The organism is Kribbella sp. NBC_01510 (genome assembly GCF_045040325.1).
Taxonomy (GTDB): Bacteria; Actinomycetota; Actinomycetes; order Propionibacteriales; family Kribbellaceae; genus Kribbella.
In genome coordinates this window covers 8,175,497-8,233,167 of the sequence record NZ_CP109418.1, presented here as the reverse complement: position 1 = coordinate 8,233,167, position 57,671 = coordinate 8,175,497, and the positions used below count along the sequence as shown (strand labels likewise).

Genomic DNA, 57,671 nt, shown 5'->3' with positions numbered 1-57,671 from the left:
ATCCGCTCGAACCGCGGCCGATCGATCTACCCGCCATAGTGGATCTCGGCCTCCGGGTCGACCCGTCCTTCCTCGACGACGCCAAGATCCTCGGCGCCCCGGACGACCCGGCCGACCTGCCGCGGTGGCGCGCCAAGCTCGCGGAGTGGCTCGCCAGCGCCTACGAGCGCACGCCGTACGACGGCTCGCACTACGAGGTCCCCGGTCGGGAGTGGACCCAGACGGCGTACTCGGTGGCGCTCGTCTGGCTCTGGGACGACCAGTTGTACGACGTGGAGACCGGGACGTTCACGCCGGACAAGTTCGTCCAGCACGGCGTCGACGACTTCGGTGGGTACGACGCGGTCGTGCTGTGGCACGCGTATCCGGTGATCGGGATCGACTCGCGCAACCAGTTCGACTTCTACCGGGACGTGCCGGGGCTGCGGGAGTTGGTCGACGACCTGCACCGGCTCGGGTTGAAGGTGTTCTTCGACTACAACCCGTGGGATGTCGGCACCCGGCGAGCGGCCCGGTCGGACGCCGAGGAGTTCGCCGCGATGGTGACCGACTACGCCGTCGACGGGGTCTTCCTGGACACCTTGAAGGAGGGCGACCCGGCCTTCGCCCGCGCGCTTCGTGCGGCGAATCCGGCGATCGCCCTCGAGGGCGAGTCACGGTTGCCGATGGCAAGGATCGGGGATCACGCGCTGTCCTGGGCGCAGTGGTTCGCCGACACGCACACGCCGGGGGTCCTGCGCGCGCACCTGTTCGAGCGCCGGCACATGATGCACCACACCCGCCGGTGGAACCGGGACCACAGCGACGAGCTGCAGTCCGCCTGGGTCAACGGCGTCGGCATGCTGGTCTGGGAGTCGGTGTTCTCCGCCTGGGTCGGCTGGAACGCCCGCGACCGCGCGACCCTGCGCCGGATGGTCGCCGCGCAGCGCGCGTTCGCGCCGGTGCTGATCAACGGCGACTGGATCCAGCTGACCCCGGAGATTCCGGACAAGGCCCGGGAGCACGGCGTCTACGGTTCGCGGTTCGACCTGGCCGACATCACCTTCTGGACGCTGATCAACCGCGACGAGGAGGACTTCGAAGGCATCGTGCTGCGCTCGGAGGACCAGGTCGGTGACTGGTACGACGTGACGTCCGGGGTGCCGATCACCTCCGACGACGACGGCGTCCACCTGGTCGTGCCGGGGCGTGGCGTCGCCGGGATCATCCGGGTCGGCGCCACCGCGGGCTCGTCCTGCCGGGCGACCGCGCGCCGGCTGGGCACGATGCCGCGGCCGCACGTGAAGGACTCGGCGTTCCCGATGGCACCGGCCGAGCGGGTCGCGGTCCCGGCGGTCTCCGGTGACGCGTCCCTCGGCCCGGTCGTCGTCGTACCGGCGGGGGAGCGGGAGCTGACCGTCCGGCACCGGCGGCGCGAGACCGGGTTGTACGACCAGGCGCCGTACGTGGAGGAGTGGAAGCCGCTGCCGCCGCGGCTGCACGACATCCGGACGGTCAAGCGTGAGGTGTCGCTGCCGGGGATCTCGGTCGCGATCACCGAGGTGACGAACGCGCAGTACGCCGAGTTCCTGGCCGCGACCGGATATCGGCCAGCTGTGGCCAACCGGTTCCTCAAGCACTGGGTGGATGGCGCGCCCGTCGCGGGGACCGAGGAGCACCCGGTGACGTACGTCGATCTGCCGGACGCGCGGGCGTACGCGGCGTGGCGGGGCGGGCGGTTGCCGACCGAGGACGAGTGGCAGGTCGCCGCGCTCGAGGCAGACTTCACCCGCGCCGAGCCGCTGGTGTGGAACCTGACCGAGAGCGAGCATCGCGACGGGCGCAGCCGGTTCTGCATTCTCAAGGGCGGTTCGCACTATGTTGCCGAGGGCTCCGATTGGTACGCCGACGGTGGGCCGCAGGAGCCGGCCGTGAGCTTCAAGCTGGTGCTGACCGGTGGTGGTCTCGATCGCTCGGAGACCATCGGCTTCAGGTGCGCGGGATGAGACCTGCTCCGCTCGATGGTGTGAAGGTGCTCGAGGCGGCGACGCTGTTCGCGGGACCGCTGGCGGCGACGTTCCTGGGGGACTTCGGGGCCGACGTCACGAAGATCGAGCATCCGTCCCGGCCGGATGCCGCGCGGACGCACGGCGCGTCGAAGGACGGCGTCGGGTTGTGGTTCAAGACCCTCGGCCGGAACAAGCGGCTCGCGACCCTCGACCTGTCCCGCGGTCGCGATGTATTCCTCGAACTGGTTCGCTCGCACGATGTGCTCGTCGAGAACTTCCGGCCGGGGACCTTGGAGCGCTGGGGTCTCGGGCCTGACGTATTGCTCGAGGCGAACCCGCGGCTGGTGATCGCGCGGGTGACCGCGTTCGGTCAGGTCGGGCCGTGGTCGGGACGGCCCGGGTTCGGGTCGCTGGCGGAGGCGATGAGCGGGTTCGCGGCGGTCACCGGTGAGCCGGACGGGCCGCCGACGCTGCCGCCGTTCGGGCTGGCGGACGGGATCACCGCGCTCGCGACGGCGTACGCGGTGCTGGTCGCGCTGCGCGAGCGGGATCGGTCCGGGGCCGGGCAGGTGATCGACCTGGCGATCATCGAGCCGATCCTGATGATGCTGGGTGGCGGGATCACGGCGTACCAGCAGACCGGGTACGTCCAGCCCCGGCTCGGGAACCGCTCGTCGAACAACGCGCCGCGCAACGTCTACCAGACCGCGGACGGCCGGTGGGTCGCGGTGTCCACGAGCTCGCAGAGCATCGCCGAGCGGGTGGTGACGTTGGTCGGCAGGGCCGATCTGGTCGCCCAGCCGTGGTTCGCGACCGGGCGGGAGCGCGCTGAGCACGCCGACGAACTGGACGAGGCGGTCGGGTCGTGGATCGCGGAGCGGTCGCTGGACGAGGTGATGGCTGAGTTCGAGAAGGCCGAGGCCGCGGCCGGACCGGTGCACGACATCCGCGGCATCATGACCGATCCGCAGTACGCCGCTCTCGGCACGATCGTGGCCGTGGACGACGACGAGCTCGGCGGTCCCGTGCAGATGCAGAACGTGCTGTTCCGGCTGTCCGAATCGCCGGGGTCGATTCGGTGGGCCGGCCGGCCACATGGCGCGAACACCGACGAGGTGCTCGCCGAGATCGGTGTCACGCCGGAGCAGCTCGCAGCGTTGCGGGCCGCGGGCGTGGTCTGACCCGTTCGCTTGAGGGGGCGTTAGGTGCTGACGGCACTGTATGTTCCGGCCAACCGGCCGGACCGGTTCGCGAAGGCGGTTGCCGCGGGCCCCGATGTGGTGGTGTTCGACCTGGAGGACGCCGTACCGGTCGACGACAAGGCGGGCGCGCGCGGCTGGGCGGTCGCGTGGATCGCCGCGAACGCCCACGGGCCGGTGGAAGTTCGGGTGAATGCGCCGGGGACGCCGTGGATCGAGGACGATCTGGCCGCGGTGGCCGCCGTACCGTCGGTGCGGATCCGGCTGCCGAAGGTGGAGAGCGCGGCCGACGTACGCGCCGTCCTGGAAAAGGTGCCGTCGGCAAGGATCACCGCGCTGATCGAGTCGCCGCTCGGGCTGGAGAAGGCGTTCGAGATCGCCACCGCGGATCCGCGAGTGGTCGCGGTCGCGCTCGGCGAGGCGGATCTGTCCAGTGCGCTGGGCGTGGACGGACCGGCGGGACTGGCGTGGGCGCGTGGGCGGCTGGTGTCGGCGTCCCGGGCCGCAGGTCTGGGCGCGCCGATGATGTCGGTGTTCCCGCGGGTGAACGACGACGAAGGCCTGCGCGCGTCCTGTCTGGAAGGTCGTGCGCTCGGGTTCGTCGGCCGTACGGCGATCCACCCGCGGCAGCTGGCGACGATCGTCGAGTGCTTCACGCCGACTCCCGGACAGATCGCCGAGGCAGAGGCTCTGCTCGCCGCGGTGGAGAAGGCCGGGGTCGCGGACGGTGGCGTCATCGTGCTGGCGGACGGCCGGATGGTCGATCCGGCGATGGTCGGGCGCGCCCGCGAGGTCACCACCCTGATGCGGGAGATCGAGTTAAGGTCGTAGGCATGCTGCCGCGCAGTGTTGATGCCGTGGTGATCGGGTCGGGGCCCAACGGGCTGGTGAGCGCGATCGCCCTCGCCGACGCGGGCTGGGACGTCCTGGTCCTGGAGGCCGCGGAGACCTTCGGCGGCGCGGTCCGATCGGTCGAGGACGACGGCTGGATCAGTGATCGTTTCAGTTCGAACTACCCGCTCGGCGTGGCCTCACCGGTGATCCGGGCGCTGGAACTGGAGAAGTTCGGGCTGAAATGGGCGCACGCGCCGTTACCGCTGGTGCATCTGCTCGACGCGGAGGACGGTACGGCGGTCGCGGTCCACCCGGATCCCGAGGGCACCGCGAAGTCGATCGGCGCCGACCACCCGGGTGACGGTGACGCATGGTTGCGGCTGTTTCAGCAGTACGTCGCGATCCGTGAACCGCTACTGAAGTCACTGCTCACCTCGTGGCCGCCGGTCGTGCCCGGGGTCCAGCTCGTGCGCAAGCTGGGGTCCGCGGGGGAGTTGCTGCGGTTCGCGCGGTTCATGGCGATGCCGATGCACCGGATGGGCCAGGAACTGTTCGCCGGTCCGCGCGGCGCGGCCGTGCTCGCGGGTAACGCCATGCACGCCGACGCGCCGATGTCGGGCAGCGTCAGCGGCACGATGGGCTGGCTGCTCGCGATGCTGGCCCAGGACGTCGGCTTCCCGGTCGCGGCCGGCGGGTCGTCATCCTTGTCGGCCGCCCTGGTCCGCCGGGCCGAACGCGCCGGAGCCCTGCTCGTCTCCGGTACGCCGGTCGCCGGGATCGACGTGTCCTCCGGACGGGTGACCGGCGTACGCACGGCATCGGGGGAGACCGTCGCGGTGAGCCGGGCCGTCATCGCGGACACGTCCGCGTCGGTGCTCTACCGCTCGCTGTTGCCGGATGCAACGATCCCGGCTGGGCTGCGGCGCGACCTGGACGAGCGGTTCGAGTGGGACTATCCGACGGTCAAGCTGAACTTCCGGCTGAGTGGCTCGATCCCGTGGAAGTCGTCGGAGGCGCGATCGGCCGGTGTGGTCCATCTGGGCGGGACCGCGGACGATCTCGTCCACCTCTCCGCCGACCTCGACACCGGTCGGCTGCCGTCGCAGCCGTTCCTGCTGATCGGCCAGACCACCAAGTCCGACCCGACCCGCTCACCCGCCGGCACCGAGGCGGTGTGGGCGTACTCGCATCTGCCGCGCGGGCTCGCGGACGACGAGTCCGCGGGCAAGCTGGCCGGCCGGATGGAGCGCGCCATCGAACGGTTCGCCCCCGGCTTCACGGACCTGATCATCTCCCGCGATCTGCAACGCCCCTCGGAGCTGGAGTCAGGCAACGCCGCTCTCGGCCTCGGCGCCGTCGGTGGTGGCACCATGCAACTCCACCAGCAGCTCATCTTCCGCCCGACCATCGGCCTCGGCAGTCCGCGCACCTTCGTCAGCGGCCTCTACCTCGGCAGCTCCGCGATCCACCCCGGCGGCGGCGTTCACGGGGCCTGCGGCCACCTCGCCGCCCGCACCGCCCTCCGCGACGCCTCGCTCATAGGCCCCCTAACCCGCACCCTCCCCACCGCCACCCTCCGCTACCTCCAGCGCTGACCGCGAACACAAGTCCCGGCGGCGAACAGTTTGAGGGGATAGCCGGCTCTTGTGCTCGATGTGTGGGTGGCGTTCGGCCGGCTCGCCGTGTCGTGGTCGGCGTGCGGACCGCGGGTCCGATGACTTGAGACAGCTCGTGGTGGCCGGGGATGCGGACGAGGGCTGGGGGTGTGTGCAAGGTCGACAGGAGGTGTCCGCCCTGACCCGGCCTGGCCGGCCGGGGTCAGGCGTGAATGCTTCGCTCGACCAGCACCCCTGGACGGACATCTCCTGTCGAGCTTGCACACCGGCCGACCTCACTCACTTCGCCCACACATCCAGCAGACGAGCCGGCTAACCCCTCAAGTTGTGGGGCCTTCATACGAGGGGAGAAGGCAACCTGCGGGGTTATCCGGCTCTTCTGCTCGATGTGTGGGTGATCGTCGGCCGGGTGTGCTGGCCGGGATAGCGGGCGATGTTCCCGCGCTGGCCCGCGAGCTCGGGCTCAAGGTCGGAATGTTCGCCGCCGTCCCGGGGTGGGCAAGGAGGCAGGGTGGACGGTGTGCAGACGCTGGGCCGGGCGGTCCCGGGGGGCTTGTTCCCCGCGGATCGGTCCACCTCTGGTGGGCTGGGACAGGTCGTGGTGGGCTGAGACAGGCAATTCCTTGTCCCAACCCACCACGACCCGTCCCAACCCACGGCCCCAAACCCACGGCACCAACCCACGGCACCGGCCCACCGGCCCCCGGCCCACGGCACCAACCCACGGCACCGGCCCACCGGCCCCGGCCCACGGCACCAACCCACGGCACCGGCCCACCGGCCCCGGCCCACGGCACCAACCCACGGCACCGGCCCACCGGCCCCGGCCCACGGCACCAACCCACGGCACCAACCCACCGGCCCCGGCCCACGGCACCAACCCACGGCACCGGCCCACCGGCCCCGGCCCACGGCACCAACCCACGGCACCAACCCACGGCACCAACCCACGGCACCTGGCCCACCGGCCCCGGCCCCGGTCCGCGCCCGGGGCTATGGATCGGCGCGGACATGGTGCCGAGGGCGACCCATGTCATGGGTTGACGTCCGAGATGGTGGGTTGGCGCCCCGGAATCCGGTACGGCAACCCACCACATGAGACGTCAACCCACCAGTTGCGCAAGCGCGCCGCTGACCGCCTGGGCGAGCGCCCGGCCACCCGTTGAGTCCGGACAGCTCAAGCCGCAACCCACCAGCTCGGGGGCAACCCCGGCACTGGCGGCGCCGGGGATGAGGCTGGGGTGGTTAGGGTCGGAGGGTGCGACTGGATGAGGCGAGCTGTAGGGCGCGGGTGGCTGCTGCGCGGGTGGGGCGGTTGGCGACGGTCGGCGATGATCTGCGGCCGCACGTCGTGCCGGTGACGTACGCGGTGCATGGCGACCTCGTGTTCGTCGGGATCGATCAGAAGCCGAAGACGACGACCGATCTGAAGCGGTTGCGCAACATCGCGGCGAACGAGCGGGTCGCCGTCCTGGTCGACGAGTACGACGAGGACTGGACGCATCTGTGGTGGGTACGACTCGACGGGATCGCCCGGGTTCAGGCCGACGAGCCCGCTGCGATCGAGTTGCTGGCGGCGAAGTATCCGCAGTATGCGGGGGATCCGCCTCGTGGGCCGGTGATCACGATCCACGTCGACGGCTGGACCGGCTGGTCGTACGCCTGACGCGTAAGGTGCAGCTGGGAGGTGTGGGATGAGTCAGGTCGAGGGGCTGCTGCGGGAGCTCGCGCCGCAGGTGCTGGGCTTCCTGGCCCGGCGGTACGGGCAGTTCGATCTGTGTGAGGACGCCGTACAGGAGGCGTTGCTGGCGGCCGCGACGCAGTGGCCCGCCGACGGCGTACCGGCGAATCCGCGCGGCTGGTTGATCACGGTCGCGACCCGACGGCTGACCGACCAGTTCCGCAGTGAGAGCGCGCGGCGTCGTCGGGAGGACACCGTCGCGGCGATGGCCGGGCCGGAGGAGCTGGTTGCCCCGGGCGCCGATGTCGACTCGCCACCGGATGCCGACGACACGCTGACCCTGCTCTTCCTGTGCTGTCATCCGGCGGTCACGCCGGCGTCCCAGGTCGCGCTGACACTGCGCGCGGTCGGCGGTCTGACCACGGCCGAGATCGCCCGCGCGTTCATGGTGCCGGAGGCAACGATGGCGCCGCGGATCAGCCGGGCCAAGAAGAGCATCAAGGGGGCCGGCAGCCGGTTCGTGATGCCGCCCGAGGACGAGCGCGCCGACCGGCTGCGAGTTGTGCTGCAGGTCCTGTACCTGATTTTCAACGAGGGATACACGGCGAGTTCTGGCGAGGAACTGCAGCGCGTCGAGCTGACCGCCGAGGCTATCCGGCTGGCCCGGATGCTGCGCTCGGCGCTGCCGGACGACGGCGAGGTCGCGGGTCTGCTGGCGTTGATGCTGCTGACGGACTCCCGGCGGCGGGCGCGCACCACCGCGGACGGTGGCCTGGTCCCGATCGACGACCAGGACCGCACGCTGTGGGACCGCGAGCAGATCGAGGAAGGTGCCGCGCTGATCCTGAGCACCCTGGCGCGAGGTGCTGTCGGCCCGTACCAGCTCCAGGCGGCGATCGCGGCGATCCATGCCGAGGCGCCGAGCGCCGAGGCGACCGACTGGCCGCAGATCCTGTCGTTGTACCTGCTGCTGGAGAAGCTCACGCCGAACCCGATGGTGACGCTCAACCGCGCGATCGCACTCGCCCAGGTCGAGGGACCACAGGCCGGGCTGGACCTGCTGGCCACGCTCGACGATGACAAGAACATCACCGAGACCCACCGGCTGGACGCCGTCCGGGCGCATCTCTACGAGCGCGCGGGGGAGTTGGCGAAGGCCCACGAGCACTACCTGGCCGCGGCCCGCCGTACGACGAGTCTCCCGGAGCAGCGCTACCTGCAGGCGAAGGCCGACGCGATCACGGGATGAGCCGGTAGAAGCGAAACAGCGGGGTGTGGAACGGCAGTATCCGCGTCTCCTGGAATCCTGCCTCGGCGGCGTAGCGGCGCAGCGTTTCCGGACGCATAAGTGCGCCGGTCGCGGCCGATTCCGGGTCGCCCATCGCGTCCGGCAGGCAGGACATCAAGCTCCAGCCGTAGTGGTACCGCTCGAGCTCCGAGGCAGGCGCGGTGAACTCGTCCTCGACCAGTTCGTCGGCGATCAGAACCGAACCGCCCGGCGCGAGCATCGCCCGCGCGCTGCGCAGCGCCGCGACCGGCCGCGGCATGTCATGCAGGGCCTCGAGAATCGTGACCAGGTAGAACGGGCCGCTGTACGCCGGGTCGGCCGCGTCCGCGACCGAGAACCTGACCCGATCGGCCAGACCGGTCTCCTCGGCATGCCGGCTCGCCGCGGCGATCGCGTCCTCGTCGAGGTCGAGCCCGTGCACGGTGATCCGCGGATACGCCTGGGCCATGGCGATCGACGACCACCCGGTGCCGCAGGCGAAGTCGGCGACCCGGGCCGGTGGCTCGGCGCGCAGCCGCCGGTCGATCTCGGGGATGGCCGGCAGCCATTCCTTGCCTAGCAGGTTCAGGTAGGTCGGCCGGTTGAACTCTGCCCGTCCTTCGGGTTCCCAAGGCTGATGCGGGGGTGCGCCGCCGGTGCGGAACGCCTCGACGAGATCCGGCAGCATCCGGGCCGCGCGCGCGAGCTCCACTCCCTTGTACGCGTGATACTCGACGGCGTCCGGATCGGCCAGCACCGGGATGTGCTCGGGTGGCAGGTGGTAGCACCGCTCGGTGGGTGCCGCAGCGGTGTCATCGACGTCGATCAGTCCACTGGCGGCGTGGTGCTCGAGCCATTCGCGGATGTAGCGCTCGGCGGTCCCGGTTCGTTCGGACAGCTCGACCGACGTGGAGGGGCCGTGGTCCGCGAGCGACTGATACAGGCCCAGGCGTTCGCTGAGGTAGATGGAGTAGATCTCGAGCGCCGCACCGGCGTTCCGGAAGAGCCGCTCGACGAGTGCGTTGGTCCGGTCATCCGTCGTACTCATGGCTGGATGGTACGGCGATCGCGCTGCTGAGGAGATCGTGGCGGATCCTCAGCCGGCCGAAGAAGTCACCGATTCACTGCCATGCGCCTGCCGGTCTCGTGGGATTCGATCGCGGCCAGGGCGAGCCCGAGTGCGCGGCGGCCGGCCCGGGCGTGGATCGGTGGCGCGCCGCCGGCGCGAAGGGCGTCGAGGATCGCGTCGACGTGGCGGTCGAACGTGCCGGCGAAGTAGCGGGCCTCGTCGTCGAAGTAGCCGGAGTGCCAGCGACGTTCGACATCGTCTCCGATGCGCGAGAACGTCAGGGCGCGGACGGTGTCGTGGATGACCAGGCGACCCTCGGTCCCGTTGATCTCTATGCGTTGCGTGTCGGGATAGGCGTACGACGAGTCGTAGCTGCCGAGCATCGTGCCGACCGCGCGGTTCTCGAAGTCCAGCGCCAGCGCGATGGTGCTGAACGCGCCGTACGTCTTGTCGGTCATGTGTGCGGAGACGGTGGAGATGGGGCCGACGAGATGCTCGAGCATGTCGAACCCGTGGCACTGGGTCTCGATCAGGTTGGCGTGCGGCGAGTTGCCGTGGTTGGCCTCGCCGCCGAACCGCCAGGTCGCGAACACCGCCTCACCGAGCTCGCCCGCGTCGATCAGCGCCTTGGCCCGCTGGACGGGTTCGGCGTACCGGTGGTTGAAGTTGATGGCGAAGAAGCGCTCACCGGCCTCGGCGAGCAGGCTGTCGGCCTCGGTGAGGTCGAAGACGAGCGGCTTCTCGACCAGCAGCGGTACGCCGGTGCGCACCAGCTTCAGCGTGACGTCATAGTGGTCCTCGTTCGGCAGGCAGACAGTGATCAGGTCTGGTTGCTCGTGGCGCAGCATGAGGTCGAGATCGGTGTACGGCGTGGCGCCGTACCGCTCGGCTCGGGCTCGGGTCCGCTCGGGCGTGCGTCCGGCGACCGCGCACAGCTCGGTGTCCTCGCGGCGGGAGAAGATGCGCGCATGCTGTTCGCCCCAGCCGCCGGCGCCGACCACGGCGACACGGAGTCGCTCGGTCATGAGGCGGCGTCCTGGGTGACGACGACCTTGCCGGTCTCGCCGGACAGGAACAGCCGGAACGCCTCGCCGATGTCGGCGACCGGGAAGCGGTGACTGATCACTCGGCCGATCAGCTCCTGGTTGGCCTGCAGGAGGGCGAGGTTGCCGGCCATCTCGTCGTACCGGAAGTACTCGCTGCCGAGGATCGCGTGCTCGGGTGCGATCAGGTCTCTCGACACATCGATGGTGACCGTCTCGCCGTGGCCGACGCAGATGAGTGCGCCGCGTCGGCCGAGGATGTCCAGGGCGGCGCGGCGGGCGACCCCCTTACCTGACGAGTCGAACGCGATGTCAGGGCTCCCCGCCGCGCCGACGTCATCCGCGAGTACTGGGATGGCTCCGAACGACTCGGCGAAGTCGAGGCGCCAGCGGGCGATGTCGGAGATGTACACCGGGACGTCGGCGCCGTACCGGAGCCTGCTCATCACCGCGAGGCCGAGCCCGATCGGCCCGGCGCCGGCGATGTAGACGCTCTCGATGTCCGGCCGGATCAGGGCCGCTCGGCCGAGGGCGTGACTGCTGGTGCCCATCACGTCCAGCAGCATGGTCGCGGTGCCGATCTCGATGTCGTCGCTGATCGGGAAGAAGTTCGTCTCGTGCACGAGCTCGAACGGGCCGTAGCCGCCGTCGTGGGTGAAGCCCATGTCCGCTCGCTTGGCCAGACACTGATTGGTTGCGCCGAGCAAGCAACTGCGGCACTCGCCGCAGTAGTCCATCAGGAACACGGCGCCGCGGGTACCGGCCGGGACGCGGGTGCCTTCGCCGGCGACGAGCACGGTGCCGGCGGCTTCGTGACCGGGTACGACGCCGGAGCCGCCGAAGTACTGGTCGCGGTCGGTGCCGCAGAGGGCGTTGGCCTGGACGGCGAGCAGGAGCTGGCCGGGACCTGGGTCGGGGTAGGAGCGGTCCGCGAACTCGATGCGGCCGTCTCCGGTGAACACAGGGGCGAGGGCTGTACGTGTCATGGTCACCGGAATTTACTACGTAGCAAATGCTGGCAACAAGAGGTTGTGCCCCTTTTCGGCTTCAGACGGCGGTACTCTCGCGGAGGCGCAGCTCGTAGCCGGCCATCCGGTGCTGAGGGACCCGCGGCTCGTCCGCGCCGAACTGTTCCTCGAGCAGGTCCAGCGCCATGCCGGCGAGGTCGTCGAGCAGTGGCGCGACCGTGCTGAGCGACGGCGTGGACAGACTCGACTCGACGATGTCGTCGAAGCCGATGACCGACATCTCACCTGGTACGTCGACACCCGCACGCAGGAGCGCCCGGAGGGCGCCGAGGGCGGCCGAGTCGTTCATCGCGAAAATGCCGTCAGGTCTGGGAGCTCCGCTGGTCAGGAGTGCGCTCATCGCGTCCGCAGCTGCGGCCGTTGTCCAGTCGCAGTCGATCAGCAGGTCAGGGTCGAGCTCGGCTCCGGCCTTCTTCAGTGCGGCCTGATAGCCCTGGCGGCGAAGCTGATAGGACCGCCGGGGTCCGTGGTTCGCGCCGAGCAGCAGGATTCGTCGCCGTCCGGAGTCGATCAAATGGGAGACCGCGGCCTGGGCTGCCTCGCGGTTCTTGATGCCGACGTGGTCGATCTCGCTGCCCGGTTCGCGGTCGCCGACCAGAACCACGGGGTACTTGCGATCTCGCAGCCGGTGCTCGTCCGCGCGGCCCAGCGCCACCGCGCTCATGATCAGGCCGTCGGTGACGACGTCGCCGCCACCACGCAGCAGTTCCACCTCGGCCTCGTGGTGTCCGCCGGTGGTTTCGACCAGAACCGTCGTACCCCGCTGCTGGGCTGCCGCGATGACGGCCTCGGCGAGGTCGGCGAAGTACCGCTCGCGGAAGGTCGGGACAGCAAGGGTCACCGTCCCGGTGCGGCCGGTACGGAGTCGCCGGGCGGCGGTGTTCGGCCGGTAGCCGAGGGCGTCGAGGCTTGCCTGCACGCGGGCGCGGGTGGCGGGGGAGACGTGCACGTAGTTGTTGACCACGTTGGAGACGGTGCGCTGCGAGACACCCGCGTGGCGGGCGACGTCGGACATGCTGACCGCCACTGCCTGCTCCAGCCTCGATCGAGCCACTCGGTGAGCGGTCAGGCTATCTCACCCGGCTGTGGGCCGGCTCACGTGACTCAGGTTGTAACTTCGGTTTACAGTTGCGGTATGAGCCTTCAGGAGCGGACACGCGGCCGCCGGGACGCGATCGGAGTCGGGGTCGCGTGGTTGAACCGGCTGGCGAAGTCGCGGACGATCGACCGGTTCGGGCTGCGGAAGCAGACCGAGCGGGTGGTGTTCGAGGCGACCAAGACCGGCTTCCGGACGGCCGGCGCGCTGACCCGGCGTTTCGCCGCCGCGTCGAAGCTCGCCGCGCCGTCGCGGCTGCCGGCGGCGCGCGGGACCGGGAAGTTCGACCTGACGCCGACCGAGGACCAGCAGATGGTGGTCGACGTCGTCCGCGAGTTCGCCGCGGAGGTACTGCGTCCTGCGGCCGCGACTGCGGACACGGCCTGTGTGACTGACGACAGTGTGCTGTCGTCGTCCGCCGACCTCGGGTTGAGCCTGATCGAGGTCCCGGAGGAGCTCGGTGGCATCGTGACCGAGCGGTCGGCGATGACCGGCGTACTGGTGGCCGAGGCGATGGCGCATGGCGACATGGGTCAAGCGGTCGCGTGCCTGGCGCCGGCGGCGGTGAGTACGGCGATCTCGTTGTGGGGCGATGAGACGCAGCAGGCGACGTACCTGCCGGCCTTCACGGGTTCGTCCGTGCCGGCGGCGGCGCTGGCTTTGCTGGAGCCTCGGCCGGTCTTCGATCCCTTTGTCTTGCAGACGCGTTGGACCGGCGGGCGGTTGAACGGCGTGAAGTCGTTGGTGCCGCGCGGCGCCTCGGCGGAGTTGTTCGTGATCGCGGCGCAGGTCGAGTCGTCCGGGCCGGCGTTGTTCCTGGTGGAGTCCGATCATCCCGGGGTGACGATCGAGGCCGAGCCGTCGATGGGGTTGCGTGCGGCGTCGCTGAGCCGGGTGATCCTGGACGACGTGCCGGCCGTGCAACTGGGGACGTTCGCGGACTATGCCGAGTGCGTCCGGCTGTCCCGGCTCGGGTGGTGTGCGTTGTCCCTCGGTACGGCGAAGGCCGTGCTCGACTACGTCACGCCGTACGTGAACTCGAGGACCGCTTTTGGTGAGCCGATCAGCCACCGGCAGTCGGTGGCCTTCATGGTGGCGAACATCGGGATCGAGCTGGAGGGGATGCGGCTCGTGACGTATCGGGCCGGATCGCGTGCTGAGCAAGGGCTTTCGTTCGCCCGTGAGGTCGCGCTGGCGCGGCGGTTGTGCACGGACAAGGGCATGCAGATCGGGACGGACGGCGTACAGCTGCTCGGTGGGCACGGCTTCGTGAAGGAGCATCCGGTGGAGCGGTGGTACCGCGATTTGCGGGCCATCGGCGTGATGGAAGGCGCGGTGCTGGTCTGATGATCAACCTGGAGACACCCCGGAAGTTCCGTGCCCTCGTCAACCAGGCACACCAGGTCGCGGCCGAGATGCTGCGGCCGAACTCGCGCAAGTACGACCTGGCCGAGCACGAGTATCCGGTCGAGCTGGACATGCTGGCGGCGATGGTCGACGGATTAGGTGCCTCGGGCACCGGTTCCGGTGCGGGTGCTTCCGGAGTACGCCGTACCGCTTCGGCTGAAGGCGTTGTCAATGGATCGAACCTGTCGTCGGTGCTGTCGATCATGGAGATGTGCTGGGGCGATGTCGGGCTGCTGCTGTCGATGCCGCGGCAAGGACTCGGGAACTCGGCGATCGCGTCCGTCGCGTCCGAGGAGCAGTTGCGTCGGTTCGACGGTGTGTGGGCGGCGATGGCGATCACCGAGTCGGGGTGTGGGTCGGATTCGGCGAACATCCAGACGACCGCTCGGCTGGACGGGGACTCGTACGTGCTGGATGGCGAGAAGATCTTTGTGACCGCTGGTGGGCGGTGTGATGCCGTGGTGGTGTGGGCGACTCTGGATCGCTCGTTGGGTCGCGCTGCGATCAAGTCGTTCGTGGTCATGAAGGACACCCCCGGACTGTCGGTGGAGCGGCTCGACCACAAGCTCGGGATCCGCGCGTCGGACACGGCGACGATCCGTCTCGAGAACTGCCGGGTGCCCCGATCGAACTTGCTGGGATCGCCTGACATCGACACAGACAAAGGGTTCGCGGGTGTCATGCAGACGTTCGACAACACCCGCCCACTGGTCGCCGCGATGGCCGTCGGCTGCGCCCGTGCCTCGCTCGAACTCACGCGCTCGTTGCTGGCGGAGGCGGGCGTCGAGGTCGACTACGACCACCCCGTCTACCTCCAGCCGGCCGCGGCCGCGTCGTACCTCTCGATGGAGGCCGACTGGGAAGCCGCCTACCTGCTGACCCTGCAAGCCGCCTGGATGGCCGACAACGGTCAACCGAACTCCCTCCAAGCCTCCATGGCCAAAGCAAAGGCCGGCCGCACCGCCAACGACATCACCCTCCGCTGCATAGAACTGACCGGCACCCTCGGCTACTCCGAACACCAACTCCTCGAAAAGTGGTCAAGAGACTCAAAAATCCTCGACATCTTCGAGGGAACCCAGCAGATCCAGCAGTTGATCGTGGCCCGCCGGCTCCTCGGCAAGACCTCCGCCGAGCTGAAATAGGCCTGCCCATAAGAGAATCCCGCCACCTCCGCTGCTCCTCAAAGCAGGTGGGGACCTGTGCTGGGGTCCTCGAAATCCGGCCCATGATCGTCCCTGCTCCGTGACTGCTCCGTCAGCCGCGAAGCCGTCGCCCGCGTCCCAGCAGGTCGAGCAAAAGCCAGGTCTGTGGGCCAGTGTGCGCCTCGTTCCCATTGCGACGACGCCTAAAGCGCACGGCCGAGACGGTCTTGGGCGCGACCAAATGGGCAACCTGAACAGAAGCGACCTGGTCGTATACCTGCATGTGTCGCCTACTCGGTGGCGTGGACTGTGCCGGGCCAGGAAAACAAGGTCGACACCACGAACGTGCCCTCGGCCACGTGGTGGGAGACCTGGAATTCGAGGTGGACGAAGCCGACATCGTCGGGAGTGAACACATGGGTGCTGTAGCTGCGGTCGGTCGTGACGCGGCGGTCCACCCCAGCACGCCAATCGGTTGCAGCGGTGGCGGGGAAGCCCCACTCGGCTGCGTACTCGGCGATGAGCCGCTGGGTGGCATCGGGGTCGAGACCGGCCGCCGGTGGCTGCACCATCAGCCGGTCGGGATCGCTCACCGGTGTCGAACTCAGCATCACCGTCTCCGCCGCCTGCGTGCGGTACACCCGCCCGCCTGGCAGCAGCACGCTGAGATCGAATGGCCGGCGGTTGGGATTCATCCAGACCCGGCTGTCCGCGTCCGCGTCGAACCCGGCCGAGTCGCGGCTAGGTGGGCTCCTGAGATCGATCGTCCGATCCTCGGTCAAGGCCTGAGTCAGTGGCTTCGCCGGCGGGATCGCGGAGACGCCTCCAGTTCGTCCGGCGCTGACGTCGACGTCCCACCGTGTGAAAGCGCCGGCGATCAGGGGGCCGGCGCGTTCGAGGAGCCGCTGGCCGACCGCGCGCTCGGACACCGGGGTGCCGGCCAGCTTGCGTGCCTCATCCGCGCGGTCCCGGACGAACGCGAGGTACTTCGGCAGCGTGTCGTCCTCGATCAGCTTCCAGCGGTTGGCGAACACGGCGATGTTCCCGTTGGCCAGCGGTGTCCGCACGCTTATCACGCCTCGCGGCAGGCGCGCGACCAGCGCGAGCGGGAACCGCTCGGGGAAGGAGTGGACACCGGGTATCGATGGTGCCCCGACGAGCGTCAGCAGATACGTGAACAGCGCGCCCTCCGGCCGATCGTGCCGCAGCATCTGGAGGTAGAAACGGTCGATGATGTCGAACTGCTCGCGGAACAGCAGGGTGCGGTTACCGCGATCGATCAGCGTCGCATCGTTCGTCGCCTGACCGCGGTCGATGTCCCGCCAGGCCTCGAGAGTGGCCACATCGATGATTCGCAGCTGGTAGAGCTCCTGGATCTTGGGCAGACCGCCGGCGACGTATGCCTCGTGCATCGTCGCCTGGTCCTCGAAGATCTTTCGCTGCATCCGGAGGAACGTCGTGGCATAGAAACCCAGATCGGCCACGCTGTGCTCGGTGAGGCGTCTGATCGGCCGCCCGAACACAGCCACGGCCATCTTGCGGGCGGTGTCCGGTAGAAATCCGAGATCCTTGAATCCGGCGTAGAACGACGGGCCGATCAGGCTCGCCATCCCGGCCCACTCGAGGTGCGAGTGCTCGACGAACAGTTTGCCGTAGTAGTCGTAGACAGCCTCGACCGTCCGCCGGTTCGCGGCGAAGCCACGGGCCGGCCGCCACGTCGCCCGATCGATCCCCGCGCTCTTGAGCGCACGATCGAGCCAGGCCTCCTTCACCACATGGGCTTCCACAGACATTTCGTCCCCCGGACGTCACACGCCGATCAAACCCCGCACCACCTCACGCACCCCAGGATCCGGCATGACAGCCGCACTCCGGCCACCGCCCCAACGGCGCGCCACATCGTCCAGGACTCTCCACCCCCAACTCAGATCCTCCTCCCCAGCCGCAGACCTGTGAAGGATCTGAACCACCCCGGGTTTGATGCACACCTCCTTCGTTGCTGTCGACGCCCATAGCTGGGGCAGCACTAGGACGAGCTGGTTGGCCGGCCAATGCCGCCAGCATGGGCTGCTGTCAGCTGGCGGCGTTGGTTGCCTGCGGGCGGCGCCCATCCAGTTTGTCGGGGGCGGTCGCGCGGGTGAGGAGTATGAGGTTGATGATTCCGGGGAGGAGCACGAGCCAGATCGGGATGAGCGCGTCTTTGGTGATCGAGGGTCCGGTTGACAGTTCACCCCAGCGTGCGATGGCGATCAAGACTCAGAACCTGCGCCGTGGTCACTACGGGTTGGGAGTCGAGGCCGCGCCGGTTTGGGGCTGGCCAGCGCATTCAAGGAGCTCAGACTCGCGATCTGATTGAGCCGACTATCCGCCCACGGGCCTGCATGCCCGGCGATCGCAGAGCGCAACGGTGCCCTGACAGTTGACCGGAGCGATTCCGGTGGGATCAGCTCTCGAGGACGTGCGCCTCGACGGGCTCCTCGACTGTGTCGGTGGCGCGGTCCCCGTGGCCGGGCCACCACGCGGCGTGCCCGATGAGTGCGGTGAGCGCCGGGGTCAGGAAGAGCGCCATCACGAACGCGGCCATGGCGATGCCGATGGAGAACGAGAAGCCCAAGGATTTGAAGAACGTGCCCTCGGCGAGCATCAGCGAGGCGAAGGTGCCGGCGAGGATCAGGCCGGCGGCCGCGACCGTCGGACCGGCATGCTCGATCGCCTTGGCCGCTGCGGGCCGTGGCTCGAGCCCTCCTCGTGCCTCTTCTCTCAGGCGCGCCACCATCAAGATGTTGTAGTCGGTGCCCAACGCCACGACGAAGAGGTAGATGTAGATCGGCAGGATGAAGATCAGCCCCTGCTGTCCCAGCAGGTGTTGGAAGACCAGTACGGTCGCGCCCAGGCTGGCGGTGAAGCCGAGGCCCACCGAGAGGATGAGGTAGAACGGTGCGACGAGGCTGCGGAGCAGCAACGCCAAGATGATCATGATCAGTACTGCCGCGACCGGGAACACGACCGAGTAGTCGCGCGCCATCGCGTCGTCGAGGTCGACGAAGATCGACGTGGTGCCGCCGACGAAAGCCTCGGTCCCGTCCGGCGCGGCCGAGTGCGCGGTGTCGCGCACGGGACCCTCGACGTTCGCCATCGCCGCGTCGGACGTGGGGTCGTCGGAGAGGACGACGGTGAACACCGCGACGTCATCTGTGCGGGCGGTCAGCGCCGCCGACGCGACGCCCTCCGCGTTGCCTAGCTCGGTGGCGTACGCGTTGAGCTCGGCGTCGTCGAGCGGCTGGTCGCCGGTCGAGCGCAGCAGCACCGTTGTGGGGTCGGCGGCGCCACTGGGTTGGCCCTTCTGGAAGGTGATCAGCGCCTGGCCCGACTCCGTCTTCTGGGTGCTGCTGTCGGAGAAGTTGAAGGTTGGGTTGAACCCGATGGCGAACAACGACAGGACGGCGAGCGAGCCCGCCGCGACGGCGGCGTAGCGGACCGGGTGCGCGGCAACCGACCGCCCGATGGCGCGGAACCGGGTGGCCTCGGGCTCGACCATCCATTTCTTCGACGGCCAGGAGATGACCCTTGGCCCCAGGACTGCGACGACCGCGGGGACCAGCGTCAACGCGGCGAGTACGGCCAGTGCGACCGCGATCGCCAGTGCGGGCCCGATCGAGCGGAAGATGCTCAGGGACGACAGCACCATCGCCATGAAGGCGATGATGACCGCCCCGCCGGCCGAGGCGATCGCCTCACCGGCTCGCTCGACCGCGTGGGACACCGCGCCTCGACTGTCGAAGCCCAGCCGCAGGGCCTCGCGGTAACGGAACAGGAAGAACAGGATGTAGTCGGTCCCGATGCCGAACAGCACGATGAACAAGATCACCGAAATGGAACTGTCGGCCTTGAGGTCGAACGCCTCGTTCGCCACCGCGATGAGCCCGGTGGCGGTCGTCCCGACCAGGGCGACGGTCACGATGGGCAGGGCGCACGCGATGACGCTACGGAAGATCAGCGCGAGCAGGACCACGATGAGCAACAGGGTCACGACGCTGACCACGACGAGCGCCTGCTGGGACGACTCCTGGGAGTCCAGCGACTGGGCCGCCGGGCCCGTTACACCCGAGCGGAGGCCGGTCCCCTGAACCAGTGGCTCGAGGTCGGCGCGCAGGCTCCGGGCGTCTTCGACAGCAGCCGGGTCGAAGGCGTTCTTGCCCGGCTTGACCTGCACGAAGATCGCCTGCACCAACCCGTTGTCCGACGGCGGGGCAGCGGCCGCAGCGCCGAGGTTGTCGTAGCCCTTGGTGTTGAGCTGCGCGGCGATGGAGGACACCTTGGCCTGGTCGTCCTTGGTCAGCGCGCTGCCATCCTCTCGGTCGAAGACCACGATCGCGCCGATCTCACCGCGCTCGGGAAAGGCTTCCTGCTGGACGGTGAGCGCCTTGACGGACTCGTAGTGTCCGGGCAGAAACTCCGACTGGTCCTGCGTGGACTGCAGGGCGGGGGCTGTCATCGCGATGACCACGGCGGCCACGATCCAGGCGGCGATGACCCACCAGCGGGCGCGGACCACGAGCTTTCCCAGAGCAGCGACCATAGGCCGAACGCTACTCGCCTGATCGGCCCCGCGGACCGGAACGACACCGTTCGCGCTCGCGGACGACTAGGAGCCCGCCGGCTCTCCTAGCGGCGGAGCTGGGGCTGCACGAAGCGGCCCAGTGGAGCGAGACCCACGCCGACGACCTCGGCGCGCTGGGCGGCCAGCCGACGGTCGTGGTCGGCTCGCCGGCGTGCCGCGTTGTCGAGCAGGTCGGCCACGGTCCGGCGGGCTGGGACGGGGATGGTCGGGGCGGTGTCGCCGCGGAAACGGTGCAGCAGCTCCATCCGCACCCGCGCAGTTCCACGAACTCCGACGAGCGCGGACAGCAACGCCTCGGCGTCGTAGTCGAACTCGGACTCACCGCCTTCGTCATCGCTGGTGAAGTCGAGCACGATGAAGTCGCCCACGGTCCAGGCACTCGCCTGGTCGGCGGCGCAGTAGTTCTCGACAACTTCGGGATCGAGCAGATCACACGGCAGGCGGAACCTGCTCGGCCTTGTCCAGCGGTCGGTCGATCGCCAGCAACTCGTAGTACTGGTACTCGCTCACTACCCACCCACTGAGTCGGCAGGGGTAAAGGGTTCTGCCCGGAACGTCGAGTCGTCGCCCAGGTGGAAGAACAGGTGGCCCTCGATCGTCTCGTCGTCGACGAGAACCGCCCAGCCGCGTCCGCTCACCTGGTCGCCCTCGTCGACGCCCTCCCACGTGAACTCGACAGCGGGCCGGTCGTCTCGTTCGACTGGTCGGCTGTCCAGCCAACCGCGGACGGCGATGAAGCCGAACTGACCGGTCCCATCCGCGCTGAACTCGATGAAACCCGGTTCGACCAGGTCGATGGCATCCCGGTCCCAGCCGCTCATCTCTACGATCCGCCACCGATCGGTCATCCGGACTGCGTACTTCGGGATACCCCTTCCCACGAGAGCTCAGTGTAGCCATCGCGTCGTGGATCGGTTCACACCGATTCGCAGAGGGTTCGTCGTGGCGCCGGCAGTTGGTTCATCCGGGCAATGACGAGAAGTCGGCAGATCGAAAGCGTCGCTGTCGCGAGTTTGAAGATCTGCTTGGATCCGCTGCTCCCTCATCTGAGTGACGACTGGATGTATGGCCTTCCGCCTCGAGGCTTCGGGCCTTTCCTGCGCACGGCGTCGAAGTCGTCGCGGTCGAAGTCGGCGATGTCGCCGCAGACGAAGCTGACGTGTTGTCGAGGCATGCCGGGCGTAAGGGCCTGGGCGGTGTCTAGTAGGCGCGAGGCGTCGACGCCGGCGGCGGTGGCGGAGAGCAACTGCTCGGGGGTTGCGGGAGTCAGGCATTGACCAGCGTTGCCTTGTCGGGTGGGTTCTCGCTGACGCCGATCCGGTTGTGGATTCGCCGCAACGGCGTTGGTGCGTACCAACTCCGCTCGCCGAACGCGCGCATGAAGGCGGGGACGAGGACGCCGCGTACCAGGGTGGCATCGATCAGGATCGCGAGTCCGGTACCGAGCCCGAACAACTGGATGAAGCTGACGTGGCTGCTACCGAAGGCGAAGAAGCCGACGGCCAGCAACGCGGCAAGGGTGGACACAATACGTCCGGTGCGAGCCAGCCCGCCGGTGACCGCGTCAGCGTTGGAGACACCGGCATCGTGAAGTTCTTTGATCCGGCTGATGACGAAGAGTTCGTAGTCCATCGAGAGCCCGAAGGCGATGCAGAACAGCAGGACCGGCATCGCGGTGTCGGTGGGTCTTGGGGTGAAGCCGAGGACGTCGGCGAAGTGACCGTCCTGGAAGATCCACACCATTGCGCCGAGCGTCGCACCAAGTGTGAGGGTGTTGCCGAGCAGGGCACGTATCGGTTGCAGGATGCTGCCGGTGAACAGGAACAGCAGGGTGAAGGTGGTCACCACGATCAGCGCCCCTGCCAGTAGCAGGTAGGAGCTGATTGCCTGCTTCGCATCGATGAGAGTCGCGGTGGCGCCGCCGATGAGCACCGTTGTTCCCGCTGGCGCGGACACCGCACGTACCTGCCTCACTAGGTCCTGCGCTGCGCCGGAGGATGCGTCCAGTCCGGTGCTCAGACTCACGCGCTGCGAGATTGGCTGACCGGCCCCGGCAGTTCCGATGGTGATGTCGGCTCGTTGCACCTCGCTCAGGTGACTGAGCTGTTGGGTATAGCCCTGCAGTTCGGACGGCGAAAGCGCGGGGGTGATCAGTACGTCGATGACGTCGGGCGTGGTCGCGAAGTCGTTGCGCAGAGCGTCGCCGACCTCGTGACTCGCCGCACTCGTTGGCAGGACCCGCTCGTCCGGGGTCCCGAAAGTGACCGAAAGCAGCGGTGTCGCCAGGAACAGCAGCACCCCGATAACCGGGAGCGCAGCCACGACTGGGCGACGCATCACGCCGGCAGCCAGTCGCCCCCAGAACGGCGCTTCGACGCTACGCACCGCGCGGATCCGTCCGGAGTTCACTCGCCGGCCGAGGACCGCGAGCAGAGCCGGCAACACGAGCAATGCGCTGGCCGCGGAGAAGATAGTGACGCCGACCCCGGCGTAGGCGAACGACTTCAGGAAGTAGACCGGGAACACCAGCATCGCCGACAATGCGGCAGCGACAGCGAGTGCCGAGAACGCGATCGTGCGCCCGGCGGTGGCCATCGTGCGGGCGACCGCATCGCCGACATCGACACCCTTGGCCAACTCCTCACGGAACCGGCTGACCATGAGCAGCGCGTAGTCCATGCCCAGGCCCAGTCCCAGCCCGGTCGCGAGGTTGAGCGCAAAGACGCTGACACTCGTGACGTGCGTCAGCAGATCCAGCTCCGCGAACGTGGCGAAGATCGCGAGAACCCCGATCGCGAGCGGCAGCAGGGACGCGACCAGACTGCCGAACACGATGATCATCAGCACCACAGTGATCGGAACGGCGATCGCCTCGGCCACCGCGAGATCCTTGCCGACTTGGCCGGCGACATCGGTTCCCCGGGCACCGCCGATGCGCACCGTCGCGTCCGGGCTGTCCAGGTGGGCGTAGTCGGCAAGCAGGGCCTTGGCGTTCGTATCAGCGGTCTGTTCGTCGCCGATCACCTTGGCCAGAATCAGCGCGTCGGTGCTATCGCGCGATCGCAGCCCGGGCGCTTGTGTGGTCCAGTACGACGTGACGCCACGCAATCTGGCATCGGCGCTCAACCGGTGTGCCAGCGCCTGGCCCGCGGCGGTGACGGCGGTGCCGTCGACAGTCCCGGTCCGCGCGTGCACCAGGAAGATCAGATCCGGCTCACCGCCGAACTTCTGGTCAAGCAGAACCTTCGCCTGACTCGAGGCCGAGGCCGGATCATCGAACCCGCCGCTGAGCAACCGGGCGAACGCACCCACCCCGAGGGCAGCCGAGATCACGAGCGCAACGACACTCATCGCGAGGACAACCCGAGCGCGGGCGACGATCTTCAGACCCAGTCGATAGAACACGGCGAACTCCCTCACGGCGGTCGATGTTGACACTGTGAACTTGCCACGTGAAGTTCACGGTGTCAACATTGTTTGTCGTGACCGCACCCGACGCGAAAAGGCATCCGCCCTACCATCACGGCGATCTGCACCGCGCCCTGGTGGAAGCGGGCACCGAGCTCGCCCGAGAAGGCGGTCCGTCCGCAATCGTGTTGCGCGAGGCGGCGCGACGCGTCGGCGTCTCACCGAACGCGGCGTACCGGCACTTCAGCGCGCTGCCGGAACTGGTCGAGGCCGTGGCATTCGACGCCCTGTCCGCGTTGGCGCGTTCGATGGAGGCCGAGCTGGCGAAATGCCGGCCGAGCGGCGAACCGGGCCGAGACGCCATCGACCGCCTGGGCGCGGTCGGGCGCGGCTACGTTCAGTTCGCCCTCAGCGAACCAGGACTGTTCGCCGCCGCGTTCGCGCCGAGCAAGACCACGGCTCATGCTGAGGATGCGCCGGTTCGTCCCGGCGACGATGCCGATCACTCCGGGGATGAAGCACGTGGCGTGGGCGACTCCGGGCTGATGCCGGGCGAACTGCTCGAGCAGGCGCTCGACGGCATGGTGGACGCGAGGGTTCTCGACGCGGCAGATCGCGACACCGCCGCCTTGAACGCGTGGGCCGCCGTGCATGGGCTGTCGGAGCTACTTCTCGGCCCCATGGCCGGACAGGCACCCTCAGCACGGGGACCTCTGATCGACGCGTTCCTTGACCTGGTCGGCCGGGGTCTGATCACGCGCAGGACCATTGAGAGCGGCCAGACGGATCGAGCAGACGAGCAATGAGTCGAACGTGTCGCGTAGCGGGTCCGCGTCTGTGAGGTCAGGTCCGGCAGAGTTGCGCAGTCGAGATGAGCATATTGGTCTGGTTCATTGTTCGATGGGCGCTCGCCGTTGGCTGTGTGGATGTGAAGTATCTTGGCCCTAGCGTGCGGTGGCGAGGGCGCACTCGGTGGGCATGTCGGTGCGAGATTGGGGAAGAGATGCCGGATCGGTCCGAGCGGTCGTCACCCGCGCAGACGAGTGCGGAGGGCGGATACCGTCCCGGATACGAGATCGCGGCAGAGCGAATCCTCGAGTACATCGTCCGGGCACGCCTCGAGCCCGGCGACCGGTTGCCTACCGAGAAGGATCTCGCGGAGGCGGTGGGAATGTCTCGGACCATCGTCCGGGAGGCGGTCAAGATTCTGTCCGCGCTCGGGCGGATCTCGGTTCAGATGGGCCGCGGGATCTACGTGGCGGAGCCGGAGGCCGCGCGGTGGCGGGAGTCGTTGTCCCACTTCCTGCCGACCAATCTTCGCCAGGTGGAGGAGATCTTCGAGTTCCGTCGTTTCGTGGAGACTACGACGACACAGCTGGCGGCGCAGCGGGCCACTCCGGCCCAGGTGAAGGCGCTGCGTGAGGCGGCACAGCTGACCGCGGACGCCGCGCGGGAGGGGGATCTCGAGGCGTTCAACCGGGCCGACGAGAAGTTCCACGGAGCCATTGGCGACGCGTCGTCCAACATGTTCTTGTCCGCGAGTGTCGATTCTGTGCAACGGCTGCAGCGGCAGATCAGCGTGATCGGGCTGGCGGGCGTGGCGGGTGGTTCGACTGTGGCGGCCGCGAAGCAGCACTCGGCGATCGCGACGGCCATCGGGTCTGGCGACGAGCAGCAGGCAGTGACGCTGATGACCAAGCACATCGACACAACGCTCGAGCAGTTCAAGCAGGAGATCCACAGCCGTCTCTTCCCCGCCGACGGCACCGCTTGATCTGCATCGCCGGCCGAGGATCGTGGTCGCTGCCTGGTCCGGGCTTGAGCCGCACCAGGCAGCAACCATCGCCGGGATGGCGTCCGCGTGCTGTTGATCTACCTACCGTTGACGGCTACCTCGAGCAGGTCGATCGCCGGGCCGTTCGATCCGCCCTCGAAGACCAACCTGACGTATCGACCCTGCACGTTCAACGGGTACTGGTTGTAGACGCCGAAGTAGGCCTTGCCGGTCGGCCCGTTGACAGTGCTGACGTCGTTCCAGGTCACCCCGTCGACGCTGGTCTGAATTGTCATCGTCTTCGGCGTGTTCAGGTACTGCTGATCCTGCGTGTTGAAGGTCAGGTCGAGATTCGACAGCGCGGACGTCGCCGGCAGCTCGAACTGGATCCAGGTGGGCGTACCGGTGGGAGCGGACCACTTCAGGCTGTCGAAATGCTTCGCATCGATGGTCTGTCCGTCGGTCAGCGTCCCTAGCCTCTCCTCGTTGCTTCCCGCGGTGATCCGTGCCGTCTTGGTGAGGTCACGGTACGGCTGCAGGTCGAGGAAGACCCGGTTGGTCGTGACGGTCTTGCCGTTCAGCGTGATGTCAGCCCAGACGACTCCTCTGGTGAGCTGGTCGACCTGCGGAGTGACGATTGTGTTCTTCTCGAACTTGAAGGTGTCGACTTCCTTGATGGCCAGCGGGGTGTAGTTGTCGCCGCCGGCCAGATCGACGATGCCGCCGTGCCATTTGATCCGGGCCGCGTCGACTCCGATCGCACCACCCTTGGCCGACCTGCCCTCGATTTCGTACGGGAGCCCGTCGTTCAGGCCGAACTCGCCGTACGTCTCCTTCCCGTCGACCAGCAAGGACGCGCTGATCATGTCCTCGCCGACGGCGACGGAGCCATCCTTGACGTGGACCTTCAAGGTGTCCGAGCTGGTGACTCCCTCGTAGGTACCGGAGACCGTGATCGTCGTCGTACCGTCCGCGACGCCGGTCACGATTCCGGACGGTACGACCTTCGCGATGCCGGGATCCGCACTCGTGTAGCGGATTGCCGAGAGGTTCGCCTTCAGCGCCGGGTACGTCATGTATCCCTCGGCCCGGATCCGTAGGACCCGCGACGAGACTTGTTCGCCGGTGGCGACGACGTTCGTCAGTTTGTACTTCCGCGCCGGGTTGTCGGTGACGATCTTGATGATCGTGTCGATCGGGTCCTCCTCGACGTTGGCGAGGTTGATGGTCAGGCTGTCGTCTGTCTGGCTGAACGACGTCACTGGAACGTTCTGATTGAGCCAGGTCACCGACTTCACCCGATCGCTGACGGGGCGGATGGTGAGTGTCCGTCCGGGGATCGCGTCGAAGCCCTTCTTCCCGTCCGGGCCCTTGATGACATGGAGGTAGACGTCGTTGTCCCGCGCGGTCGCGTACCCCCATTGCGGCCCAGTTGTGCTGTTCGGGAAGGCGAACTTGTCGTAGTTGCCGCGCCCGTCGTCCTCGTAGCCGTAGCCAGCCAGGAAGTACGGCGTCGTACCGGTCGTGGCCTCGTGCCGCTCGGGAAGACCTGTGGGCGCGAACCAGTCGGCCAGGTTCTCCCGGACGTCGATGAATTCCTGTACGCCCTTCGGGTACCTGGTGGCGATCTGGGTGGGGGAGTCCCAGTTCGGGCCTCGGCTGTCGATCACTGTCTGGTCGTTGTTGTCGACGTAGCCGCGGCCGGCGTTCATGATCATCTCTTGGGTGACCTGCCGGAAGTCGTCGCGCTGGCCGTAGTACGGGGACACCTGGTTCTTGGTGCGAATCATCTTCCACGGTTCCATCGGTGTCCGCTTGACCAGATGGTTCGCGGCGGCGTTGGAGTAGATGCCGGATGCTTCGCCGGTGCGCAGGTCGGGGTCGCCGTACTCTTCGCCCCACGCGTTCGAGTCGATGACGATGTCGTTGCTGTGGTCGCGTACGGCGCTGTACATCACGTCGTAGTTCGCGTTGGGCATCGCCTGTGGACCGTCGAAGTACAGGTATGCCGGGTCGTACCGCCGGATCAGGTCTTCGACGTTCTGCACGAACACGTCGGTGGAGTAGTGCTGCAGGCCGCCGCCCTCGGTCGCGTAGTACAGCCCGAACTGCATGCCGTACCGCTTCACGGCCTGCGCGTACTGCTTCAGACCGTCGACCACCTGTCCGTTGCCGTCCTTGGGCAGGTAGAGCTGCCTGATGTGCTTCGGGTCCGCGAACTTCGACGGCCAGAAGTAGTTCTGCTGCAGGGCCTCGACCGAGACCAGTGAGTGTCCTTCGCGCTTGGCTCTCGCCGCCCAGAGGTCGACCGAGTAGTTGGGATCGACGAAGTAGTTGTACGTCGGTGTCGCGTGGGTCAGGGCACTGACCCGGCCCTCCTCGAACGACTTGTTGGGGCGTTCCTTCACCGTGGTGGTGAAGGTCTTGGTCGCAGTACTGCCGGCGCTGTCGGTGACCTGCACAGTGAAGTTGTAGTCGCCCGTTGCGGCGGCACCGGTGATGATGCCCTTGGTGCTGCCGAGGTCGGCCTTCCCGTTCACCAGGCCGTCCGCGATCGTGCCGTCGGCGTTGAGTTCCAGCCCGTCCGGCAGTCGGCCGTCGACGATCTTCCAGGAGTAGCCCGGGGTGCCTCCGCCGGCCATGAACTGGAACGCCGACGCGGCGACGCCGTGATTCGCCGTGCTGGTCGACTTGTTCCAGACGTACGGCCACTCCCGGTACCCGGTCGGCATGTTGTTCCGTGGCAGCGGAACCTTGACCGGGTCGTCGGTCGACAGCCCTTGGGAGACGACTCGCAACGACTCGGCCGGGCCCGCAACGGAGCTGACGAGCCCGCTGACCTTGTTGCCGTTCTGGTCCGCCACCCTTCCGTAGAACCCCAGGTAGGCGACGTTCTGATCATTGGCGATCGGTACGCCGTTGCTGTTCACGTCCTCGGTGTAGGTGTGCTTGATCTGGATCATCAGCTTGTTCCAGCCCTGATGCAGGTGGACCGCCTGTTTCGTGAGGTCCTTCTGTACCTCGACCGGCGTGCTCGGCGGTGTCATGCAGCGGTCGTTCACGTAGATCCGGTACGACCCGCTGGCGCCGACGTCGAAGAACGCGTCCCGCGCGTCCGGGCTGTAGACGTAGGTACTGGCGTAGACGTACTTGTTGCGAGTGTCGACGCCCTTCTTGACCGTGTAGTACCCGTACAGGTCCTGGTAATCGTCGTAGTTGCGGTTGTAGATCCGGTCGTCGAAGTACTCCCACTCGTGGTGCTCGGTCCCGGCGCCGAGGGTCTCGCCCAGCTGGGGTGTGATCTGGGTCTTCCCGTCGACCGGCACCGGCCGGTTGTACACCTCGACTTCGGACAGTCCGGTGATCGACGGGTACGGCGTACGCCCCTTGTCGATCTCGATCTTCAGCCCGACCACGTTCGTCAGCCCGGGATCCGCGGAGTACACCGTCGGCGTGGACGGACTGGCGGAGGCGCTGTCCACCCGGCCCGACTCGACGGAGCCTCCGTCCGCGAGGCTGAAGGTCAGGTGGTACCAGTTGTTCACGTGCCGGCCGTCGCCCCACTGGGCGATCCGGACCTCGTTGAGAGAGATCGGACTGCCCCAGGCGAACTGCACCCAGGGGCTCGAGTCGTTCTCCGTCACCCACTGGTTCCTCGCACTCCCGTCGACCAGGTAGGACACGGGATTCACCGCCAGCGTCGACGACGACGCGGTGATCGTGGAGGCCGCCGGGGCATAGTTCACCGGCTCCGGGACCTCACACTCGTACAGCTTGTCGGCCACCGGCGCGTCGAACGGGCCTGACACCAGCCACGAGTTGATGAACGGGGCACTGCCGGCCGTCTGCTGCGCGTACGCCGACAGCTTGGGCGGTACGAGGAGGAACGCCGCGGCGAGGGTCGCCGCGAGGGCTAGTAAGGATGCGGTTCTTGTGCGTCTCACTGTCGATCTCCTTGAGCTGGGCAGAAGTCCGAGGCGACGTGATGCATCTGATGCTTTGGGAAATGAATTGAGGCCTGCAGTTGCGAGATGGCCTCTGCCCTCGCGCGCCCTGTGCGCCGAATCGCGGTCGCTGTAGGCGTTCGAGGTGGGTCGAGTATGTCCACGGTGATGTATTGCGTCAACCCCAAGGATCTGCTCTAATTTGCCGAACTTGAGCCAAATGGATCTGATTGATCTTGCTCCGGCGGGCACCGCGCCTCCCCACCTTGAAGGACACCATGCGAATCACAGACGTGACCCTGGAACTCGTCGACCTCCCGGCGCAGCCGTCGTTTCGGTGGCGGACCGGACTGCCCGGCTCGGAGGGGGCGGCGGTCGGCGGCATCCTGCGGATCCACACCGACGAGGGACTCACCGGGGAGGCGCACACCCGCCGCGGACGCATCGTGGCCGATCTCGTCGACCGCCGGATCCGCGCGGACCTGATCGGTGCGGATCCCCTCTGGCGAGAGCTCTTGTGGCATCGCTTGTGGGAGCTGGACCGGATCGAGGAGCTTCCGATCTACGCCCTCGGACTGGTCGACGTCGCATTGTGGGACCTGGCCGGAAAGGCCGCCGGCCTCCCGGTTCATCAACTGCTCGGTACCTTCCGGGACGCCATCCCCGCGTACGCGAGCACGGTGACGTTCTCGTCGGTGGAGGAGTACCTCGAGGTCGCCGACCAGTGCCTGGAGGCCGGGTACAAAGCGATCAAGCTGCATGGCTGGGGCGATGCGCGCGCCGACGCCGACCTGTGCCAGAAGCTGCGCGCTCACGTCGGCGACGACGTTCCGCTGATGTACGACGGCTCCGCCGGCTTCGACCTCACCGATGCCGTCTACGTCGGGAGAGCGCTGTCGGAGGTCGGTTACACCTGGTACGAGGAGCCGATGCGGGAGTTCGGAGTTACCGCGTACCGGCGTCTCGCCGAGCGTGTCGACGTACCGCTGCTGGTCGCCGAGACCTCCGACGGGGCGCACATGAACGTCGCGGACTTCATCACCGCCGGTACGGCGGGCTACGTGCGGACCAGTGCGCAGTACAAGGGCGGTATCACCGGCGCGATGCGGATCGCGCATCTCGCGGACAGCTTCCAGTTGCGCGCGGAGGTGCACGGTTCAGACATCGTCAACGCCCACCTGTGCATGGCCATCCCCAACACCTCGTACTACGAGTCCCTCGTCTACGCCAACCCGATCGTCCGCGAACCGGCCGTCGGCCCTGACGGCCTGGTGCGCGCTCCGACCGCACCCGGCATCGGCTACGCGTGACGAGATTTTGCCCAAGGTCAGTTCGAACAGAAGGAAGACAACAATGGACAGGACAGCAGTCGGGCGCCGCCGTCTGATCGTGAAGGTCGCGGCAAGTCTCATGACGCTGCCGTTGCTCGTGACCGGATGTGGTGGTGGGACCGAGGGGGACGCCCCGGCCGCGAGCGGCCCGGTCAAGCTGGGGTTCTGGGGTTGGGCGCCCGGCTACGACAAGTCGGTCGAGCTGTTCAACGCCACCCACAAGGACGTGCAGGTGACGTTCGACAAGCTCCCGTCCGGCGGTCAGGGCGGCTACGACAAGATGTTCTCGGCGGTGAAAGCCGGCAATGCCCCGTGCCTTGCCCAGGTCGGATTCGAATCCGTGCCCACGTTCCTGCTCGAGGGCGCACTCGAGGACGTCACCGCGGAGGCCGACGCCGCCAAGGACCAGTTCGTCCCGTGGACCTGGAACCAGGTGAGCGTGGCGGACAAGACGTATGGCATCCCGGTGGACACCGGCCCGATGGCGCTCTACTACCGCAAGGACGTCTTCCAGAAGTACGGGATCGCGGTGCCGAAGACGTGGGACGAGTACGCCGCGGCAGCCGAGAAGCTGCACAGTGCCGATCCGAAGGCCTCCATCGTGAACCTCAAGGCCACCGGCCTGCCCGGCCTGGCCTGGCAGAAGGGCGCCAAGTGGTTCGGCACCGAGGGCGACGCGTGGAAGGTCACGATCAACGGTCCCGAGACCAGGCAGGTGGCCGATTACTGGCAGGGTCTGGTGGACAAGAAGCTGGTGAACACCACCGACGAGGGTTATAGCGCGGCCTGGTGGAGCGCGCTGCAGTCCGGGAAGACCGCGACTGCGATCGGCGCGGTCTGGCTGTACCCGCTGATCGCGCAGAACGCTCCGGCCGCGAAGGGCAAGTTCGGTGTCGCTCCGCTGCCGCAGTGGAGCGCCGGTGAGCAGAAGTTCGGCAACGAAGGTGGTTCCAGCACGGCCGTACTCAAGGGCTGCAAGAACAAGAAGGAAGCCGTCGAGTTCGCGACCTGGATGAGCACCGACGCCGCCAGCCTGAAGAACCTGATCGACGTGACCGGGATCTACCCGGCGGCCAAGGCCGGACTCGAACTGCCCGAGGTGAACAAGGGCGTCGAGTACTACGGCGGCGAGAACATCTTCAAGGTCTTCGCCACCGCGGCCCAGAACACCGACACGAGCTGGCAGTGGGGACCGACACAGTCGCAGCTCGGTGCCGACCTGGGCGAAGCACTCGGCAACGCGTACGCCGGCAAGACCAGCCTGTCCAGCGCACTGGATCTCCTGCAGGGCAAGACCGTGGCTGCGATGAAGTCGAAGGGCCTCGAGGTTCACGAATGACGAGTCGGCTCGCGGCTCGACGTAACCGGACCGCCGGCGTACTGCTTGCGCCGTTCTCGGTGTTGTTCGTGGCTGTCTTCGTGATTCCGATCAGCTACGCCGGCTACCAGAGCTTGTTCCGCCAGCAGCGGTCCGGCCTCGGGCTCGGACCGCCCAGGACCGTGTTCGCGGGGCTGGGCAACTACGCGCGGGTGTTCGCGGACAACGCGTTCGTCGGCGGGGTAGGGCGGACGGTCGCCTTCGGGCTTGTCCAGGTGCCGGTCATGCTCGGCCTGGCGTTGCTCCTGGCATTGTTGCTCGACTCCCGGGCCGTGCGGTTCGGACGGTTCTTCCGGCTGGCGTACTTCCTGCCGTTCGCGATTCCGGGAGTCATCGCGGCCGTCCTGTGGTCGTTCCTCTACGTGCCCGGCATCAGTCCGTTGGTCGGCGCCGGCGCGAAGGCCGGTGTCGACCTCGACTTCCTGTCCGCGCACACGATCCTGTTCTCGATCGGGAACATCGTGACCTGGTCCTGGACCGGGTACAACATGCTGATCCTCTACACGGCTTTGCAGGCGATACCGCGGGAGCTCTTCGAGGCCGCCCAGGTTGATGGTTGCTCCGGGCTACGGATTGCCTGGCACATCAAGATCCCGCTGCTGCGTCCGGCGCTGACGCTGACCGGCGTGTTCTCGATCATCGGCTCGCTGCAACTGTTCGGGGAGCCGATGGTGCTCCGGCCGATGACGTCGGCGATCAGTAACAGCTACACCCCGGTGATGCTGTCCTACCAGGCGGCGTTCGGCCTCAACGACTACAACTTCGCCGCGGCGATCGCGGTCGTCCTGGCCGTCGCGACGTTCGTCCTGTCGTACGGCTTCCTGCGGCTGAGCAATCGAGGATCCTCATGAGCAGCACTGCGCAGTACGGCCGTCGCGGATCCACTGTTCAGCAGTTGAGCGTCACCGTGCTTCTGCTCGCTGTCGCGGGCTACTTCCTGCTGCCGGTGTGGTGGCTGATCGTCTCGGCGACGAAGTCCAACGGGGACCTCTTCGGCAGCAGCGGATTCTGGTTCGGCTCCAGCCTGCACCTGGCCGGAAACCTGACCAAGGTGTTCGAGCACAGCGACGGCGTCTTCGCCCGCTGGATCCTGAACAGCGCGCTGTACTCCGGGGGTGGTGCCGCGCTGGCCACCCTGCTGGCTGCGATGGCGGGCTATGCGCTGGCGAAGTACCCGTTCAGGGGGCAGGAGGTGATTTTCGGGGTGGTCGTCGGCGCCGTCCTCATCCCGCCGCCCTTGCTCGCCCTCCCGCTCTACCTGCTCGCCTCGTCCGCCGGCATCGTCAACTCGTACTGGTCGGTGCTGATCCCGAGCGTCGTCACGCCCTTCGGGGTCTACCTCGCCCGGGTCTACGCTGCGGCGTCCGTACCCGACGAGCTCGTCGACGCCGCCCGGGTGGACGGTGCGGGGGAGCTGCGGATCTTCTTCACGGTCGCCGTCCGGCTGATGTCGCCCGCGCTCGTGACGATCTTCCTGTTCCAGTTCGTCGGCATCTGGAACAACTTCTTCCTGCCGCTGATGATGCTTGCCGACGACAAGCTCTGGCCGCTCACGCTGGGCCTGTACTTCTGGAACAGCCAACTGCGCGATCAGCCCTGGTACGACGTGGTGGTGACCGGATCGCTGATCTCGGCGATCCCGATCGTCCTCGCATTCCTTGTCCTGCAGCGTTACTGGCGATCTGGCCTGTCCGCCGGAAGCATCAAGGCCTGACCGCCGCCAACTCGAAGGAGGTAGCGTGAAGAGTTTACGAAGGATCCGGTACGGCGTACTCGCGGCCATGACCGCGCTCGGTCTCGCCGCGGGCAGCAGCGTGCTGGCCCAGCCGCAAGCACACGCGGCACAGACGGGCGGAACCGCGCCGTACCTGAACCAATGGGCGGTGTCCGGTCCCTACGCCGACGCGGAAGCGATCGGCGTGGACACCTCCACCTGGCAGTACTTCGACGACCGGATCTTCAACCGGAACTACGACGACTACAACGACTTGATGGGCTACTTCGACGTCAAGCAGGGGCAGTCGACGGTCGACAAGTGGGTGGCGGCTGCGAGCTACGTCTACAGCCCCACCGCACAGACCGTGCAGTGGCAGGTCGGCGGATCGGGACTGTACCGCTTGTTCGCCAACGACGCCCCGGTCGGGCGGCAGGACCAGATCGCAAGCCGGGTCAGCAAGAGCGGCACGAAGTACCCGGTTCAGCTGAATCAGGGCTGGAACAAGCTGCTCATCGAGATCCAGCACAAGAACCCGGGCAAGAACAAGAACTTCCTCGGCTTCTACACGAGGATCGGCGACAGCGCCGGTAACGCCGTACCCAGCCTGACCTACTCGGTCACCGGGCCGAACGTCGCGGGCAACCAGCTCAGCATCGTTACGAAGGGCTTGAGCGTCGATCGGCAGGCCTTCGCTGCGCGCAACGCCGAGGTTCCGGCCAACGACTACCCGTCCAACACGCTGCCGTACGCATACGACGAGAGCCCTTACGTCGGCATGGTCGCGACGATCGACGGCAACCGGAACACGTCGAGCATCGCCCCAGAGGCGGCTCCGTTCACGTTCCAGGCAGCGGGCGGAAGCCCCGGCTACTCCTGGACCATCGTCGCCGGCCAGCTGCCGCCAGGCCTGACGCTGGCACCGGACGGGCACATCGACGGCACCGTCGCGGACGGCGCCAACGGAGCATCGCAGAAGGACTACACCTTCACCGTGAAGGCCACCGACGCGGCGGGCGCCACCACCACGAAGCAGTACGCCATCACGGTCAAGAAGAACCCGGTCGATTGGTTCATCGACGGCAAGATGTCGGCGCTGTCACACACCACAGGCACGATGCCGAACCTCTACGACCCGAACTTCAACTACGACGAGTGGGCTCAGACCGCCAAAGAGATGGGCATGACCATGCTCTCGACCGAGAGCTTGCAGAACACCATCTACTACTGGCCGTCGCCGAACGCGAACCTGACGCCGGACAACTCGAACAAGTTGTACAAGTACAGCGCCTTGTACCAGTCCTCGGACGGCAGTTGGCACGTGAAGGACCGGGTGCTTCAGGCGAAGCAGGCCGCCGAGCGCTACGGCCTGAAGTTCGGCGTCTATGTGTCGTCGTTGTACGAAGGGTCGGAGATCCTCGAGAGCGACATCCAGGGCCTGGTGGCGCGGTACGACCCGTGGTACGTCTTCGCCGACGGCGGTCCGGAGAGTTACTCCAATCCGGATGTCGCCTGGAGCTCCGCGCGCAACTACAACGATCACGTGCTGATCGACGCCAACCCGAACGCGCAGACCGGCGACCAGGACATCACGCTGCACGAGCGCCCGTTCTGGAACAGCGAGCCGTACACCGATGGCGGTTGGAGCACCGGGATCCTGCCACAGGGCCGGAAGGTGGCTCATGAAGAGTGGAACGACCCGTACACGACAGCACTGGACGTGTGGACGCAGTACGCCAAGGGCAACGAACGCGACGACTGGGCCGAGGCGACGAAGGAACTGATCAACCAGTACGGCCATGGCTATGTGATGAACTACGACTCCTCCATCACCGTGAGCCGCGGCATGGACAATCTGAGCAGCAACCTGGACAACACCAACATCTTCTCGATGGTGCCGGTGTCGTCGCAGCAACTGTCGGACATGCGGTCGTCGATCGTGAAGTGGATGGACAACGGGCGCGGACCCGATCTGCGCGAGTCGATGTACGGCACCACGCCGTACACCATGGACTACACCCTGAAGCCCGGCTGGTACACCGACCCGCAGAAGGCGATCGCCCACGGTCAGGGTCCGGACTGGGGTTACGCGATGTCCCGCGACCAGTACGTGTACATGCACATGGTCAAGAACCAGATCCAGGGGACGGCGAAGACGGGCTTCACCGGCCAGTCGGCGATGAGGAACCTCGGCCCCTTCGACTACCCGGTCCAGCAGGTGCAGTGGCTGAACAAGGGCAGCTCGCTTCCGTTCACCACGGAGGCGTCGAACGGCAAGTACTACGTCTCGATCGACACCTCCGATGTCACGGCGGATCCCATCGACACCATCATCAAGATCCGGACCGCGAATCCGGTCCGGAAGTACAAGATGACGAGTGTCAAGCTCTTCAGCAGCCAGACCGGGCCGGACAGCCTGCAGTTGCGGGCCGAGAGCTACATGAACAATTACACGAACGTCCTCGCTCCCGCGAAGCTCAAGTACACGAGCAGCAACCCGCTGGTGGCCACCGTGAGCGCGGCGACCGGCGTGGTCAGGCCGATCGGCGACGGCACGGCGACCATCACCGTGACATCGACGTACGACGACGGTATCAACCGCCCGCAGGTCATGACGGACACCTACCCGGTCAAGGTCCGGAACCGGGCGATCTCCGCCGCCCTTCCACTGGTCGGCGTGAACCTGTTGACGAACGGAGCGCAGTTCTGGGGGCAGTTCAGCACCGACAAGGACGTTCCGGTTGCGTTCAAGGGCTATACCCGCAAGGGCGGCGACATCGATGTCCTCGACGCCACCAACGTCAAGTTCCACTACGCGGCGGTGGACGGCCGGCGCGACAACGCCGCGGGCAAGATCACGGTTACGGAGATCCCGGCCGACCAGTCGCCCTTCGTTGTCACTGGCAACAGAATGCGGTTCATCGACAAGGTGCCGGCACCGACGATGTACAGCTACTGGGCCGACGTCACGGTGGATGGGAAGACATACACCTCGACGCGGAACTACATCACGCTGCTCCCGGACTCCGACGTGGCCGCAGGCATCACGCCGAAGGTGACCACCGACAGCGCGCATGCCAAGCTCCTGTCCGACGGCACAATCAACGACGCGACCGGCGGCAACCTGGCGAAGTGGACGGCGCCCGCCGGCGACGAGAATGCAGCCATCACCTACGACCTGGGCAAGATGCAGGACCTCTCGCGGGTCAACATCTTCTTCAATCACCACATGCCGAACGCCGACAACGTCACGTACTACAACGTGCCGAAGAAGGTGAAGATCGAGTACAGCGAGGACGGCGAGCATTGGACCGCCGGCAACGAGACGAACACAGTGTCCGGCGCCGGGCTACCGACTGCGAGAAACACGCTTGCCGTTCCGGGCAATGACACCACGCTGTACGGATGGGAGCAGGACGGCCTCTACTACAACTATCCGGTCGATCCGGCCAAGCCCAGCGTGCACGCCCGGTATGTCAGGATCTCCTTCCCCGGCGGCGGGCAGGGCGGCAGCCCGGTCGATGTGCTGGACGTCCGGGTGTTCTCACTGCGAGACCTGACCGCGCTCGGCAGCGTCCAGCTGCAACCGAAGGCCGCGACGGACGGCCGTACGGCGACGATCGAGGTCAAGGGCTCCTCGTTCCTGGGAGCACCACTCGACTTGAGGGACGCCGACCTGACGGTCACCAGTGACAACCCGTCCGTTGTGGGCGTCGGTGCCGACCGGGTGCTGTCATCCGGTGCTGCGGGGCGGGCACGAATCACTGTCTCCGCGGAGCTGGCCGGGTACCGGGCCGAGGACTACTTCTACGTCGACGTGGACGCGGCTGGACGGATGTCGTTCCCCGCCTTCCTGAAACAGGTGAAGCTTGCGCTGAGCAACAGCTCGGTCAAGGTGAACGCACCGGCCGTCGGTGCGATCGAGGGAACGCTCAACACCGGCGAGAAGGCGAACCTTTCGAAGGCGAAGACCGAGTACATCCTCAGCGACAGCAGACTCCAGACTGTGCCGGGCAGTAACACGATCATGCTGAAGGAGCCGATCACGAGCGGGTTCCAGGCCACGGCGAAGGCAGTCGTGACGCTGGACGGCGTACCGGTCGAGTCGAACCCGGTGGCGATCACGGCGCTCTCCGACAACATTGCGGGCTCGGCAACAGTCACGGTCTCTTCCGTCCGCGATCGCAATGGCGTACCGGACGGCAACACCCAGGACGACCGCTACCTGGGCCCGAAGGCGACGGACGGCAACAAGGCGACGTCATGGGCCGCCAAACAGACCGACCACAGCCCGTGGATCAAGCTGCAGTTCCCGGCTTCCGTCACGATCGACCGGGTCAACCTCGTCGACCGCGGCCATGAGGTCAACCAGATCGTGGAAGGCGTGCTGGAATGGGAGGGTGGCAGCAAGCGGGTGACCGGTATCCAATGGGACGGTCAGCCGGACAACATCGTGAAGCTCGACGCTCCGGTCACGACAAGCTGGGTGAAGTTCACGATCGATCCTGACAACGCCTACAACAATCCGAGCGGGGCGGAATGCGGGCTGGCCGAGTTCGGCGTGTTCGCAGTACAGGAGCCGAAGTCCGTCGTCGACTTCACGTCGGTCGCCGTCGACACGAAGGTCGGCGAACTCCCGGCCCTGCCGGCGCAGACCGGGGCTGTCTACAGCGACGGCTCCACCGGTCCAGTAGCTGTGACCTGGGATCCGGTCACCCCGGACATGGTCGCCAAGGCAGGCTGGTTCACCGCCACCGGCACGGTCGCGGGAACGCCGCTGAAGCCGACAGCCGTCGTCAGCGTCCTGGACCGCTGACGTCCGCGACGTAACTCGTTCTTTCGCGAGCACCGTCGCGAACCCTCTGCAATCCAATGAACGGAGACAACACCGATGTCGATCTCACGCAGGCGTGTCGTGGCCACTGCACTGGCCGCTACGGTCACCCTGGCGCTGAGCGCGTGTACTGCCGGCAGTACCGCGGGCGCCGGCCAGTCCGGCTCGCAGAACGTCACTTTGACCTTCCTCACGTTCGAGAATCCCAACCTGACGCCGGCCTACTGGGATGCCGCGATCGCCCGTGCCACCGCACAGGTCCCGGGCGTCACGATCAAGAAGCTGGTCGGCCAGAACTCCACGGCGTACCTGCAGCAGTTGTACGCATCGGGCCAGGCGCCGGACATCATGACCAGCATCTCGCCGAACGGGTTCGCCGAGAAGGGTGAACTCGCCGAGTGGTCCCCCGAAGAGATGAAGGACTTCGAGGACCCGACGGCAGGGGCGATCGGCGGGAAGACCTACGCCCTGTCGTACAACGTGCAGCCGATCCCGCTCGTGTACTACAACAAGGATCTGTTCGCCAAGGCCGGTGTCACGGCCGCGCCCAGGACCTACCCGGAATTCCTGGACGCCTGCGCGAAGCTGAAGGCCGCGGGCATCGTCCCGATCGAGATCGGTGCCGGTGGCAAGGACACCTGGGCGGGTGCCTTCGGCCTCGGGGCGACCGTTGCCACCGACGTACTGACCAAAGACCCGGACTGGTTCCAGCAGCGCACCGACGAGAAGGTGAAGTTCACCGACCCGGCCTTCGTCGGCGCGACGAAGAAGGTTGCCGAGCTGGTGGCCAAGGGATACATCGACAAGGCCGGCCTGAGCCGCTCGTACGCGGATTCCGGCCAGGCCTTCCTGGACGGCAAGTCCGCGATGTATCCGATGGGGTCCTGGTTCTCGGCGACGCTCGACAAGACGCCGCCCAAGTTCGGTGCCGGCCTGTTCGGCTGGCCCGGCGACGACGGCAAGAACATCGTTCCGGTTGTCACCGGTGGGGGACTGATGGTGAACTCCCACGCGAAGAACGTCGACCTGGCCAAGAAGTGGGCTCTGGCCTTCTCGAAGGACAAGGAGAACCTCGACAACAGCGTCCGGACCGACGGACTGATCGTCGGTATCAAGGGCTACACGCCCCCGTCGGACACCGGCCCGATGTACAGGGCGACCCTCGCTGCCTACCAGCAGGCGAAGCATGACGGTGCGATCGTTCCGGCCTGGATGAACACGTCGGGCGATGGCTCGTTGCTCCCAGGCTTCTCGGACAAGCTCAACCCGGCGATCGTCGACCTGATGACTGGCCGAAAGACGGCGGAGGACTTCGCGGCCTACCTCGACCAGCAGTGGGCTGCGGCACGCTGACCGGTCCCTTGGTATCTGCTGGAGGCTTTGGATGGACACTGCAGTCGACACCCGCGACCGACAGAAGGCCGGCACCGGCCGTGACATGAGACCACGAAAGGAGTCGCCCGGATCGCGACCTCGGCGGGCGGGCAGAACTGGCGAGGCACTTCACTTCCTGGTGTTCGCAGTACCTGCCGCCGTCATCTATATCGGACTGGTGCTGGTGCCGATGGTGATGGCCATCGGCACCAGCACCACCGACAGCAATCAGTTCCGTCCGGTCACCAGCTTCATTGGGCTGCGCAACTACCTCAACCTGTTCCAGGACCCTGCATACCTGCAGGTACTGCGCAACACCGTCATCCTGACCTTGATCGTCACCGTGGTACCGAACGTCGTCGGTCTCGGCATCGCGCTGCTGCTGGACCATCGCGGCTGGGTATTCAACGTGATGCGAGCGGTCTTCTTCATCCCGGTGGTGCTGTCGTCTGTCGTCGTGGGAGTCATCTGGGAGGCCGTCCTCACCAATGACGGCCTGCTGAACCAGATCCTGCGCGGCCTCGGGGTCGCGCATCCACCTGGCTGGCTGTCGGACCCCGGGATCGCGTTGTACAGCATCGCGTCGATCATCTGCTGGCAGAGCCTCGGGGTGTGTGTGGTGATCTACCTGGCCGGGTTGCAGGGCATACCTCGGGAACTGGTCGAGGCGGCGACCATCGATGGCGCGGGTGCGGTTCAGCAGTTCCGGGCAGTGACCTGGCCGCTGCTCGCGCCCGCTGTCACCATCACGACCGTGCTGCTCCTGATCGGCGGATTCAAAACCTACGACCAGGTCAAGGTGATGACGAACGGAGGGCCGGGCGTCGGCACCACCTACACGCTGGCGTTCGACGTGGTCGAGACGGGTGTCAACGGACCTCACGTGGGCTACGGCGCGGCAAAGGCCACGGTCATGCTGGTCCTGATCGCTCTCGTCTCGACTCTCGTCCTGCGCGTCCTCCAACGCCGTGAGCTCGAGCGATGAGGCCCGGCAAGGGTCAGCCGGCGAGCACGGAGACGCCGTTGCCGGGCCGAGGCCGCGGAGCGACACGGACGATCGCTGCGCTGGCGGTCACGTCGGTGTTCGCGTTGCCGGTCTACCTCGTGCTCACGAACACGTTCAAGCGCAGTGGGGATATCTTCTCGCGGCCCGGCAGGTTGCCGCTGCCGCCGACGCTGTCGAACCTGTCGGCGGTGCTCGACCGGCCCGATCGGCTGTTCTGGTCGGGGCTGATCAACAGCGTGCAGGTCACCGCTTTGTCGGTTGCGGCGTCGACGGTCCTGTCCGCGATGCTGGCGCACTATCTGGTCCGATCGAGAACCCGCGCTGCCAAGCTGCTGACGGTACTGGTCGTCATCGGCCTGACGATCCCGATGGCGGTCACGCTGGAACCTGTCACCAAGATCCTGCTGTCGCTGCATCTGATGACGACGCTGCCCGGACTGATCCTCGTCAACATCGCGTGGAACGTGCCATTCGGAGTCCTCCTGTTCATGGGCTTCATCAAAAGCATCCCGCTCGAACTGGAGGAAGCAGCCGCGATCGACGGCGCAGGCCCGATCCGGTCGTTCTTCGCGGTCGTCTTTCCTCTGCTGCGACCTGCCGCCGCCAGCGTGGTGATCTTCACCGCGGTCGGAGTGTGGAACGACTTCATTACGCCGCTGATTATCCTCGGGCCGGCCAACGGAACGACCGTGACGGTCGGAATGTACCGTCAGATCAGCGAGCACGTTTCCGACTACGGCGCGGTGTTCGCCTTCATGGTGCTGGCGACCGCCCCCGTCGTCGTCCTCTTCCTCTTCTTCCAACGACACTTCGTCAAAGGCCTCCTTGGCGGCGCTACGAAAGGGTGACGAAGCTGTCCGAAGCGCGAGCAGAGAGCGTGCTCCTTGGCCGGCCACACCAACTCAGCCGCCGTCTGCTGTTCGGCCGACTCCTCTGCGTCTTGCCTGCCACATCCGGGGTTGGTTGTTCAACGCGCGGCTGGTGTGAAGGATCAGTGTGATCGGTGACGTCGCGTGTCGATATGATGTGACGCACAGTTGCGATCAGCGCGCGGATGGCGGTGCAGGTGATCATCGACGGTGGAAGCGACGCCGGCGAAGCCCGCCGCATCGAGCTGGCCACGTCACTCACCGTCCGGGAGAGCACAGCACCCCCTCGACCGTTATGACCGTGTCAGGCGCAGGACCCGGGCGGAGGGCTCGGGGGTGTTCGCGGTGATGGTGAGGGTGTCGTCGGTCCAGGTGTAGGTCCAGGCGGTGGCCTCGGTGCCCTCGGTGGGGAAGTGGGGATCGATCCTCGAGCGGGGGAGGGAAAGGGTCACGGTGGATGGGCCTGTGGTGCGGTGCCAGACGGTCAGGTAGGAGCTGTCTGGGCCGTTGAGGGACAGGGCGATCCAGTCATCGGTCCAGGTCGGGAGTCCGAGCGGCCAGGCGGGGACGAGCGTGTCGAGATCGTCGAGAATGGCGCGATGCGCGGCCAGGGCTGATCGGATCAGGTCGACCTCGGTCGGCGTCATCTGGTCGAGGTGGCCGGACAGGTAGAGGCGGCCGGGGATGCCGTTGACGAGCGCGAAGGTGAATTCCTCGCGGGTGCTGCCGCTGATCGGGTAAGCCCAGTGGCCGGCTTGTTCGGGGAGTACGGCGGCCGGCGCGGCTGCGGTGATCGGTGCGTAGAGCAACGGATGTTCCTGGTCCGAGGTCGATTGCAGGTGCAGCCGGGACAACATCGCGTAGTCCATCCGCATCGCGCCCGACGCACAGTTCTCGATCAGCAGGTCGGGGTGGCGCGTCTGAAGATCGTCCAGCCAGCGGAGAAGTGCTCGTTGGTGTTCGAGCAGTCCGTGGCCGAGCGACGTACCACGCTTGTCGGTGCCGGGACCCGTCATCGTGTTGTTGTCGAACTTGAAGAAGCCGATGCCGAACTCGCGGACCAGCCGGTCGACGGTCTGATCGAGGTGCGCCCGGGCGACGGTGCTGCGCAGGTCGAGCAGATAGCGGCCGGATTCGGCGACCCGGACGCCGCGCCGGGTGAGGAACGCGTCGTCGGGTAGTTCGTGGGCGATCGGCGAGCGGACGCCGATCACCTCGGGTTCGAGCCAGAGGCCGGGAACCATGCCGTGGGAGTGGATCCGGTCGATCACCTCGGCCAGCCCGTTCGGGAAGCGGGTGGCCGACGGCTGCCAGGCTCCAACGGTGTTCCACCAGTCGCCTTCGGCGTACCAACCGGCGTCGATGCAGAAGTAGTCCGCCCCGACCTCGGCCGCGGCGTCGATGAGGGGGAGCAACTTCTCCGTCGTCGGATCGCCCAGCAGGGTGTTCATGTAGTCGTTGAAGACGACCGGCGCCCGGTCGTCGACCGGGCGCCGGTCACGTATCGCGCGACGTTGCCGGGTCAGGGCAGCGAACACACTGTCCCGGTCCGTCCCGGCGACGAGCGAGACCGGCACTGTGGTGAAGGGCGTGTCGGCGGTGAGCTCGATACTCCATTGGTGCTCCTGATCGGTCGGACCGCTCAGCAGCAGGTAGCCGCCGTACCGGCTTTCGCCGATCTCGTAGTGCCACGGTCCGTTGTGCTCGATCTGCCACCCGAGGGCGTACGGCGTGCTCCGACCGATGAGAACGCCCACGGGCAAATGCTCCCCGGTCGACCATGAGCCGGCGCTCGTCACCGCATGCCGGCTTCTGGCGACATGACTATGCGCGTCGCTGACGATGTCCGCCAGCGTCTCAGAGCGCAGCGATCTGGCTGACCATCGGTTCTCCGCCATCCAGCTGTTGGCAGCGGAGTGCAGCTCGGCATCGACCGATGGGAGGCCGACGACCAGGGACGACAGGAAGGTGAGCTCGAGCGTGCCCGGGCCTGTCATCGAGGCTTCGGACCAAGCACGTACGCCGGCCCGCGCGTCGAAGACGCTGGTGACGCGCAGACCCGTACCTGGATCGTCCTGGATGATGCGCAACGTCGCCCCGGTCTCCTCGTGGCGGACGTAGCGCAACTGTTGCCCGAGGGTGCTGTCGACATGCCGGTAGGTGCTCGGCGAGAGTCCGTGTCCGACGGCGGACACCTCGACCAACGGCTGGCTGGGAACCAGATCCTCGCCGTCCGGTCGGGAGGCTTCGCGTACGCCGATCAGTCGCACCGGACCGTCGTCGAGAGCGAAGGTCAGGGTCAACTCAGGGCTGCTCCAGCGCAGGAGATTCATCCACAGCTCTCGTTTCGTCGTCGGTTCCGCGGCGGGTCTCGAGGAGGTAGTCCTCGACCGTGAACAGGTGGGCGGCCATGCGGATCCGGGCCCGGTCGGGGTCGTGCGCCGTCAGCGCGGCGAGGATCGAGAGGTGTTCCGCGTGGGCCGTCTCGTCGGCGCCGGGCTGCGTGATCGATCGGCGCAGCCGGTCGCGCATCGTCCGTCCACCCAGCGCGTTGATCAGCGCTGCCAGAACCGGATTGTCGGCCGCGTCCGCGATGATGCGGTGAAAGGCGATGTCGTTCTCGATCACTGTCTCGTGATTGGGCTCCTCGAGCCTCAGCTCGGCCTCGTTGTGACGCAACAGCTCGGCAGCGGCCTCGAGCTCTGCCAGTGCGATCTGTTGCGCCGCCAGGGCGGCGGCCTCCATCTCGAGGACGCGGCGTACTGCGTGCAAGTGATGCGTTCCGCTGCCGTCCTGCAGGTCGACGACGAATCCGATCGGTGCGAGCAGCATCGACGGATCCAGCTTGGTGACGTAGGTACCGTCACCTTGCCGGGTCTCGAGAACTCCCATCATCGACAGCGCGCGGACCCCTTCGCGCAGCGGATTCCGGGAGACCCCCAGTACCGCGGCGAGGTCCTTCTCGACGGGAAGCCGGTCGCCTGGCCGGAGCGCGCCGTCGATGATCATCTGCCGGATGCCCTCGATGACGACATCGGTCTGCGAGACGCCAGGTGTGCGAGATCTCTCGGCCAGCTTGCCGGGGGTCATGGAAGCGGGTCCTGTTCCGCGCGTGCCGTCCAGTAGGTGCCGTCCGGAAACCGGTAGGTCTGAAGTGACTCCCTGTGCATCTCGGCACTGTAGCCGGGGGCGGTCGGAAGCACGTACGCGCCGGCCCGGACCACGCAGGGGTCGACGAAGTGTTCGTGCAGGTGGTCGACGTACTCGGTGACGCGGCGCTCGAGACTGCCCGACACGGCGATGTAGTCGAAGACCGCGAGGTGCTGTACGAGTTCGCACAGACCGACACCACCCGCGTGCGGGCAGACCGGTACGTCGAACCAGGCGGCGAGGAGGTAGACCGCGAGTACTTCGTTGACGCTGCCGAGGCGGGCGGCGTCGAGCTGGCAGTAGTCGATGGCGCCGGCCTGGAACATCTGCTTGAACAGCACCCGGTTCATCCCGTGCTCGCCGGTGGCGACGCCGATGGGTGCCACGGCCTTGCGGATCGCGGCATGACCGAGGATGTCGTCGGGACTGGTGGGCTCCTCGATCCACAGCGGGTCGAACTCGGCCAGCGCCTTGACCCATTCGATCGCCTCCGGGACGTCCCATACCTGGTTCGCATCGATCATCAGGTGACCGTCCGGACCGAGCACCTCACGGGCGATGCCGCAGCGCCGGATGTCGTCGTCCAGGTCGGCGCCGACCTTGAGTTTGACGTGTTTGTAGCCTGAGGCAACGGCTTCTTCGCAGAGCCTGCGCAGCTTGGCGTCGGAGTATCCGAGCCACCCGGCGGAGGTCGTGTAGCACGGGTAGCCGGACTCCTCGAGCTGCTCGGTTCGTTGCTTTCGGCCCGCTTCTTGCCCGGCCAGGAGGGTGACGGCCTGATCGGGCGTCAGGACGTCGCTCAGGTAGCGCAGGTCCGCGACCTCGACGAGTTCCTCGGGTGACATCTCCGACAGCAGTCGCCACAGTGGTACGCCGGCCCGTCGGGCGGCGAGGTCCCAGACCGCATTCATCACCGCGGCCAACGCGAGATGGACGACACCCTTGTCCGGGCCGAGCCACCGCAGTTGGCTGTCCGACTGCAGCTCCCGGTAGATGCCGCCGAGGTCGCCGCAGAGCTCGTCGACGTCACGACCGACCAGCGGCTGGGCGCGTTGCCCTGCCGCCGCGGCGCACAGGTCGTTGCCCCGTCCGATGGTGAAGGTGAAGCCGTGTCCGGACAGGCCCGGAGCGTCGGTGTGCAGGAGGACGTATGCCGCTGAGTAGTCGCCGTCCTTGTTCATCGCGTCCGAACCGTCGAGGGTCAGCGACGTCGGGAAGCGGACGTCGACAACCTCGACCGAGGTGATGCGTGGCATGGCGGCCCCTCACTCCGTCCCATAGAGATGGGATCTTTCTGCTGGTTCAATGGCGTTAAGTATGGACCAATCGCGGCGACAGCGCTACGATCCCGGAAATTCGTGGGATTAATACCTCGTCTTGTCGACGGAGGACTGCAGTATGGGCAACCTGGTGAGCTCGGACCGGTCCGGCGTGCAGCGCTTGTACTACGACCGGCCCGCCGGAACGTGGTTGGAGGCGCTGCCGCTCGGCAACGGCCGGATCGGCGCGATGTGTTTCGGGGGTGTCGGCAGAGACCGGATCGGGCTGAACGACGAAACTCTGTGGTCGGGCGGTCCGGAGACCGCGCGGTTGTTGTCGACTCCGCTCGGTGCGACCGGCGCCGAGGCGGTGCAGACTCTGCGCGACGCGCTGAGGGCCGGCGACATCCGCCGGGCGCACGAGTTGGCCGGCGGCTTTCACTCCGGCTACTGCCAGGCCTACCTGCCATTGGGTGACCTCCTCGTGGAGGTTCGCGTCGATGGCACGACACCTGCGCCCGGCGATGTCGCGCAGTACCGGCGGGAGCTCGATCTCGACGCCGCGACCGCAACGGCGGAGTTCGAGATCGGCGGAGTGGTGGTGCGGCAGGAGGCCTTCGTCAGTGCGCCGGACGGTGTCCTGGTTGTGCGAATGACGGCGTCCGAGCCGGTACTGGCACTGACGTGCCGGTTGACATCGCAACTGCAGTCGCGAGTACACGCAGTCGAGGACGGGCTCGGATTGTTGCTGCAGGCTCCGGCCGATGTCGCTCCTCCGCATCGCGATGTCCCGGAGCCGATTCGGTACTCCGAAGGCGCGGATCGCGGCATGGCAGCGGCCATCGCGCTGCGCGCCTCGAGCGACGGGGAGATCCGCGCCGTCGAAACCGAGCTCACGGTCGAGGACGCCACCGAAGTCACCCTGATCCTCTCCACCGGCACTGGGTACGCCGGGCCGTCGACCTCACCGACTAGATCGGCGGCGGAGTGCTGGGCCGCCGCGGATCAGACGGTGCTCGCGGCGCGCGATCGCGCGTACGGCGAACTCTTGGCTGATCATCGCGAGGATCACCAGCGCCTGTTCCGTCGTTCGTCGCTGGAATTGGCCGGCCCGGCGGGGCATGGCGAGCTGCCGACCGACCTGCGGGTCGCGGGCGCGGCCGACGTCGAGGACCCCGCACTGGCTGCGCTGCTGTTCAACTACGGCCGCTACCTGATGATCGCGAGTTCACGATCGGGTGGCCTGCCGACCAACCTGCAGGGGATCTGGAACGACATCCTGCGGCCGCCATGGAGCAGCAACTACACGGTGAACATCAACACCGAGATGAACTACTGGCCGGCGGAGACGACCAACCTGTCGGAGTGTCACGAACCGCTCCTCCGCTACATCGGTCAGCTCGCCCAGGCGGGACGGACGACGGCCGGCGAACGGTACGGCTGTGGTGGATGGACCGCGCACCACAACGCCGACGCATGGTGCTGGTCGTTCCCGGTCGAGGGGGATCCGCGGTGGTCGAACTGGCCGATGGCAGGTGCCTGGCTGGCCCGCCATCTGTGGGACCACTACGCGTTCACCGGCGATCTGGAGTTCCTCGGCGAGTCGTGGCGCGTGCTGCTCGGGGCCGCGGAGTTCTGCCTCGACTGGTTGGTGGAGCTGCCCGACGGCACCCTCGGTACGGCGCCGTCGACGTCACCGGAGAACGACTACATTGCCGACGACGGCCGGCCCGCATCGGTGACCTGGTCGGCGACCATGGACCTGGCCCTCATCTCGGACCTCTTCCAGCGGGTCGAGCAGGCGGCCGAGCTGCTCGATGTCGTCGATCCCCTTGTCGGTGAGCTGTCCACTGCCCGCAAGCGGCTGCCCGAGCCATCGGTCGGCGCGCGGGGACAGCTGCAGGAGTGGGCGTCTGACCTGCTCGAAGAAGATCCCCATCACCGGCACATGTCGCACCTGGTCGGTCTGCATCCAGGCGATGCGATCACACCGGACAGCACACCGGTCCGTGCGGCCGCGGCGGCACGGACGCTGGACCTGCGGGGCGACGAGGCCACGGGCTGGTCGCTGGCGTGGAAGATCAACCTGCGGGCACGTCTTCGCGATGCGGCAGCGGCACACCGCCTGGTCCAGGCGTTCCTGAGGCCCGCGGACGACTCCGCGACCGGGAGACCTGGCAGCGGCGCGGGCGTCTACCCGAATCTGTTCTGTGCACATCCTCCCTTCCAGATCGACGGCAACTTCGGTGCGACGGCGGGAATTGCGGAGATGCTGCTGCACAGTCATACCGGCGAGATCGAACTGCTGCCCGCTCTGCCCGCCGAATGGCCGAGCGGGCGGGTGACGGGTCTGAGGGCTCGTGGCGGGGTCACCGTCGACATCGCCTGGACGCCACGCGGCGCCGAAGCGGTCCTGACCGCCGATCGGGATCAGGAGCGGGTCGTACGCCACGGCGACGATCGGATGCCGGTCAGGTTGACGGCCGGCGTCGGCCACCGCGTGAGCTCGAGTTGATCGCCGGCTTGGACGAGGAGGTTTCATGGCAACCCTGACCACCATCCGGCCACCGGCCGGTGAGACACCAGCACGGCCCAGGCGACGACGGGGACGGGAGCGCCCCGGTATCAAGGGGCTGCGGCGCAGCCTTCAACGGCACTGGACGCTGTACCTGCTGATGGTCGTGCCGCTGATCTGGTTCGCGGTCTTCAAGTACATCCCCATGTCGAACGCGGTCCTGGCCTTCAAGAGTTTCAACGTGATCAAGGGCATCTGGGGAAGCCCGTGGGTGGGCTGGCAGAACTTCGACCTGTTCTTCCACAACCCGGTCTTCTGGACCCTGGTGAAGAACACCTTCATCCTGTCGGTCTACACCGTCGCGGCGAGCTTTCCGATCGCGATCATCCTCGCGCTGGCACTGAACGAGATCCGCACCGGCGTGTTCAAGCGGACGGTGCAGATGGTGACGTACGCGCCGTACTTCATCTCCACGGTCGTGGTCGTGTCGATGACGATCCTGGTGTTGTCGCCGCGGTTGGGCATCGTCAACGAGGGGCTGGGCTTCTTCGGGGTCCCGGCGATCGACTTCCTCGGGAACCCGGACTACTTCCGGCACATCTATGTCTGGTCCGACGTGTGGCAGACCACCGGGTACTCCGCGGTGATCTACCTGGCCGCGTTGTCCGGCATCGATCCGGCGCTGCACGAGTCGGCCCGGATCGACGGTGCCAGCCGCTTGCAGCGGATTCGGCACGTGGATCTTCCGGGCATCATGCCGACGGCTGTGATCATCCTGGTGCTTGCCGTCGGCAACATCATGGCGATCGGCTTCGAGAAGGCGTTCCTGTTCCAGAACCCGCTGAACCTGAGCCAGTCCGAGATCATCGCCACCTATGTGTACAAGACGGGTCTGCTGAACGCGGACTTCAGCGGCGCCACCGCGGTCGGGCTGTTCAACTCGGTGATCAACCTGGTGCTGCTGCTGATGGTCAACACGATCGCCAAGCGGATCACCGGGAACGGATTGTGGTCATGAGCGCTCAGACTGAAGCGAGAACGCTGCCGAGCAAGAGAGGCGAGCGCCGTGCGGCGCGGGCACGCCGGATCCGCGAGCCGCGGACCGACCGGATCTTCCTGTTCTGTGTGTATCTGCTGCTGGCGGTGTTCTTCGCGGTCGTCCTGCTGCCGTTGCTGTACATCGTGGCCAGCTCGTTCAGCAGTCCGGCGGCGGTCTCGTCGGGGCGGGTGCTGTTCTGGCCGGTGGAGTTCTCGCTACGTGGGTACCACGCGGTGTTCCAGAACCCGCAGATCGTCCAGGGCTACCTGAACTCGTTGTTCTACACGGTGGTCGGGACGATCGTCAGTGTCACGCTGACGATCGCGATCGCCTATCCGATGTCGCGGCGCACACTGGTCGGCCGGAACGTCGTGATGACGTTGATCCTGTTCACGATGCTGTTCACCGGCGGCCTGATCCCGACGTACCTGGTGGTTCAGTCGGCCGGCCTGCTGGACACCCGGTGGGCGTTGATCATCCCGCAGGCGATCGGGGTCTGGCAGGTGATCATCGCCCGGACCTACTTCCGTACGGCGATCCCGGAGGAGCTGGTCGAGGCCGCGGAGCTGGACGGGTGCGGTGACTTGCGGTTTCTCTGGTCGGTGGTGATCCCGCTGGCCAAGCCGATGATCGCGGTGGTCGCGTTGATGTACGCGATCATGCAGTGGAACTCGTACTTCGACGCGCTGATCTATCTCAAGAACCCGGACCTGTTCCCGCTCCAGCTGGTCCTGCGCAACATCCTGATCCTCAACACCACCGGCGGTGGGGCCGTCGACGCATCCGTCATGCTGCAACGTCAGCAACTGGCCGATCTGCTCAAGTACTCGCTGATCGTGGTGGCCAGCGTCCCGGTGCTCCTGATCTATCCGTTCGTCGCGCGCTATTTCACCAAGGGAATCATGATCGGCGCCGTCAAGGGCTGATCCTCCGCATCACCTCGACCCCTGTGAGGGACCTATGTCTGTACAGTTCACAAAGCGGAGGCGTGCCGCGATCGCCGGCCTGAGTCTCCTGGCACTCACGCTCGCCGCCTGTTCCGGTGGCGGCGGATCGGAGGATCAGCAGGGTAAGCCGTTGCCCACGATCACCGGGAATCCTGCGGTCACCCTCGATGTGTTCGCGCCGCAGTCGGCCGACTGGAACCTGGCCACGAACGACTTCACGAAGGCTGTGAAGGAGAAGTTCAACCTCACCATCAAATGGCAGAACACGACGTTCGACGGCGGCCCGGCCAAGGAGAAGCGGCAGATCTCGCTGGCCAGCGGTGACTATCCGGACCTGTATCTGCTGATCCCGTGGGTCGACCAGTTCACCCAGACCGACCTGCTGAAGCTCTCGACCCAGGGTGTCGTCGTACCGCTGAACCAGTTGATCGATCAATACGCGCCGAACATCAAGAAGGCGCTGGACGCCACGCCGGAGTGGAAGGCGATGGCGACCGCGCCGGACGGCAAGATCTACGGGATACCCCAGTGGGTCGACTGCTTCCACTGCACGTACCAGGACAAGCTGTGGATGAATTCGGCCTGGCTGAAGAAGCTCGGCCTGGAGCAGCCGAAGACCACCGAGGACATGCGCAAGGTCCTGCAGGCGTTCAAGACCCAGGACCCGAACGGCAACGGCAAGGCCGATGAGATCCCGCTCAGTGCCGACGTGCGGGACGTGCTGATCCCGTACTTCATGAACGCGTTCATCTACGACCCGCAGGGCACCAGCGGGAACAACAACTCGACACTGGTACTGACCGACGGCAAGGTCGACATCCAGGCGAACAAGGATGGCTGGAGGGCCGGCCTGAAGTACCTGAATTCGCTCTACAAGGAAGGCCTGATCGACAAGGGCGCCTTCACCCAGAACCCGGACGCCCTGCAGCAGCAGGGCAATCACGCCGGAACGGTCGTCCTCGGCTCCGCGACCGTGCTGCACCCGGGCATCTTCGTCACGACCGGTTCGCCGGACGGACGGGACAAGCAGTACGACGCCGTACCGCCGCTGACCGGGCCGGACGGCGCGAACTTCACCGGCTACAACTTCCCGAGCGCGCCGGGTGCGACGTTCGTACTGACCAGCAAGGCGACGCAGGAGGAGCAGATCCAGGCGATCAAGCTGCTCGACTACATCTTCACCGACGAGGGTCAGATCAACGGCCAGTTCGGCACCGAAGGCAAGACCTGGACCAAGCCGGCGACCGGTGATGTCGCGCTGGACAAGTCGCTGACGCCGATCTTCAAGCAGATCCCGCAAAAGGTCGGAACCAAGCCGCCGAACTCGGGTTGGGGCGCGCTCGCGCAGTACAACAACACGGCCAGGTTCCGGAACTCCGAGGCGATCAGCACCGACCTCTACTCCCAGGCGGGCTACGAGCGACGGCTCTACGAGGCGACCAAGCTGTACGCCGGCCACGAGGACAAGGCCAAGATCTACCCGTACTGGAAGGTGTGGATCGATCCGTCCCTGGCGAACGAGGTCGCGACGATGCAGACCAACATCGACAGCTACGTGCAGCAGAACGCACTCCAGTTCGTCACCGGTTCGAAGAACATCGACACCGACTGGGACGCCTACGTGAAGGGCCTCGACGGCCTCGGCCTCAAGCGCTACCTCGAGATCCAGCAAACCGCCTACGACAAGATGCCCAACAAGTAGATCAATCCTGGACCGGCCGGAGCACTCCGGCCGGTCCGCCCTCCCATCACCCACGAGGAGCGATCGGTGCCGTTCGACCCAACCTTCGAGTCCCTGGCCACGTTCGAGTGCCCTGACTGGTTCCGGGACGCGAAGCTCGGCATCTGGTCGCACTGGGGAGCACAGTCGGTCCCGCGCTACGGCGACTGGTATGCGCGCAACATGTATCGGGAGGGCACCGATCAGTACCGCTACCACCTGCGGACGTACGGGCACCCGTCGCAGTTCGGCTACAAGGACGTCGTACGGCTGTGGAAGGCGGAGCGGTTCGATCCGGACGAGCTGATGGATCGATTCGTGGCTGCCGGTGCCCGGTACTTCGTGGCCCAGGCCGTGCACCACGACAACTTCTTCAACTACGACTCGATCGTCAACCGCTGGAACTCGGTGAAGATGGGGCCGGGCAAGGACATCGTGGGCCTCTGGAAGGCCGCCGCGGACCAGCGCGGGCTGCCGTTCGGATTCACCGAGCACCTCGGCGCCACGCTCGGCTGGACGGCGGTCAACAAGGGCAGTGACAAGCACGGGCCGTTCGCCGGCGTACCGTACGACGGAACCGATCCGGCCAACCAAGACTTCTATCTCGACAACAGCCGGCACCTGCCGGCCCAGGATGTCGAGGTCCAGGACCCGTGGTACAGCAATGATCCCGAGTGGCACAAGCACTGGCTCGATGCTGTGACCGAGATGATCGACCGCTACCAGCCGGATCTTCTGTACTCCGACGGACCGCTGCCGTTCGGCGAGGTCGGCTACACACCCGGTCTGCGAGCGGTGTCTCACCTCTACAACACCAGCGTGCGGATCCACGGGACGAACCGCGCTGTCTACCAGCAGAAGGATCGCCGGCCCGAGGTGAGTTCCGTCGGAGTGATGGACATCGAACGGAGTCAGACTCCCGGCATCCATCCCGCACCCTGGCAGACCGACACGTCCGTCGGCGACTGGTTCTACAACGTCCGCGATGTCTACAAGACCGCCGGCCACGTGATCGAGATGCTGGTCGACATCGTGTCGAAGAACGGCAACCTCTTGCTGAACGTGCCCCAGCTGCCGGACGGCACGATCGACATCGAGTGCTCACAACTCCTCGACGACCTCGGCGCCTGGACGCGGGTCTGCGGCGAAGGTATCTACGGCACCAGACCGTTCCGCGTGTACGGCGAGGGCCCGTCAACCGTTGTGATCAAGGGTTTCACCGAGGACCGGGTCAGCTGGACGAGCGCCGACTACCGATTCACCCGTCGGGACAACACCCTCTACGCATTCCAGCTGGCCTGGCCGGCCGACCGGCGCGCCGTGATCCGCAGCCTCGCCGACCATGAGACGGTGGCCGGCGTCCGCCTGCTCGGCCACGGCCCCGTCCCTCACGAACAAGCCCACGGCATCCTGGTCGTCCGCCTCCCTGACACCCCACCGCTCAACGTCGCCAACTGCCTTGCGATCGACCTCCACTCGGCCTGAGCGCATGTACGGCTACCTCTATGCGCACTTCAAGCGCGAATCAGTCGATGGTGAGCAGATCTACTTCGCCTTGAGCGACGGCAACGACCCGATGCACTTCGACGACCTCAACGGCGGCAAGCCGGTCCTGTACTCCGCCTCGGGCGAATGCGGTGTCCGCGATCCGCACATCGTCCGCTCCCCGCAAGGCGACCGGTTCTACCTGGTTGCGACCGACCTGCGTCTCTACGCCGGCCTGGACTGGGACCGGCACCAGCGTCGTGGCAGCCGCTCGATCATGGTCTGGGAGTCGACGGATCTGGTGAACTGGGGCGAGGGCCGACTCGTCGAGGTCGCACCGCCCGAGGCCGGCAACACCTGGGCACCGGAAGCGGTCTGGGACCCCCAGCAGGACGCCTACCTCGTCCACTGGTCGTCGACGCTCTACGACGACGCCGAACACTTGGGTGACAGCTACAACCGGATCATGTACGCCACCACCCGCGACTTCCGCGAGTTCTCCGAGCCGCGCGTGTGGATCGACCGGGGATGGCAGACGATCGACACCACAGTGATCCAGCACGAGGGCGTTTACTACCGCTTCCTGAAGGACGAACGCAGCCGCGGCGGCGACGCGCCGTACGGCAAGTCGATCTTCTCCGAGACCTCGACCTCGCTGACGGGCGCCGAGTGGAAGCCGCTGGCCGAAGGTATCGGCCTGGGCACCATCAGCCGGGGCGAGGGCCCGCTGGTGTACAAGTCGAACATCGAGGAGAGGTGGTATCTCTGGATCGACGAGTTCACCTCTGAACGCCGTTACGTTCCCTTCGAGACGACCGACCTCGCCGGCGGCGAGTGGATCGCGTCCAAGGACCACCGGCTGCCGAAAGATCCCTGTCACGGCGTCGTCCTACCCGTGACCACCGAAGAGTACGAGCGGCTCAGTGCCGCGTGGAGAGCCGAATCATGAAGGTGCGTTTGGCGTACGGCGAGTCCGGGCTGGTCATCGAGGCGGACTCGGCACGCACGACCGTGGTGGAGCCGGTTCATCACAAGGCCGCCGCCGATCCGGCCGCAGTCCTGCGCCGTGCGCTGCGTGAGCCCGTGGCTGGACCACCGTTGCGCGAGCGCGTCCGACGTGGCCAGACCGTGGCGATCTCTGCGTGCGATGGCACTCGGCCTCAGCCGCGCCAGGTGATGATTCCAGCTGTCTTGTCCGAACTCGATGGCGTCGTCGACCTCGACGACGTGGTGGTGCTCGTGGCGACCGGTACTCATCGTGGCAACAGCGACACCGAACTGCGCCGGATGTTCGGTGACGAGGTCGTCGACGCTGTGCGGATCGTCAATCACGATGGACGCGATCAGGACCAGTTGGCCTGGCTGGGGATTCATGGCGACGGCGTGCCGGTCTGGTTGAACCGCAGGTGGGTGGATGCGGATGTGAGGATCACTACCGGCTTCGTCGAACCGCACTTCTTTGCCGGCTTCTCGGGTGGGCCCAAGCTGGTCGCGCCGGGACTGGCTGGTCTCGACACTGTTCTCGTGCTGCATGACGCTGCCCGGATCGGCGACCCGAGGGCGACGTGGGGGGTGACCCATGGAAACCCGGTGCACGACGATGTTCGGGCGATCGCCGACGCCACCGGTGTCACCTTTGCCCTGGACGTCGTGCTCAATCGTGACAAGGACATCGTCGCGGCGTTCGGCGGTGACCTGCTGCCGATGCATGCGACCGCCTGTGCCGCGGCCAAGCGAATCGCCATGCAGCCGGTTGATGCACCGTTCGACGTGGTAGTCACCACCAACTCCGGTTTTCCCCTCGACCAGAACCTCTATCAGTCCGTCAAGGGGATGTCGGCCGCACACCAGATCGTTCGCCGCGGCGGCACCATCGTCTGCGCGGCGGAGTGCCGTGACGGCTTCCCCGATCACGGGTCCTACCGCTCGGTCCTCGTCTCGGCCGACTCTCCCCAGGCGCTTCTCGATCAGATCGGCAGCAGCGCCGACACTGCTCCTGACCAATGGCAGGTGCAGATCCAGGCTCGAATCCAAGCGACGAGCCGGGTTGTCATGCATACCGGCTTCCTCACCGACTCCGAACTGCGTGCGGCCCACCTGGAACAAACCGCTGACATCACGGCAACCGTCGCGGAGTCTCTCGCAGCAGCGGGTCCGGACGCACGCCTGTGCATCCTGCCTGAAGGTCCTCAAACGATCCCGTACGTTGCCAGCAGCTGACCGAATCGGCACCAGCGGTCGGGCGAAGGCCGCTTTGAAGGCCGTGGGTTGTCCGACTGGAGGTTGAGCTGTCTGGTACCGCAGGACGTCGCCGCCCTCCAAGCCACCGACCACCTCCGCCCGGCGAACGCCGTCGTACTCGTCAACACCGAACGCGGAACCCCAACTTCTGGGTCGGGACACATATCAGGTGAGTGGGGGACGATCTGGAGGTGGCAGTGAGTGATGGGGAGTTGTGGCGGCGGGGTGTGGACGGGGAACCGGAGGTATTCGGGGTTCTGTTCGATCGGCACGCCAAGGCGGTGTACAACTTCGTGTTCCGGCGGCTCGGGTCCTGGAGTGAAGCCGAGGATCTGACGTCGTTGGTGTTCCTGCACGCGTGGCGCCGGCGGGATGACGTCGTACTGGTGCACGACTCGGCGTTGCCGTGGCTGTTGCGTACGGCGGATTTCGTGGTGCGCAACGAGCGGCGCCGGCGAAGGTTCCGGGGGCTCAACCTGACCCGGCAGGTGCCGGCGACGGACGAGCCGGATCACGCCGACCGGTGGCTGCCCGGATCGACGACGAGCGGGAGGCGAACCGGCTGCGGGAGCTGCTGCGGAAGTTGCCGCGGCACGAGCAGGAGATCGTCGAGCTGTGCTTCTGGAGCGGGCTCGACGCACAGTCGGCGGCTGTCGCGCTCGGCGTACCGCTCGGCACCGTGAAGTCCCGGCTCGCCCGCGCTCGCAAGCGCCTCCGCGATCTCAGCGTCGCCGTACCGTCGGATTCCTTGGAGAACCTGTCATGAACGAGTTGCTCACCCGCCGGCCCGACCGGCCGCTGCCGCCCGGCACGCACGAGCGCCTGCGCGCCGACCTGCTGTCGGCCATCGAGAACGAGCCGACCCGTCCACCCCGCCGGATCCTGGCGCCGGCACTAGCCGCCGCGGCGGTGCTCGCGGTGGTCGCCGGCCTCGCGATCGGCGTACGGGCGTTCCGGACCGACACCGCGCCGCCTGCCTCCGGACCAGCCACGGTGAGGGCGGTGACGGCCGACGAGACCGCCAGCCTGCGCACCCAGTGCCTGGCCGAGGCGAACCGGATCACCAGCAAGTCCCTGCCGCACCCGTTCACCGACTACAAGGTGGTCAAGGCGTTCGAGTTCACCGGTGTGAAGGATCCGAACGTCGTGAGCACCTGGCTGATCGGCTTCGGCAACCAGACCTATCCGACGATCGCCCGGCACCCGATGCCCGAAAGGAGCCATCCGGCGTACTGGCTGTGCAGTCGCACGGCAGGTGGGGTGATCAGCGAGCCCAGCATCAGGTTCTCGCCGAACTCGATCCTGAGCGGGGCGCCGAGTATGCGGATCGCGCGCAACGCAGGCGTCTACACGAAGACCGTCGCCAAGATCACGGTCCAGCCGAAGGGGCAGCAGCCGATCGAGGCGTTTCTGCAGGACGGTTTCTGGTTCGCGCCGACCGTTGGCCGCACGAACTGGGGCCCGTACGACGCCGACGACCCGGGCCGCGGCGACTTCCTGGTTCGCGGGTACGACGCCGCCGGCGCTCTGCTCTACACCGACAGCGGACCGAACCCGACTGCGGCGCCGATCACCTGCCCCTATATGGCGGTCACCCTGCCGAACGGCGTCTGACGTCCCGAGCCCCCCGGTCAAGCCGGAGTGCGTCGAGTACCGCTGGCCGTCCTGACCGTTGCGGAGGACCGCTCC

The 57,671-nt window shown here is 66.8% G+C and carries 41 protein-coding genes and 1 pseudogene (1 of these 42 cut by a window edge); 28 read left to right on the top strand and 14 right to left on the bottom strand.

Annotated features, from left to right (window positions below):
• The 6 genes from OG558_RS40240 to OG558_RS40215 all read left to right on the top strand — a co-directional run.
• Positions 1–1,985, top strand: partial view of an SUMF1/EgtB/PvdO family nonheme iron enzyme gene (locus OG558_RS40240; protein WP_405067720.1) — the 3' portion only. It extends 4 nt beyond the left edge of the window; 1,985 of the gene's 1,989 nt are visible here — the last part of the coding sequence; its start codon lies beyond the left edge, outside the window; the stop codon is at positions 1,983–1,985.
• Positions 1,982–3,169 carry a CaiB/BaiF CoA transferase family protein gene (locus OG558_RS40235; protein ID WP_405067719.1) on the top strand — a complete coding sequence of 396 codons (1,188 nt, stop codon included), beginning with the start codon at positions 1,982–1,984 and terminating at the stop codon, positions 3,167–3,169. Before OG558_RS40240 ends, OG558_RS40235 begins: the two co-directional genes overlap by 4 nt.
• 24 nt (positions 3,170–3,193) lie before the next feature.
• The gene (locus tag OG558_RS40230; RefSeq protein ID WP_405067718.1) at positions 3,194–4,018 is read left to right on the top strand and encodes an HpcH/HpaI aldolase/citrate lyase family protein; all 825 of its coding nucleotides are present in this window, start codon (positions 3,194–3,196) and stop codon (positions 4,016–4,018) included.
• Between the two features lie 2 nt (positions 4,019–4,020).
• Complete coding sequence (locus OG558_RS40225; protein ID WP_405067717.1) at positions 4,021–5,616, top strand: phytoene desaturase family protein; 1,596 nt, start codon at positions 4,021–4,023, stop codon at positions 5,614–5,616.
• 1,279 nt (positions 5,617–6,895) lie between these two features.
• A complete protein-coding gene (locus OG558_RS40220) occupies positions 6,896–7,303 on the top strand; it encodes a TIGR03668 family PPOX class F420-dependent oxidoreductase (protein ID WP_405067716.1) in 408 nt (135 codons plus the stop codon).
• A 28-nt stretch (positions 7,304–7,331) separates the two neighbouring features.
• Positions 7,332–8,567 carry an RNA polymerase sigma factor gene (locus OG558_RS40215; RefSeq protein WP_405067715.1) on the top strand — a complete coding sequence of 412 codons (1,236 nt, stop codon included), beginning with the start codon at positions 7,332–7,334 and terminating at the stop codon, positions 8,565–8,567.
• Here OG558_RS40215 and OG558_RS40210 read toward each other — a convergent pair.
• The 4 genes from OG558_RS40210 to OG558_RS40195 form a co-directional block, all read right to left on the bottom strand.
• On the bottom strand, positions 8,557–9,633 hold the full coding sequence (locus OG558_RS40210; protein WP_405067714.1) for a class I SAM-dependent methyltransferase: 1,077 nt from the start codon (positions 9,631–9,633) through the stop codon (positions 8,557–8,559). The two genes, OG558_RS40215 and OG558_RS40210, sit on opposite strands and share 11 nt — an antisense overlap.
• Before the next feature lie 65 nt (positions 9,634–9,698).
• A complete protein-coding gene (locus OG558_RS40205) occupies positions 9,699–10,679 on the bottom strand; it encodes a Gfo/Idh/MocA family protein (RefSeq protein ID WP_405067713.1) in 981 nt (326 codons plus the stop codon).
• A complete protein-coding gene (locus OG558_RS40200) occupies positions 10,676–11,683 on the bottom strand; it encodes an alcohol dehydrogenase catalytic domain-containing protein (RefSeq protein WP_405067712.1) in 1,008 nt (335 codons plus the stop codon). The genes OG558_RS40205 and OG558_RS40200 overlap by 4 nt, the downstream gene beginning before the upstream one ends.
• Positions 11,684–11,744: 61 nt before the next feature.
• Complete coding sequence (locus OG558_RS40195) at positions 11,745–12,740, bottom strand: LacI family DNA-binding transcriptional regulator (protein WP_405067711.1); 996 nt, start codon at positions 12,738–12,740, stop codon at positions 11,745–11,747.
• Positions 12,741–12,860: 120 nt separating this feature from the next.
• On the opposite strand from OG558_RS40195, the gene OG558_RS40190 reads away from it, so the two are divergent.
• Positions 12,861–14,168, top strand: coding sequence for an acyl-CoA dehydrogenase family protein (locus tag OG558_RS40190; RefSeq protein ID WP_405067710.1), 1,308 nt, complete (start codon positions 12,861–12,863; stop codon positions 14,166–14,168).
• Positions 14,168–15,373, top strand: coding sequence for an acyl-CoA dehydrogenase family protein (locus OG558_RS40185; protein ID WP_405067709.1), 1,206 nt, complete (start codon positions 14,168–14,170; stop codon positions 15,371–15,373). Before OG558_RS40190 ends, OG558_RS40185 begins: the two co-directional genes overlap by 1 nt.
• A 290-nt stretch (positions 15,374–15,663) precedes the next feature.
• On the opposite strand, the gene OG558_RS40180 is transcribed toward OG558_RS40185, so the two are convergent.
• The 6 genes from OG558_RS40180 to OG558_RS40155 all read right to left on the bottom strand — a co-directional run bounded on the left by OG558_RS40180 (position 15,664) and on the right by OG558_RS40155 (position 23,399).
• A complete protein-coding gene (locus tag OG558_RS40180; RefSeq protein WP_405067708.1) occupies positions 15,664–17,166 on the bottom strand; it encodes a hypothetical protein in 1,503 nt (500 codons plus the stop codon).
• Between the two features lie 280 nt (positions 17,167–17,446).
• Positions 17,447–17,626, bottom strand: coding sequence for a hypothetical protein (locus OG558_RS40175; protein ID WP_405067707.1), 180 nt, complete (start codon positions 17,624–17,626; stop codon positions 17,447–17,449).
• Between the two features lie 190 nt (positions 17,627–17,816).
• On the bottom strand, positions 17,817–19,952 hold the full coding sequence (locus tag OG558_RS40170) for an MMPL family transporter (RefSeq protein ID WP_405067706.1): 2,136 nt from the start codon (positions 19,950–19,952) through the stop codon (positions 17,817–17,819).
• An 86-nt stretch (positions 19,953–20,038) separates the two neighbouring features.
• The gene (locus tag OG558_RS40165; RefSeq protein WP_405067705.1) at positions 20,039–20,362 is read right to left on the bottom strand and encodes a hypothetical protein; all 324 of its coding nucleotides are present in this window, start codon (positions 20,360–20,362) and stop codon (positions 20,039–20,041) included.
• A 141-nt stretch (positions 20,363–20,503) separates the two neighbouring features.
• Complete coding sequence (locus tag OG558_RS40160) at positions 20,504–20,842, bottom strand: hypothetical protein (RefSeq protein WP_405067704.1); 339 nt, start codon at positions 20,840–20,842, stop codon at positions 20,504–20,506.
• A gap of 418 nt (positions 20,843–21,260) precedes the next feature.
• Entirely contained in the window at positions 21,261–23,399 is a 2,139-nt protein-coding gene (locus OG558_RS40155) for an MMPL family transporter (protein WP_405067703.1), read from the bottom strand.
• A gap of 77 nt (positions 23,400–23,476) precedes the next feature.
• Here OG558_RS40155 and OG558_RS40150 point away from each other — a divergent pair, with 77 nt between their 5' ends.
• Positions 23,477–24,208, top strand: a complete 732-nt coding sequence (locus OG558_RS40150) for a TetR/AcrR family transcriptional regulator (protein ID WP_405072279.1) — start codon at positions 23,477–23,479, stop codon at positions 24,206–24,208.
• 197 nt (positions 24,209–24,405) lie between these two features.
• Positions 24,406–25,176, top strand: coding sequence for a FadR/GntR family transcriptional regulator (locus OG558_RS40145; RefSeq protein ID WP_405067702.1), 771 nt, complete (start codon positions 24,406–24,408; stop codon positions 25,174–25,176).
• 98 nt (positions 25,177–25,274) lie between these two features.
• Here the strand turns inward: OG558_RS40145 and OG558_RS40140 are convergent, their stop codons facing one another.
• The gene (locus tag OG558_RS40140; protein ID WP_405067701.1) at positions 25,275–29,120 is read right to left on the bottom strand and encodes a discoidin domain-containing protein; all 3,846 of its coding nucleotides are present in this window, start codon (positions 29,118–29,120) and stop codon (positions 25,275–25,277) included.
• 278 nt (positions 29,121–29,398) lie between these two features.
• On the opposite strand from OG558_RS40140, the gene OG558_RS40135 reads away from it, so the two are divergent.
• From OG558_RS40135 to OG558_RS40100, 8 genes are all read left to right on the top strand, one after another.
• Positions 29,399–30,430, top strand: a complete 1,032-nt coding sequence (locus OG558_RS40135) for an enolase C-terminal domain-like protein (protein WP_329479068.1) — start codon at positions 29,399–29,401, stop codon at positions 30,428–30,430.
• Between the two features lie 43 nt (positions 30,431–30,473).
• Positions 30,474–31,790 (top strand): ABC transporter substrate-binding protein, encoded by a 1,317-nt coding sequence (locus tag OG558_RS40130; RefSeq protein WP_405067700.1) that lies wholly within the window; start codon positions 30,474–30,476, stop codon positions 31,788–31,790.
• The gene (locus OG558_RS40125; protein ID WP_405067699.1) at positions 31,787–32,680 is read left to right on the top strand and encodes a carbohydrate ABC transporter permease; all 894 of its coding nucleotides are present in this window, start codon (positions 31,787–31,789) and stop codon (positions 32,678–32,680) included. Before OG558_RS40130 ends, OG558_RS40125 begins: the two co-directional genes overlap by 4 nt.
• Positions 32,677–33,543 carry a carbohydrate ABC transporter permease gene (locus OG558_RS40120; protein ID WP_405067698.1) on the top strand — a complete coding sequence of 289 codons (867 nt, stop codon included), beginning with the start codon at positions 32,677–32,679 and terminating at the stop codon, positions 33,541–33,543. The genes OG558_RS40125 and OG558_RS40120 overlap by 4 nt, the downstream gene beginning before the upstream one ends.
• Positions 33,544–33,568: 25 nt before the next feature.
• Positions 33,569–38,359 carry a discoidin domain-containing protein gene (locus OG558_RS40115; RefSeq protein WP_405067697.1) on the top strand — a complete coding sequence of 1,597 codons (4,791 nt, stop codon included), beginning with the start codon at positions 33,569–33,571 and terminating at the stop codon, positions 38,357–38,359.
• A 99-nt stretch (positions 38,360–38,458) separates the two neighbouring features.
• Entirely contained in the window at positions 38,459–39,730 is a 1,272-nt protein-coding gene (locus tag OG558_RS40110; protein ID WP_405067696.1) for an ABC transporter substrate-binding protein, read from the top strand.
• A gap of 160 nt (positions 39,731–39,890) precedes the next feature.
• Positions 39,891–40,736 (top strand): carbohydrate ABC transporter permease, encoded by an 846-nt coding sequence (locus tag OG558_RS40105; RefSeq protein WP_405067695.1) that lies wholly within the window; start codon positions 39,891–39,893, stop codon positions 40,734–40,736.
• Positions 40,733–41,605: a carbohydrate ABC transporter permease gene (locus OG558_RS40100; RefSeq protein WP_405067694.1), complete on the top strand. Its 873-nt coding sequence runs from the start codon at positions 40,733–40,735 to the stop codon at positions 41,603–41,605. The genes OG558_RS40105 and OG558_RS40100 overlap by 4 nt, the downstream gene beginning before the upstream one ends.
• 314 nt (positions 41,606–41,919) lie before the next feature.
• Here OG558_RS40100 and OG558_RS40095 read toward each other — a convergent pair whose 3' ends face one another.
• From OG558_RS40095 to OG558_RS40085, 3 genes are read right to left on the bottom strand one after another with little or no spacing between them, the layout of a single operon-like run.
• Positions 41,920–43,959, bottom strand: a complete 2,040-nt coding sequence (locus OG558_RS40095) for a glycoside hydrolase family 36 protein (RefSeq protein WP_405067693.1) — start codon at positions 43,957–43,959, stop codon at positions 41,920–41,922.
• Positions 43,931–44,716: a FadR/GntR family transcriptional regulator gene (locus tag OG558_RS40090; protein WP_405067692.1), complete on the bottom strand. Its 786-nt coding sequence runs from the start codon at positions 44,714–44,716 to the stop codon at positions 43,931–43,933. Before OG558_RS40090 ends, OG558_RS40095 begins: the two co-directional genes overlap by 29 nt.
• A complete protein-coding gene (locus tag OG558_RS40085; protein WP_405067691.1) occupies positions 44,713–46,032 on the bottom strand; it encodes an L-fuconate dehydratase in 1,320 nt (439 codons plus the stop codon). The genes OG558_RS40090 and OG558_RS40085 overlap by 4 nt, the downstream gene beginning before the upstream one ends.
• A 142-nt stretch (positions 46,033–46,174) precedes the next feature.
• On the opposite strand from OG558_RS40085, the gene OG558_RS40080 reads away from it, so the two are divergent.
• The 10 genes and pseudogenes from OG558_RS40080 (at position 46,175) to OG558_RS40035 (ending at position 57,596) form a co-directional block, all read left to right on the top strand.
• On the top strand, positions 46,175–48,550 hold the full coding sequence (locus OG558_RS40080) for a glycosyl hydrolase family 95 catalytic domain-containing protein (protein WP_405067690.1): 2,376 nt from the start codon (positions 46,175–46,177) through the stop codon (positions 48,548–48,550).
• Between the two features lie 25 nt (positions 48,551–48,575).
• Complete coding sequence (locus OG558_RS40075; RefSeq protein ID WP_329479041.1) at positions 48,576–49,568, top strand: ABC transporter permease subunit; 993 nt, start codon at positions 48,576–48,578, stop codon at positions 49,566–49,568.
• Positions 49,565–50,515 carry a carbohydrate ABC transporter permease gene (locus OG558_RS40070; protein ID WP_405067689.1) on the top strand — a complete coding sequence of 317 codons (951 nt, stop codon included), beginning with the start codon at positions 49,565–49,567 and terminating at the stop codon, positions 50,513–50,515. Before OG558_RS40075 ends, OG558_RS40070 begins: the two co-directional genes overlap by 4 nt.
• A 34-nt stretch (positions 50,516–50,549) precedes the next feature.
• Positions 50,550–52,238, top strand: a complete 1,689-nt coding sequence (locus tag OG558_RS40065) for an ABC transporter substrate-binding protein (RefSeq protein ID WP_329479036.1) — start codon at positions 50,550–50,552, stop codon at positions 52,236–52,238.
• A 66-nt stretch (positions 52,239–52,304) separates the two neighbouring features.
• Positions 52,305–53,741, top strand: a complete 1,437-nt coding sequence (locus OG558_RS40060; protein WP_405067688.1) for an alpha-L-fucosidase — start codon at positions 52,305–52,307, stop codon at positions 53,739–53,741.
• A 4-nt stretch (positions 53,742–53,745) separates the two neighbouring features.
• Positions 53,746–54,690: a glycoside hydrolase family 43 protein gene (locus OG558_RS40055; RefSeq protein WP_405067687.1), complete on the top strand. Its 945-nt coding sequence runs from the start codon at positions 53,746–53,748 to the stop codon at positions 54,688–54,690.
• Between the two features lie 8 nt (positions 54,691–54,698).
• Positions 54,699–55,961, top strand: coding sequence for a nickel-dependent lactate racemase (gene larA / locus OG558_RS40050; protein ID WP_405067686.1), 1,263 nt, complete (start codon positions 54,699–54,701; stop codon positions 55,959–55,961).
• Between the two features lie 194 nt (positions 55,962–56,155).
• Positions 56,156–56,383: pseudogene (locus OG558_RS40045) on the top strand (sigma factor); the annotation flags it as partial.
• Between the two features lie 122 nt (positions 56,384–56,505).
• Positions 56,506–56,748 carry an RNA polymerase sigma factor gene (locus tag OG558_RS40040; protein ID WP_405067685.1) on the top strand — a complete coding sequence of 81 codons (243 nt, stop codon included), beginning with the start codon at positions 56,506–56,508 and terminating at the stop codon, positions 56,746–56,748.
• Positions 56,745–57,596, top strand: a complete 852-nt coding sequence (locus tag OG558_RS40035) for a hypothetical protein (RefSeq protein WP_405067684.1) — start codon at positions 56,745–56,747, stop codon at positions 57,594–57,596. Before OG558_RS40040 ends, OG558_RS40035 begins: the two co-directional genes overlap by 4 nt.
• Positions 57,597–57,671 lie beyond the last annotated feature (75 nt).

Coding starts and splice junctions, on each gene's coding strand:
- OG558_RS40235 (WP_405067719.1), top strand. CDS start 1,982: ATGAGACCTGCTCCGCTCGATGGTGTGAAGGTGCTCGAGGCGGCGACG.
- OG558_RS40225 (WP_405067717.1), top strand. CDS start 4,021: ATGCTGCCGCGCAGTGTTGATGCCGTGGTGATCGGGTCGGGGCCCAAC.
- OG558_RS40215 (WP_405067715.1), top strand. CDS start 7,332: ATGAGTCAGGTCGAGGGGCTGCTGCGGGAGCTCGCGCCGCAGGTGCTG.
- OG558_RS40210 (WP_405067714.1), bottom strand. CDS start 9,633: ATGAGTACGACGGATGACCGGACCAACGCACTCGTCGAGCGGCTCTTC.
- OG558_RS40205 (WP_405067713.1), bottom strand. CDS start 10,679: ATGACCGAGCGACTCCGTGTCGCCGTGGTCGGCGCCGGCGGCTGGGGC.
- OG558_RS40200 (WP_405067712.1), bottom strand. CDS start 11,683: ATGACACGTACAGCCCTCGCCCCTGTGTTCACCGGAGACGGCCGCATC.
- OG558_RS40195 (WP_405067711.1), bottom strand. CDS start 12,740: ATGTCCGACGTCGCCCGCCACGCGGGTGTCTCGCAGCGCACCGTCTCC.
- OG558_RS40190 (WP_405067710.1), top strand. CDS start 12,861: ATGAGCCTTCAGGAGCGGACACGCGGCCGCCGGGACGCGATCGGAGTC.
- OG558_RS40185 (WP_405067709.1), top strand. CDS start 14,168: ATGATCAACCTGGAGACACCCCGGAAGTTCCGTGCCCTCGTCAACCAG.
- OG558_RS40180 (WP_405067708.1), bottom strand. CDS start 17,166: ATGTCTGTGGAAGCCCATGTGGTGAAGGAGGCCTGGCTCGATCGTGCG.
- OG558_RS40170 (WP_405067706.1), bottom strand. CDS start 19,952: ATGGTCGCTGCTCTGGGAAAGCTCGTGGTCCGCGCCCGCTGGTGGGTC.
- OG558_RS40160 (WP_405067704.1), bottom strand. CDS start 20,842: ATGACCGATCGGTGGCGGATCGTAGAGATGAGCGGCTGGGACCGGGAT.
- OG558_RS40145 (WP_405067702.1), top strand. CDS start 24,406: ATGCCGGATCGGTCCGAGCGGTCGTCACCCGCGCAGACGAGTGCGGAG.
- OG558_RS40135 (WP_329479068.1), top strand. CDS start 29,399: ATGCGAATCACAGACGTGACCCTGGAACTCGTCGACCTCCCGGCGCAG.
- OG558_RS40130 (WP_405067700.1), top strand. CDS start 30,474: ATGGACAGGACAGCAGTCGGGCGCCGCCGTCTGATCGTGAAGGTCGCG.
- OG558_RS40125 (WP_405067699.1), top strand. CDS start 31,787: ATGACGAGTCGGCTCGCGGCTCGACGTAACCGGACCGCCGGCGTACTG.
- OG558_RS40120 (WP_405067698.1), top strand. CDS start 32,677: ATGAGCAGCACTGCGCAGTACGGCCGTCGCGGATCCACTGTTCAGCAG.
- OG558_RS40100 (WP_405067694.1), top strand. CDS start 40,733: ATGAGGCCCGGCAAGGGTCAGCCGGCGAGCACGGAGACGCCGTTGCCG.
- OG558_RS40095 (WP_405067693.1), bottom strand. CDS start 43,959: ATGAATCTCCTGCGCTGGAGCAGCCCTGAGTTGACCCTGACCTTCGCT.
- OG558_RS40090 (WP_405067692.1), bottom strand. CDS start 44,716: ATGACCCCCGGCAAGCTGGCCGAGAGATCTCGCACACCTGGCGTCTCG.
- OG558_RS40085 (WP_405067691.1), bottom strand. CDS start 46,032: ATGCCACGCATCACCTCGGTCGAGGTTGTCGACGTCCGCTTCCCGACG.
- OG558_RS40080 (WP_405067690.1), top strand. CDS start 46,175: ATGGGCAACCTGGTGAGCTCGGACCGGTCCGGCGTGCAGCGCTTGTAC.
- OG558_RS40075 (WP_329479041.1), top strand. CDS start 48,576: ATGGCAACCCTGACCACCATCCGGCCACCGGCCGGTGAGACACCAGCA.
- OG558_RS40070 (WP_405067689.1), top strand. CDS start 49,565: ATGAGCGCTCAGACTGAAGCGAGAACGCTGCCGAGCAAGAGAGGCGAG.
- OG558_RS40065 (WP_329479036.1), top strand. CDS start 50,550: ATGTCTGTACAGTTCACAAAGCGGAGGCGTGCCGCGATCGCCGGCCTG.
- OG558_RS40055 (WP_405067687.1), top strand. CDS start 53,746: ATGTACGGCTACCTCTATGCGCACTTCAAGCGCGAATCAGTCGATGGT.
- OG558_RS40035 (WP_405067684.1), top strand. CDS start 56,745: ATGAACGAGTTGCTCACCCGCCGGCCCGACCGGCCGCTGCCGCCCGGC.